Origin of the sequence: Actinokineospora spheciospongiae, from assembly GCF_000564855.1 — a bacterium.
Lineage (GTDB): Bacteria > Actinomycetota > Actinomycetes > Mycobacteriales > Pseudonocardiaceae > Actinokineospora > Actinokineospora spheciospongiae.
The window spans coordinates 56146-113816 of the sequence record NZ_AYXG01000074.1 but is presented as its reverse complement, the minus strand read 5'-3'; the positions used below and the strand labels follow the sequence as shown (position 1 = coordinate 113816).

Here is a 57671-nt window from a genome sequence, read left to right as displayed (position 1 = left end):
TCTTGCCCTGTGCCTGGACCTCGCCGAGCCGCACCGGCCAGGTGGCCGTGCCGACGAGGACGCGCTTGCGCTCGACGAGGAGTTCGCCGGGCTTGAGTTCGGCCTCCACCGCGTCGCGGGTGACCGGACCGAGTTTGATCCGCTCGCCGCGGAACTCCGCCCAGGCCCCCGGTTCCGGGGTGACCGAGCGGACCAGCCGGTCGACGGCCATGCCGGGCAGCGCGAAGTCGACCTTCGCGTCCTCGACGGTGATCTTGGGAGCATGGCTGACGCCGTCCGCGGGCTGCTCCACCGCGGTCAGCGAGCCGTCCTCGATGCCGTCCAGGGTGGCCAGCAGCAGCCCGGCGCCGGACTCGGCGAGCCGGTCGAGCAGCACGCCCGCGGTGTCGTCGGGGCGGACCGGGTCGGTCAGCACGCCGAACACCGGACCCGCGTCGAGCGCCTTGACGATGCGGAAGGTGCTGGCCCCGGCGAACTCGTCGCCGGAGCGCACGGTCGCCTGCACCGGGGCCGCGCCGCGCCAGGCGGGCAGCACCGAGAAGTGCAGGTTGATCCAACCGTGCACCGGGATGTCCAGCGCCGACTGCGGCAGCAGCGCGCCGTAGGCCACCACCGGGCAGGCGTCGGGCGCGATCTCGCGCAGCCGCGCCTGGAACACCGGGTCGGACGCCTTCGCCGGGGTCAGCACCTCGATGCCGTGCTCGTCGGCCAGCGCGCCGACCGGGGAGCGGTGCAGGGTGCGGCCGCGGCCCGACGGCGCGTCCGGGCGGGTCACCACGGCGGCGACCTCGTGCCGGTCGGACCCGATGAGGGCGCGCAGCGACGGCAGCGCCACCTCGGGGGTGCCCGCGAACACCAGCCGCATCAGCGCGCCCCGAACAGCGGGTGCGGGCTCTGCTTGAGGGTGGGGACCGCGCCGTCGAACCAGTCGGCCCGGCGGATCTCCTTCATCGCCTGCTTGCGGGTGGTCTCGTCGAGGCGGTCGAGGAACAGCACGCCGTCGAGGTGGTCGGTCTCGTGCTGGATGCAGCGCGCCAGCAGGTCGCTGCCCCGCACCTCCACCGGCTCGCCGTGCATGTTCCAGCCGCGGGCGACCACGTTCTTCTTCCGGACGCAGTCCCAGTACAGGCCGGGGATGGACAGGCAGCCCTCTTGGCCGTCCTGCTCCTCGTCGTCCAGCGCCGTCCAGACCGGGTTCACCATGTGGCCCTCGGCCTCGCCGCAGTGGTAGGTGAACACCCGCAGCCCCACACCCAACTGCGGCGCGGCCAGTCCGGCGCCGCCCTGCCGCTCCATGGTGTCCCACAGGTCGCGGACGAGGTTGTGCAGCTCGCGGTCGAAGTCGACCACCTCGGCGGCCGGGGTGCGCAGCACCGGGTCACCGAAGTACCGGATCTGCTGGACGGTCACGGGACTCCCTCACTCACTGCTCGCGGGCGGTCGGTCCAGTCTATGCCGCCCCCGGGGCGGCTCCGGAGCCGCGCCCGCGCGGGCGCTAGATGAGGTCGAGCGGGTCGAGCTGGACGCGCAGCGGGTCGGGGTCCTTGCGGGTGGCGCGCAGGCTCTGCGCCGTGGTCAGCGCGTCGGCCAGGGCTTTGCCCTCGGCGCGGGAGACCCGGACCAGGGCCCGTTCGCGGGGGGTGGGTGAGTCCGGGTCGCCGAGGGGGACCGGGCCGAGGACTTCGCCGGTGGGGGGGAGGGCCAGTTCGCCCAGGAGGCGGGCGACGGCGTCGGGGGCTCCGTCGACCGAGGCCATGCGGACGGCGGGGGGGAAGCCGAGTTCGGTGCGGGCGGCCAGTTCCACGCCCGCGTGCCAGGCCGGGTCCCAGCGGACCAAGGCCTGCACCGGGGCGATGGACGAGTCGGCCAGCACCACCACCCGACCGCCGTCGGTGGCCGGGCGGACCAGGGCGGCGGCGGTCATCCACCGCCGCAGCGCCTCCTCGGCCGCCCGCAGGTCGGCGCGGTTGAGCATCGCCCAGCCGTCGAGCAGCAGGGCGGCGCCGTAGCCCTTGGGGGACAGGGGTTCCGCGCCGGGGGTGGCCACCACCAGCGCCGGGCGGTCATCCACAGTGGACAGGACGTCGCGGGCGCCGGAGGTGCGGACCGGGAAGCCGGAGAACGCGCGGCCCAGCTCCTCCGCCGTGCGCTTCGCGCCGACCACGACCGCGCGCAGCCGCCGGGAGGCGCACGCGGTGCAGCGGTAGTTGGCTTCCGTGGCCGCGCACCAGCGGCAGGCCGGGGGGCCGGTGTCGGGGACGTGCAGGGGGCCCGCGCAGCGGCGGCAGCGGGCCGGGGCGCGGCAGTCCTGGCAGGTCAGCGCGGGCACGTAGCCCCGGCGCGGGACCTGGACCAGGACCGGGTACCCGGCCTGCAGCGAGGCGCGGACCGCGTCGAAGGCGACCGTGGGGATGCGCGCGGTGCGGGCGGCGGGGTCGCGGGCGAGCTGGCTGTCGTGCTCGCCCAGCGCGGTGACCCTGGGCGCGGCGGCGCGGACCCTGGCGCGGGTGGCGGCGACCTCGGCGGCCCAGCCGGAGTCGAGGAGCAACTGCGCCTCGGCGGTGCGGGCGAACCCGGCCACCAGCACCCCGGCCCCGCACAGCCGGGCCCGGGTGATCAGCACGTCGCGCCCGTGCGGGTAGGGGGCGCGCTGGTCGGCGTGCTGGTCGTCGCCGTCGTCCCACACCACCAGCACCCCGGGGTCGGCCACCGGCGCGTACGCCGCGGCCCGGGTGCCGACCACGATCCTGGCGCTGCCGCGGCGCACGGCCAGCCAGGCGCGGTACCGCTTGGCGGGCCCCAGGTCGGCCGACAGCGCGACCGCCGCGGCCTCCCCCACCAGCGCCACGCACGCCGCGTGCACCCGGGCCACGTCCCGGTGGTCGGGCACGACGACGACCGCGCCCCGGCCCGCCGCGGCGGCGGTGGCGGCGACCTCGGCGAGCCGGGCGGGCCAGTCCTCCCCCGGCAGCGCCTGCCAGACCGCGTGCGCCTGCTTGCCCGCGTGCACCGCGTCGAGGAACGCCGGGCCGCGGCGGTACTCGCCCCAGGCGGTGGCCGCCGGGCGGGCCGGGACCGGCGACGGCTCTGGCGGCTCCTCGGCCTCGACCCTGGCGTGCCGGGGCGGGACGGCGAAGCGCAGCACGTCGGTCAGGGTGCCGCTGTAGCGGTCGGCCACGGCCCGGCACAGCCGCGCCACCTCGGGGGCGAGCACCGGTTCCGGCGACACCACCCGCTCCAGGAACTGGAGCTTGCCCTGGTGCTCGGCCTCGGCCACCCGCTCCAGCAGGTACCCGTCGACCGGTTTGCCCGCGAAGCGGACCCGCACCCGGGCACCGGGCACCGCGTCGGCGGCGGACTTGGCGGGCACCAGGTACTCGTAGGGGCGGTCGAGGTGGGCCAGCGGCACGTCCACGCAGACCCGCGCCACGGGCAGCTCGGCGGCGGGCGACTGGACGCCCTTGACCGGTTTCGCCGCAGGCGCGGGGGGTTCCGCGGGCACCTCGAACAACGCGTTCGCGCTCGCGTCGGAGGTGGCCATGACCGGTTGGTCTACCAGACCCGACCGACGGTCAGTCGGCTCGGGGGTCGTGCCGGGGCCTGCGTTCCGGGTCGGCCGCCGGGTCTGCGTCGAGGTAGTAGGCGACGTACAGCTCGGCGATCTCCGCGCGGTCGCGGCGGGCGGATTCCTCGCGGATGCGGCGGTTGAGGCCGGGCGGGAAACCGTGCTTGACCAGCCGCCGCTCGCACGCGTCCTCCAGGAACGACAGCGAGAAGTACAGCCCGGTGACGTAGGCCAGCGCGACCATGGAGAAGCGCAGCGAGGACGGGCCGGGGACCAGCAGCAGCAGCCAGAACGGCAGGAACAGCACCAGGACCCTGGCGAAGTGGCGCAGCACCCAGGTGCGGCAGGTCAGGTCCCACAGCACCCACGGCCGGTTGCGCGCGGGCAGCGTGCCGCCCACGGCGTACCACAGCCAGCGAAGCGGGTCGGGGCGGCGGAACCGGACCGGTCCGGCCGCGGTGCTCGGCTCACCCATGGCGCAATCCTCCTCCTCGCCCGCGGATGGCACCGGACGGCACCCGCACCGGACGTGCCACGGGCCGCCACCGGAGTACCCGGTGGCGGCCCGTGGCGAACGCGCTGGATCAGCCCGCGGCGAGCTTCTTGAGCTGCTCGGCGCGATCGGTGTTCTCCCAGGGGAGGTCGAGGTCGGTGCGGCCGAAGTGGCCGTACGCGGCGGTCGGGGCGTAGATCGGGCGCAGCAGGTCCAGGTCGCGGATGATCGCGGCCGGGCGCAGGTCGAACACCTCGCCGATGGCCGAGCGGATCTTCGCCGGGTCCACCTTCTCGGTGCCGAAGGTCTCCACGAACAGGCCCACCGGGGCGGCCTTGCCGATCGCGTACGCGATCTGCACCTCGACGCGGTCGGCGAGACCGGCGGCGACGGTGTTCTTGGCGACCCAGCGCATCGCGTAGGCGGCCGAGCGGTCGACCTTCGACGGGTCCTTGCCGGAGAACGCGCCGCCGCCGTGGCGGGCCATGCCGCCGTAGGTGTCGACGATGATCTTGCGGCCGGTCAGGCCCGCGTCACCCATCGGACCGCCGATGACGAAGCGGCCGGTCGGGTTGACCAGCAGCCGCACGTTCGAGGTGTCCAGCTCCAGGTCGGCGATCTCGGGCAGCACGACCTGCTCGCGCACGTCGACGCCGAGCAGCTTCTCCAGGTCCACGCCCTCGGCGTGCTGGGAGGACACCACGACGGTGTCCAGGCGGATCGCCCGGTCGCCGTCGTACTCGATGGTGACCTGGGTCTTGCCGTCCGGGCGCAGGTACGGCAGCACGCCGTCCTTGCGGACCTTGGTCAGCCGCCGCGACAGCCGGTGCGCCAGCGCGATCGGCAGCGGCATCAGCTCCGGGGTGTCGGTGCAGGCGTAGCCGAACATCAGGCCCTGGTCGCCCGCGCCCTGCTTGTCGATCTCGTCCGAGGCGTTCTCGACGCGGGTCTCGTGCGCGGTGTCGACGCCCTGGGCGATGTCCGGGGACTGCGCGCCGATGGCGATGTTGACGCCGCAGGAGTTGCCGTCGAAGCCCTTGGCCGAGGAGTCGTAGCCGATCTCCAGGATCTTGCCCCGGACGATGGCGGGGATGTCGACGTACGCCGAGGTGGTGACCTCACCCGCGACGTGCACCTGGCCGGTGGTCACGAGGGTCTCCACGGCGACCCGGGAGCGGGGGTCCTCGGTCAGCAGGGCGTCGAGGATGGAGTCGCTGATCGCGTCGCAGATCTTGTCCGGGTGGCCTTCAGTGACCGATTCCGAGGTGAACAGCCGCAGGCCGTTGTTCTCACTCACGCGATATCCCCACTCAGTTCCGATTGTTCCGTCAGGTTTGTTGTGGCTCAGCCTGGCGCATCCCCGCAACGCAGGCGCAAATGACCGACCGCGTCCCACACTTCGGTCGCCAGCTTCGCCTTCGACCCCAGTTCTATCGGACTTTCCGTGCCGTCGGCACCCAAGAGCCAGCCCGCGTTGTCCTCGGTCTCGAACGCCTTGCCCTCGCCGACCGCGTTGACCACCAACAGGTCGCACCCCTTGCGGGCCAACTTGGCGCGGGCGAGGTCCAGCACGTCGGCGCCGTCCGGGCCGCCGCTGCCGGTCTCCGCGGCGAAACCGACGATCACCTGTCGTGAACCCGCCACCCCGCGCCGGGTCTCGACCAGTTCGGCGAGCACGTCGGGGTTGCGGGTCAGGGCGATCGGGTCGGGGTCGCGGTCGGATTTCTTGATTTTGAAGTCGGCCCGGTCGACCGGGCGGAAATCGGCCACCGCGGCGGCCATCACCACCACGTCGGCGCTCTCGGCGGCCAGGTGCACCGCCTCGCGCAACTGCGCGGCGGTGCCCACGTGCACGACCTCGACGCCCGCGGGTTCCGGCAGCGCCTGGGTGTGCGCGGAGACCAGGGTGACCCGGGCGCCGCGCTGGGCGGCGGTGCGGGCCAGCGCGTAGCCCTGCTTGCCCGAGGACCGGTTGCCCAGCCAGCGCACCGGGTCCAGCGGTTCGCGCGTGCCGCCCGCGGAGACGACCACGTGCAGGCCCTCGAGGTCGCGCGGCAGCGCGTCCGGGCGGGCCAGCAGCAGCCGGGCCAGGTCGACGATCTCGGCCGGGGCGGGCAGCCTGCCCTTGCCGGTGTCCTTGCCGGTGAGCCGACCGCTGGCGGGCTCGACGACGACCGTGCCGCGCGAGCGCAGCGTGGCCACGTTGGCCCGGGTGGCCGCGTGCTCCCACATCTCGGTGTGCATCGCGGGCACCAGCAGCACCGGGCAGCGCGCGGTGAGCAGGGTGTTGGTGAGCAGGTCGTCGGCGAGGCCGTGCGCCGCCTTGGCCAGCAGGTCGGCCGTGGTCGGCACGACCAGCACCAGGTCGGCCTCCTGGCCCAACCGCACGTGCGGCACCTCGGGCACGTCGGCGAACACGCCGGTGTGCACCCTGTTGCCGGACAGCGCCTCGAACGTCGCCGCGCCGACGAAGCGCAGGGCCGCCTCGGTGGGCACGACGCGCACGTCGTGCCCACTCTCGGTCAGCCCGCGCAGGACCTCGCACGCCTTGTACGCGGCGATACCGCCGCCGACGCCAAGGACGACACGGGGCCGGTGGGTCACTCGCCCTCGGTGTGCTCGAGCAGGCCCGCGTGGATCTCGCGCAGGGCGATGGACAGCGGCTTCTCCCGAGGACCCGGCTCCACCAGCGGGCCGACGTACTCCAGCAGGCCCTCGCCGAGCTGGGCGTAGTAGTCGTTGATCTGGCGGGCGCGCTTGGCGGCGTAGATCACCAGCGCGTACTTCGAGCTGACCTTCTCGAGCAGGTCGTCGATCGGGGGGTTGGTGATGCCCTCGAGAACGGTCGACGGCTCGCCCAGGGGGCCCAGCTCTGTAGGGGTGATCACTCGCAACGCTCCGCACCTAGTTGGGTTGAGTCTGTGAGTACCCAGGTTAGCAACTCGCGGGCCGCGACCTCCACGTCGCTGTTCACCACGACCGCGTCGAACTCGGATTCGGCGGCCAGCTCGTCCTTGGCGACGGCCAGCCGCTTGGCGATCAGCGCCTCGTCCTCGGTTCCGCGTCCGACCAGCCGGGTGACCAGGGTCTCCCAGGACGGGGGCACCAGCATGACGAGCTGGGCCTCCGGCATGGCCACCCGCACCTGGCGGGCGCCCTGCAGCTCGATCTCCAGCACCGCGGGCCGCCCCGCCGCCAAAGCGGCCTCGACCGCGGCGCGCGGGGTGCCGTAGTGGTTGCCCGCGTACTCGGCGTGCTCCAGCAGCTCACCGGCCGCGGCGAGCCGGTCGAACTCGGCCTTGTCGATGAAGTGGTAGTGCTTGCCGTCCACCTCGCCGGGCCGGGGCTCCCGCGTCGTCACCGAGACGCTGAAGTAGACCCCGGGGTGCAGCGCGCGCAGCACGGCGACCACGCTCGACTTGCCCACGCCCGAGGGCCCGGACACAACAGTGAGCCGAGGCCGGGTGTTGCCCGGCCTCGGCTCAGAGCCTGTTGAGCGGCTCACTCACTCGCCGCTGAACTCGGCCAGCAAGGCCTTGCGCTGGCGGTCACCGAGGCCGCGAAGACGACGGCTCGGCGCGATCTCGAGGCGCTCGATGATCTGCTGGGCCCGCACCTTGCCGACGCCCGGCAGGGCCTCCAGCAGTGCGGTGACCTTCATCTTGCCCAGGACCTCGTCGTTGTCGGACTGAGTCAGCACCTCCTTGAGGGTGGTGCCACCTCGCTTCAGACGCTCCTTGAGTTCGGCTCGCGCACGACGGGCGGCAGCCGCCTTCTCCAGCGCTGCGGCCCGCTGCTCCTCGGTCAGCTGGGGAAGGGCCACGATTTCCTCCGTGGGGGTGGGATTTCTTCCGGATCGGTGCCGCGACGTTACCGACCCCTGGCCTGCGAGGACAACGCGGGTCGCCCTGTGCGGACCGTGACCGGAGCCCAGAAGTTGATCAACGAACAGTGACGTCGAGGCTGTGACCTGCGACGATCATAGCGCGCCGGAGCCGGTTGCGGCGGTGACGGAGCGCGCTCGGGCGACTGCGGGGGGCGAAAGTGTCGCGGGCGCCACTTTCCGCAGGCCCCCGGGCACACCCGGTCAGCCCAACCCCTCCGACCTGCGACAACGCTGCGTGGGCGTGCGGAAGCCCCGGGAGGTCCGAGAAGGGACCTTCCGGGGCAACTCGGACACGGCACGTGGAACTTCCCGCGAACGTCGCGAAATCGCGCCTGGGATCAGCCCGCGGCGGCCACCAGGGAGTCGCGGACGCGCAGGGCGGCGTCGCGCAGGGCCGGGACGTCGGGCCCGTGCCGGAGGATGTCGCGCGAGCTGGCGGGCAGCACGTGCGGCAGCGCGGCGCCGAAGACGGCCCGCAGGTCGGCCGGGCCCGCACCCTGGGCCCCCAGGCCGGGGGCCAGGACCGGGCCGTTGAGCGCGGAGAGGTCCAGACCGCTGTTGCCCACGGTCGCGCCCACGACCAGGCCGACCGAGCCGAGCGGGGCGGCCCCGGCGTTGCGGGCGGCGGCGGCGTCGACGACGGCCTGCGCGACCGTGCGCCCGCCGCCGTCCACCGCGCGCTGCACCGACGCGCCCTCGCTGTTGGAGGTCCGCGCCAACACGAACACGCCCCGACCGGTCCGCGCGGCCAGGTCCAGCGCCGGGTCGAGCGAGCCGAAGCCCAGGAACGGCGACAGCGTGACCGCGTCGGCCGCCAGCGGCGAGCCGTCGGCGAGGTAGGCCTGGGCGTAGGCGGCCATGGTGGAGCCGATGTCGCCGCGCTTGACGTCGAGCAGCACCAGCGCGCCCGCCGCCCGCGACTCGGCGATCACCCGCTCCAGCACCGCCACGCCCCTGGAGCCGTACGCCTCGAAGAACGCCGACTGCGGCTTGAGCACCGCCACCACCCCGGCCAGCGCCTCCACGCAGGTCAGGGCGAACCGCTCCAGCCCGGCGGCGTCGCGCGGCAGGCCCCAGGCGTCGAGCAGCCCGGGGTGCGGGTCGATGCCCGCGCACAGCGGACCCCGCGCGGCCGTGGCCCCGGTCAGCCGGGCGCCGAAGTGCTGCCCGCTCACCGCTGCGCCATCTCCGCGCGCAGGGCGGCCTGCAACTCCTGCAACGGCCGCACGCCGATGTCGTCGCGGATCAGCGCCTCGATGCCGTGCACCGCCGCCGCCGCGCCCTGGATGGTGGTGACGCACGGGATGTCGCGCGACACCGCCGCCGTGCGGATCTCGTAGCCGTCCACCCTCGGCCCGTGGTTGCCGTACGGGGTGTTGATGACCATGGCCACCTCGCCCGCGCGGATCAGGTCGACGATGTTGTCCGCGCCCTCGAAGTGCTTGCGCACCTCCGTGCACGGGATTCCGTTGCGGCGCAGCACCTGCGCGGTGCCCGAGGTCGCCAGGATCTCGAAGCCCAGGTCCGCCAACCGCTTCACCGGGAACACGATCGCCCGCTTGTCCCGGTTGGCCACCGACACGAACGCCCTGCCCGAGGTGGGCAGCGAACCGTAGGAGGCGGTCTGGGACTTGGCGAACGCCTTGCCGAAGGAGGCGTCGATGCCCATGACCTCGCCGGTGGACTTCATCTCCGGGCTCAGCAGCGAGTCGATGCCGTGGCCCTCCTTGGTGCGGAACCGGTGGAACGGCAGCACGGCCTCCTTGACCGCCACCGGCGCCCCCTCCGGCAGCTCCGCGCCGTCGCCCTCGGCGTTGAGCAGGCCCTCGGCGCGCAGGTCGGCGATGGTGGCGCCGAGCATGATCCGGGCGGCGGCCTTGGCCAGCGGCGCGGCCGTCGCCTTGGACACGAACGGCACCGTGCGGCTGGCCCGCGGGTTCGCCTCCAGCACGTAGAGCACGTCGTCCTTGAGCGCGTACTGCACGTTGAGCAGGCCGCGGACGCCGACGCCGTGCGCGATGGCCTCGGTGGAGCGGCGGACCGCCTCCAGGTCGGCGCGGCCCAGGGTGATCGGCGGCAGCGCGCAGGCCGAGTCGCCGGAGTGGATACCGGCCTCCTCGATGTGCTCCATGACCCCGCCGAGGTAGACCTCGGTGCCGTCGCAGAGCGCGTCCACGTCGATCTCGATCGCGTCGTCGAGGAACCGGTCGACCAGCACCGGGTGCTCCGGGGAGACCTCGGTGGCGCGCTCGATGTACCCGGCCAGCGACTGCTCGTCGTAGACGATCTCCATGCCGCGCCCGCCGAGCACGTAGGACGGCCGGACCAGCACCGGGTAGCCGATCTCGTCGGCGATCCGCTTGGCGCCGGGGAAGGAGGTGGCGGTGCCGTACTTGGGGGCGGGCAGGCCCGCGTCGGTCAGCACCTGGCCGAACGCGCCCCGGTCCTCGGCCAGGTGGATGGCCTCCGGCGGGGTGCCCACGATCGGCACGCCCGCGTCGGCCAGCCGCTGCGCCAGCCCCAGCGGGGTCTGCCCGCCGAGCTGCACGACCACGCCCGCGACGGTGCCGGACTGCCGCTCGGAGTGCACGACCTCCAGCACGTCCTCGAAGGTGAGCGGCTCGAAGTAGAGCCGGTCGGAGGTGTCGTAGTCGGTGGAGACGGTCTCCGGGTTGCAGTTGACCATCACCGTCTCGTACCCGGCCTCGCGCAGCGCCATGGCCGCGTGCACGCACGAGTAGTCGAACTCGATGCCCTGCCCGATGCGGTTGGGCCCGGAGCCCAGGATCAGCACCTTGGGCCGGTCGGGCTGCGGGGCGACCTCCGACTCCGCCTCGGGGTCCAGCTCGTAGGCGGAGTAGTGGTACGGGGTGGTGGCGGCGAACTCGGCCGCGCAGGTGTCGACGGTCTTGTAGACCGGGCGCACGCCCAGCCGGTGGCGCAGCGCGCGCACGCCGTCCTCGCCTGCCAGCTCCGGGCGCAGCGCGGCGACCTGGCGGTCGGAGAAGCCCGAGCGCTTGGCCCGGCGCAGCAGGGTCCCGTCGAGCACGGGGGCGCCCGCGATCTCGTCGCGCAGCTCGATCAGCGCGACGACCTGGTCGAGGAACCACGGGTCGATGCCGGAGGCCTCGTGCACCTGCTCGACGCTCGCGCCCAGGCGCAGCGCGCGCTCCGCGGTGTAGAGGCGGCCGTCGTGCGCGGTGCGCAGGGCGTCCAGTGTGGACTCGGCGGTGGCCTCGGCCGGGTCGGGGGTGGTCCAGAACCCGGCGGCCTTGGTCTCCATCGAGCGCAGCGCCTTGCCCAGCGCCTCGGGGAAGTTGCGGCCGATGGACATGGCCTCGCCGACCGACTTCATGGTCGTGGTCAGCGTGGTGTCGGCACCGGGGAACTTCTCGAAGGCGAACCGCGGCACCTTGACCACCACGTAGTCGAGCGTGGGCTCGAACGAGGCGGGGGTCTCGCGGGTGATGTCGTTGGTGATCTCGTCGAGGGTGTAGCCGATGGCCAGCTTGGCGGCGATCTTGGCGATCGGGAAGCCGGTGGCCTTCGACGCCAGCGCCGAGGACCGCGACACCCGCGGGTTCATCTCGATGACGACCATCCGGCCGTCGGCCGGGTTGATCGCGAACTGGATGTTGCAGCCGCCGGTGTCCACGCCCACCGCGCGCAGCACGTCGATGCCGACGTCGCGCATGTGCTGGTACTCGCGGTCGGTCAGGGTCATCGCCGGGGCCACGGTCACCGAGTCGCCGGTGTGCACGCCCATCGGGTCGATGTTCTCGATGGAGCAGATGACCACGACGTTGTCGTGCTTGTCGCGCATCAGCTCCAGCTCGTACTCCTTCCAGCCGAGCACGCTCTCCTCGATCAGCACCTCGGTCACCGGGGACTCGGTGAGCCCGGTCGAGGCCAGCCGCTCCAGGTCCTCCGGGGTGTGCGCCATGCCGGACCCGAGGCCGCCCATGGTGAACGACGGCCGGATGACCACCGGCAGGCCCAGCTCGGCGACGGTCTCGCGGACCTCCTCCATCGAGTGGCAGACCCGGCTGCGCGGGGTCTCGGCGCCGACGTCGGCGACGATGTCCTTGAACTTCTGCCGGTCCTCGCCGCGCTGGATCGCGTCGATGTCGGCGCCGATCAGCTCCACGCCGTACTTCTGCAACACCCCGCGCTCGTGCAGCGCGACGGCGGTGTTGAGCGCGGTCTGCCCGCCCAGGGTCGCCAGGATGGCGTCGGGGCGCTCGGCCGCGATCACCTTCTCCACGAACTCCACGGTGATGGGCTCGATGTAGGTGGCGTCGGCGAACTCCGGGTCGGTCATGATCGTCGCCGGGTTGGAGTTCACCAGGCTGACCCGCAGGCCCTCCTCGCGCAGCACCCGGCACGCCTGGGTGCCGGAGTAGTCGAACTCGCACGCCTGGCCGATGACGATCGGGCCGGAGCCGATCACCAGCACGTGCTTGATGTCCTCGCGCTTGGCCATCAGCGGTTGCCCTCCATCAGGTCTGCGAACCGGTCGAACAGGTCCGCCGCGTCGTGCGGGCCCGCGGCGGCCTCGGGGTGGTACTGCACGGAGAAGGCGGGCACGTCGAGCGCGCGCACGCCCTCCACGCAGCCGTCGTTGGGGCAGTAGTGGCTGACCTCGGCGGCGCCGAACGGGGTGTCGAACGGCTTGCCGACCTCGCCCCGGATGGCGAACCCGTGGTTCTGCGAGGTGATCGCCACCGAGCCGGTCGCCACGTCGATCACCGGGATGTTGACCCCGCGGTGGCCGTAGCGCAGCTTGTAGGTGTCCAGGCCCAGGGCGCGGCCGAGGATCTGGTTGCCGAAGCAGATGCCGAACAGCGGGATGCGCCGCTCGAGGACCGCCCTGGTCAGCGCCACCGGGTGCTCGGCGGTGGCCGGGTCGCCGGGGCCGTTGGACAGGAACACCCCGTCGGCCTCGACCGCGAGCAGGTCGTCCAGGCTCGTCGTCGACGGCAGCACGTGCGTCTCGATCCCGCGCGCGGCCAGCATCCTGGGGGTGTTGGACTTGATGCCCAGGTCCAGCGCGGCCACCCGGAAGCGGCGCTCGCCCTCGGCCGGGACCACGTAGCCGGTGGCGGTGCTCACCTCGTCGGCCAGCGCGGCGCCGACCATCCCCTGGGCCTCGCGCACCCTGGCGACCATCGCGTCGCGGTCGCGCAGCGCCTCGCCGGAGAACACCCCGGCGCGCATGGCGCCGCGCTCGCGCAGGTGCCGGGTCAGCGACCGGGTGTCGACGCCGCTGACGCCGACCACCCCGCCGTCGACCAGCGCGTCGTCCAGGGTCCGGGTGGACCGCCAGTTCGACGGGGTGCGGGCGGGGTCGCGCACGACGTAGCCGGACACCCAGATGCGGGAGGACTCGTCGTCCTCGTCGTTCCAGCCGGTGTTGCCGATCTGCGGGGCGGTCTGCACCACGATCTGCCGGTGGTAGGAGGGGTCGGTCAGGGTCTCCTGGTAGCCGGTCATGGCGGTGCAGAACACCACCTCGCCGAAGCTCTCCCCGGTGGCGCCGTAGGCCTCGCCGGGGAAGACGCGCCCGTCCTCCAGCACCAGCGCGGCGGGGGCGTGGTCGGAAATCTTGGTCAGCCGGGCTTCACTCACCGTTTGCCACCTCCGGGTTCAGCGCGCCGATGGCCGGCACCCACGTGTCGTAGTCGTCCTTGTCGTCGGCTCGGAAGCCGGTGTCGAACTCGTGCCCGCCGACCGCCCAGCGGACCACCAGCAGGCCGCCGCCGCCCATCACCTTCCCGGCGATCCCGGCCTCGGTGCGCGCGGCGCGCACCGACTCCGCCGGTATCCAGACCGGGGTGGCGCCGGTGCGGTCGAACAGCAGGCCGCCGGGCAGCAGGTGGGCGGTGGCGTCGGCGCGGAAGCCGACGTCGCCGACGGCCACCCGGTCCTGCCAGCTCCGGTCGGTCACCGTGCTGGCGTAGACGCCGGTGCTCGGCGGCAGCAGTGGTTCGGTCTTGCCCCCGCGAACCTGTTCCAGCAGCCCCTCGGGGACAGCCGGGAAGGCGGGCAGGTCGGCCTGGCGCTTGCGCCGGTTGCGGTAGCCCCACCACATCAGGGCGACCAGCAGCGCGAACACGGCCAGGAACAGCAGGGTCAGGCCGAGGCGGTTCACTTCGCGGCCTTCCCGTCCCGGGCGGTGAGGGCACCGCGCAGCACGGTGGCGACCACCGCGCCGGGCAGCTCCATGCCCTCGTAGGGGGTGTTGGCGGCGACGCTGGCCAGGTCCGCGCCGCGCACGGTCCAGCGGCCCGCCGGGTCGACCAGGGTCAGCGTCGCGGGCTCGCCCACGGCGATCGGCCTGCCCTGGTCGGGCAGCCCGGCGATCTCGGCGGGGCGCTCGCTCATCACCCGCGCGACCCCGCGCCAGTCCAGCAGCCCGGGGTTGACCATGGTCTGCACCACGATCGGCAGCGCGGTCTGCAACCCGAGCATCCCGGGCCGGGCGGCGGACCACTCGCAGTCCTTGTCCTGGCTCGCGTGCGGGGCGTGGTCGGTGGCCACGCAGTCCACCGTGCCGTCGGCGAGGGCGGCGCGCAGCGCGGCGGCGTCGGTCGCGGTGCGCAGCGGCGGGTTGACCTTGTTCACCGGGTCGTAGGTGCTCAGCCGCGAGTCGTCGAGCAGCAGGTGGTGCGGGGTGACCTCGGCGGAGACCCGGGTGCCCCGCCCCTTGGCCCAGCGCAGCACCTCGGCGGTGCCCTCGGTGGAGACGTGGCAGACGTGCAGCCGGGCGCCGACGTGCCGGGCCAGCAGGCAGTCGCGGGCCACGATCGACTCCTCGGCCACCGCGGGCCAGCCCGCCAGGCCCAGCCGCGCGGCCTGCTCGCCCTCGTGCGCCTGCGCGCCGACGGTCAGCCTCGGCTCCTCGGCGTGCTGGGCGATGACCGCGTCGAGGGCCTTCGTGTACTCCAGCGCCCGGCGCATGATCAGCGGGTCGGCCACGCACAGGCCGTCGTCGGAGAAGATCCGCACGCCCGCCGCGGACCGGGCCATCGTGCCCAGCTCGGCCAGCCGCTCCCCCTTGAGCCCGACGGTGACCGCGCCGACCGGGTGCACGTCGACCAGCCCGACCTCCCGGCCGCGGCGCCACACGTGCTCGACCACCACGGCGTTGTCGGCCACCGGGTCGGTGTTGGCCATGGCGAACACGGCGGTGTACCCGCCCAGCGCGGCGGCCCGGGAGCCGGTCTCGATGGTCTCGGTGTCCTCGCGGCCGGGTTCGCGCAGGTGCGTGTGCAGGTCGACGAACCCGGGCAGGGCGACCAGCCCGCCCGCGTCCAGCACCTCGGTCCCGGCGTCGGCGTCGACCCGGTCGGCGATCTCCCGGATCACGCCGTCGCGCACCAGGACGTCGACCGGGCCGCCCTCGCCGTACGGCGTGGCGCCGCGGATGAGCAGCGTGGTCATGACCCGTCCTCTTCTCCGGCGAGCAGGTGGTAGAGCACGGCCATCCGGACGTGCACGCCGTTGGTCACCTGCTGGGTGATGGCCGCGCGCGGGGAGTCCGCCACCGCGGCCGAGATCTCCATGCCGCGCAGCATCGGCCCCGGGTGCAGCACCGGCGCGTGCTCCGGCAGCAGCCGCAACCGGTTCTCGCTGAGCCCGTAGGCGATCGCGTACTCGCGCGCCGACGGGAAGAAGCCGCCGTGCATCCGCTCGGCCTGCACCCGCAGCACCATCACCGCGTCCAGCGTCGGCAGCTCCGGGTCCAGCTCGTGGCTGACCACCAGCGACCCGGCGTCGCCCACCGACCAGTCGGCGACGCCGGTCGGCAGCAGGGTCGGCGGCGCGACCAGCACGACCTCGGCGCCCAGCGTCGTGAGCAGGTGCACGTTGGAGCGGGCGACCCGGCTGTGCAGCACGTCGCCGACCACGCCGATCCGCCTGCCCTCGACGTCGCCGAGCCGGTCCCGCAGGGTCGCGGCGTCGAGCAGGGCCTGGGTGGGGTGCTCGTGGGTGCCGTCGCCCGCGTTCACCACGCTGGTCCCGGCCTCGGCCAGCCAGCCCGCCAGCCGGTGCGCGGCACCGGAGGCCGGGTGCCGCACGATCACGCAGTCGGCGCCCGCGGCGGCCAGGGTCAGCGCGGTGTCGCGCAGCGACTCGCCCTTGCCGACCGAGGACCCGCCCGCGGAGACGTTCACCACATCGGCGCTCATCCACTTCCCGGCGATCTCGAAGGAGACCCGGGTGCGGGTGGAGTTCTCGTAGAACATGGTGATCACCGTGCGGCCGCGCAGCGTCGGCAGCTTGCGCACCTCGCGACCCAGCAGGGTCCGCTTGAGGCCGTCGGAGGTGTCGAGCACGGCCAGCGCGGTGTCGCGGTCGAGGCCGTCGGTGCCCAGCAGGTGCTTCACCCGGACTCCCCCTCCCGGTACAGCAGCACGCCGTCGCGGTCGTCGGTCTCGGTCAGCAGGACGTGCACCTCCTCGGCGCGCGCGGTGGGCACGTTCTTGCCCACGTAGTCCGCGCGGATCGGCAGCTCGCGGTGCCCCCGGTCGACCAGCACGGCGAGCTGCACCGCCCGCGGGCGACCACCGGCGTCGCGCAGCGCGTCGAGCGCCGCGCGGATGGTCCGCCCGGAGAACAGCACGTCGTCGACCAGCACGACCAGGGCCTTGTCGATCCCGCCCTGCGGCAGCGCGGTCTCGCCCAGCGGGCGGGTCGGGCGCCTGCGCAGGTCGTCGCGGTAGAGGGTGATGTCGAGGGTGCCGGTGGGCACGGTCACACCGGAGAACTCGGCGATCCGGGCGGCGAGCCTGGCGGCCAGCGGGGCGCCCCTGGTGGGGATGCCCAGCAGCACGACCGGCGGTGCGCCGGAAGCACCGAGCGACGTCTTCTCGATGACCTGATGGGCCATTCGGGCGATGGTGCGCGCGACGTCGCCCGCCGTCAGCAGCTCGCGCTGCCCGGCCGGTTCCGGCGCGCCACGGTCTCGCGGCGGCACGGTGGACTCCTTCCCCGCCTCACCGGACGGGTCCTTAAAGGATGTCGGTCGATCCCCTGACCAGGGGTCGTGGCGACCGTATCAGGCTTCGGCAGGGGTTCGAAGGGGTGGTCCGTGTGGGCTGGACGACGCCCGGTCGCCGGATTGGCTTGACCTGCTGGCAACTCTGGGTAACCATTACTCTGCGTGTTGAGGTGAAGATCCCCGCGTCGGTCGATAGCGCCGACGGGGCGAAGGAAATGGAGAACCGCCGTATGGGCGACTACGCCAAGGCGCTGGGAGCCAAGCTCCGTGCCATCCGCCAGCAGCAGGGGCTGTCGTTGCACGGCGTCGAGCAGAAGTCGGGCGGCCGCTGGAAGGCAGTCGTGGTCGGCTCCTACGAGCGCGGCGACCGGGCGGTGACCGTGCAGAAGCTGGCCGAGCTGGCCGACTTCTACGGCGTGCCCGTGGTGGAACTGCTGCCAGAGGGCCGGGTGCCCTCCGGTGCCGAACCCGCCACCAAGATCGTGATCAACCTGGAGCGGCTGCAACAGCTCCCCGCGGAGAAGGTGGGCCCGCTGGCCCGCTACGCGGCGACCATCCAGAGCCAGCGCGGCGACTACAACGGCAAGGTGCTGTCCATCCGCACCGAGGACCTGCGGTCGCTGGCGATCATCTACGACATGACCCCCGGCGAGCTGACCGAGCAGCTCATCGACTGGGGGGTGCTTCCTCCCGAGGCACGTCCCTCGAAAGAGGACTAGGGTCGACGGCGGGACGCCGCACGCGCAGACGGGGATGCTGCGCGTGGGGCGTCTTCGCCGTTCGGCGGGGACCTACAGGGTGGCGCGGAGCCGGTCGGCGATGCCCGCGATCCGACCGAGCACCCCGTTGACGAACCGGGGCGAGTCGTCGGTCGACAGCGACTTCGCCAACTGCACGGCCTCGTCGATGGCCACCGCGTCGGGCACGTCGGTGGCCCAGAGCAGTTCGTAGAGGCCCAGCCGCAGCACCGCGAGGTCGACGGCGGGCATCCGGGCCAGCGACCAGCCCTCGGCGTGCTCGGTGAGCAGTTCGTCGATCCGCGCCTGGTGCGCGGTCACGCCCTCGACCAGGGTGACGGTGTAGTCGTTGACCGGCGGCACGTCCGGGGAGCCGACCCGGTCGGCCATGATCGTGACCGGGTCGGCCTTGCGCACCGCGGCCTCGAAGAGCAGGTCGACGGCGCGCTTGCGGGCCTTGCTGCGAGCACCCACGTCAGCTGCTGACGCGGCCGAGGTAGCGCCCGTCGCGGGTGTCGACCTTGACCTTCTCGCCGGTGGTGACGAACAGCGGCACCTGGATCTCCGCGCCGGTCTCCAGCTTGGCGGGCTTGGTGCCGCCGGTGGAGCGGTCGCCCTGCAAGCCGGGGTCGGTGTGTTCGATGACCAGCTCGACCGAGGTGGGCAGCTCGATGAACAGCGGCACGCCCTCGTGCGAGGACACCACCGCGGTCCCGTTCTCCAGCAGGAACCGCGCCTGCTCGGCGACGACCTCGGCGGCGATGGAGATCTGTTCGAAGGTGTCGCCGTCCATGAAGACGAACTCGGAACTGTCGTTGTAGAGGTAGGTCATCTCCCGGCGGTCCACGGTGGCCGTGTCGACCTTGACCCCGGCGTTGAAGGTCTTGTCGACGACCTTGCCGGTCATGACGTGCTTGAGCTTGGTCCGGACGAACGCGGGCCCCTTGCCGGGCTTGACGTGCTGGAACTCGGTGACGGTCCAGAGCTGGCCCTCGATGTTGAGCACCAGGCCGTTCTTCAGGTCGTTGGTCGAGGCCACTTGCTTCCGATCTCCTGTTATCCGCGCGCGTTGATGGTCGCTGTCTAGACGACCATGAGCTGCTTGGTGGTCAGCGTGAGGAGTTCGGGACCGGCGTCCCGCACGACGAGCGTGTCCTCGATGCGGACCCCGCCCTTGCCGGACACGTACACACCCGGTTCGACGGTGACCGCCATTCCGGCGGAAAGTGTACCCACCGAGGTCTTGGCCAGGCTCGGCGCCTCATGGACCTGCAACCCCACCCCGTGCCCGAGGCCGTGCGGGAACTCCTCCCCGCGCCCGGCGTCCTCGATCACACCCCGGGACGCCCGGTCGACGTCGCGGGTGGGCACCCCCGGAGCGAGCGCGGCGACCCCGGCCGCCTGCGACCGGGCGACGAGGTCGAACAGGTCGCGCTGCCAGTCGGCGGCCCGGGTGAGCACCAGGGTGCGGGTCATGTCGGAGTGGTAGCCGTCGACGAGCGCCCCGAAGTCGAGCTTGAGGAAGTCCCCGGCGGCGAGGACGGCGTCGGTCGGCCGGTGGTGTGGGATCGCGGAGTGCACCCCGGTGGCCACGATCGACTCGAAGGACGGCCCCTCCGCGCCGTGGTCGCGCATCCGGTTCTCCAGGTCTCGCGCCACCTCCTTCTCGGAGCGCCCGACGAGACCACCCGCCTCGACGAGGTCGGCGAGGGCGTTGTCGGCGGCGGCGCAGGCCCGGCGCAGCGCGTCCACCTCGGTCTCGTCCTTGACCAGCCGCAACCCCTCGACCAGGTTCGGCGCCCTGGTCAACGTGGCCCGCGTGGCGCCTGCGAGGGCGTCGTGGCCGTCGACGGTCACGTGCTGGCTCTCGAAACCGACGGCACCGGAAGCCTTGTCGGCCAGGGCGAGGGCGCTGGCGCGGTCGATCACCTTGGCGAGGTCGGGCACCTGGGACGCGGACTGCTCGGTGTAGCGGCCATCGGTGCAGAAGAGGGTCGTCTCCTCCGAATGGGTGACCAGGAGGGCGGCGTTGGAGCCGGTGAAACCGGTCAGGTACCGGATGTTGAGCAGGTCGGTGACCAGCAGCCCGTCCAGGCCACGGTCACTGAGTTCCTTCCGGAGGGCGTCCCGCCGCCGCGCGTGCACAGCCATGGGGAGAGCTTAGGACGAGCAGGCCGGTGCGGCGGCGCGCTCTGCCGCCGGGGCGGCGGCGCGGGGGCGGGCGGAGGCGAGGTGGGCGGGGCGGGCGCGCTGGCACCCGCCGCGGCGACGGGCTTACGCTGCGGGAATGCGTCTGTGGGTGGTGCGCGGGGCCGTGCTGGCCGTTGTCCATGCCGTCGTGGCTGTGGTCGTGGCCGCGGTGAAGGCGGGGAACCCGACCGGCCAGTCGGTGGTGGAGGCGGTCTCGCTCGGGGTCCTGGTGGGCGTTGCCGCCGTGTGGGCTGCCGTCGACGGGTGGCGGCAGGTGCCGGAGCGGGGGACGGCCTGGGTGGTCGCCGCGCTGGTCGCGGGTGTGGGGTCGGCGGTGCTGCAGGTGATCGGGCGGGGGATCTTCGTCGATCAGACCGGGGTCAGTGCGCTGGGCGGGGCGCTGACCGGGGGTGCGGCGTTCAGCGCGCTGCTGGTGCTGCTTCCGGCCGGGTTGGGTCTGGTGGTCGGCCCGCGCTTGGACCCGGACCGGCCGCGTGAGGACGAGGACGAGCCCGTGCGGGCGAAACCGTCGCCCCGGCCGCGCGGCTAGGGCGTCCGCGCGCCGCCGGGGCGGGGGTCAGCGGCGGGCGATCAGGTCGGGGCCGCGTTGGTGGGCGGCCCACTCCCGGGGGGTGACCTTGGCCAGCTTGGAGGAGTTGAGGGTGGCCAGCTTCGGGTCCGAGAGCGCCCACAGGCGCTTGTCGTCCAGGAGGAGGCCCGCCTGGGCGGGGCCGGTTTGGATTCCGGCGGCCGCGGTGCTGAGGCGGGCTGCCACCGGGACCGCGTCCAGGGCGGGGACGCGGTGGTCGAGGACCTTCACCGACAGGCGTTCGGCCACCGAGCGCCGTTCGACCCGGATGAGTTTGCCGTGCAGGACCACGTCGATGGTGCGTTCCGGGGAGGGCACGGCGAAACCCTCCAGTGCCCTGAGGGCGCGGGCGGCGTCGGCGCAGGCTGTGGTGCCGGTGAGGTCGGCGCCGAAGTACTTGAGGGCCGTGGGGGCCGCCGCGTCAACCGTGGCGCGGACCAGGTCGACCGGGACGCGGTCGCAGGGGTCGTCCAGGGACGGCAGGGCGTGGCCCTCCGGGGTGCGGATGAGGCCGGGGCCCTCCTTCCACGGGCCGGGGATGACGACCGAGGTGTAGGGCTTGCGGCGGAACTCGCGGTCCCAGAACGTCAGGCTGGTGCCGTCGGCGGTTTCGTGCGCGATGGCGAACGCGCCCAGGGCGGGCACCCACATCAGGTCGGCGCTGAACGCGTCGACGACGGAACGGCTGCGGTCGGCGGTGCCCATGGTGCGGTGGAAGCCGTCCTCGCCGAGGAGTTCCACGTCGGTGCCGAAGGCGGGGTCGCGGGCGCGGAGGACGAACTGGCCCGCCCCGTTCCAGCCCGCGCCGCGGCCGGTGGTGTCGGTGAACATCAGGTAGAACCAGCCGTTGACGTGGGTGGCGGCGGGTTGGCCGGTGCCGTAGACGTTGTCCCGGAGGACGTCGTGGGAGGCGGTGACGATGGGGGCGCCCCCGTTGGCCCTGGTCCACACCCGGCCGTCGGGGCTGGTGGCCAGGCCGATGGCGTTGCCGTTGGCGTGGTGGCCCGCCGCACCGGTGTAGTACAGGTAGTAGGTTCCCCCGACCTTGATCACCGACGGGTCGCAGGTGTGCATGCCGTCGAAGCCGGTGGAGCTGCCGGAGAACACCGCGGTGCCCGGGCTGCCGTCCGGACCGCTGTACGGGCCCCACGGCCTCTCCGACTCGGCCAGCAGGACGTCGTCACCGGGTGGGGCGGCGGTGCCGAGCTGGCTGCACCACCACATCCGGTACCGACCGCCCTCGGCCATCAGCGTCGGCGCGTAGTTGTAGACCGCGTCCCCACCGCCCGCCGCCACCACCTGCGGGCCGGCCCGCTCCCGGTCGGTCCCCAACCGCACCGGCTCGACCTCCGCCCGCGCGGCCGGGACGGGGGCGGCGGTGGTCCGCTGCGGCCCCCGCTCGGTCACGCCCTCCGCGTCCGCCGAGCAGCCCGCCGCGACGACCACCACGACCAGGGACACGAGGGCATGGCGAACGCGCCGAAACCTGCTGGGCATGTGCGGTGGGGACCTCCGTGCCGGGACGCCGTCGGGGTCGGCGTCCGGCCCAGTCTAGGCACCGGCGAACGCCCCACCGCCCCTCCACCGCCCTGCGGCACGGGGCGCGGGAGCCTCGAACAGCGCCTCCACCCGGGCCCACCAGGACCATTTTCGCAGTTCAGGTGCTGTCCGACTCAGGTCAGCGGGTGTTGTCGGCCAGCCAGCGGAGGGCGAGGGGGTAGCCGTCGACGCCGAGGCCGACTATGACGCCGACCGCGATGTCGGAGAGGAGGCTGGTGTGGCGGAAGGTCTCGCGCTTGTGCACGTTGGAGATGTGCACCTCCACCAGCGGGGCGGTGAGCTGCGCGGCGGCGTCGCGGACGGCGATGGAGTAGTGGGTCCAGGCCGCGGCGTTGAGGACGACCGGGACCGACTGCTCGGCGGCCTCGTGCAGCCAGCCGAGCATTTCGCCCTCGTGGTCGGTCTGGCGCACGGTGACGTCGAGGCCCAGTTCCCGGCCGGTCTCCTCGCACCGGGCGACCAGGTCGGCGTGGGTGGTGCTGCCGTAGACCTCCGGCTCCCGGGTGCCGAGCCTGCCCAGGTTGGGGCCGTTGAGGACGAAGACCCTCACAGCAGCACCGTCCCGGACGTGGGCTGCTCGGTCGCCACCACCGAGTAGGCCGCGGCCAGCAGCGCCGGGTCGGGGCCCTCCAGCCGGGCGGGCTTGGCGAGGCCGTCGAGCACGACGAAGCGCAGGACGCCGGACTTGGTCTTCTTGTCGGTCAGCATCCCCTCGACGAGCTGGGGCAGCGCGTCGGCGTCGTAGGTGACGGGCAGGCCGACGGCGGTGAGGATGGCGCGGTGGCGGTCGGCGGTGGCGTCGTCGAGCCTGCCCGCGAGGCGGGCGAGTTCGGCGGCGAAGACCAGGCCGACGCTGACCGCGGCGCCGTGGCGCCACTTGTAGCGCTCGCGGCGCTCGATGGCGTGGGCCAGGGTGTGGCCGTAGTTGAGGAATTCGCGCAGGCTGGCCTCGCGCAGGTCGGAGGCGACCACGTCGGCCTTGACCTGGATCTTGCGGCGGACCAGGTCGGCGAGCACGTCGCCCTCGGGGTCGAGGGCGGCGGCCGGGTCGGCCTCGATCAGGTCGAGGATCTTCGGGTCGCCGATGAAGCCACCCTTGATCACCTCGGCCATGCCCGCGACCAGTTCGTTGCGCGGCAGCGTGGTCAGGGTGGCCAGGTCGACCAGCACGGCGGAGGGTTCGTGGATGACGCCGACGAGGTTCTTGCCCGCGTCGGTGTTGATGCCGGTCTTGCCGCCGACCGCCGCGTCGACCATGCCCAGCAGGGTGGTCGGCACGTTGACCAGCTTCACCCCGCGCATCCAGGTGCCCGCGACGAAGCCGCCCAGGTCGGTGACCGCGCCGCCGCCCAGCGCCAGCACCGCGCCCTGGCGGTCCAGGCCCATCCGGCCGAAGACCTCCCAGCAGAACGCGGCGACCGACAGCGCCTTGCCGTCCTCGGCGTCGGGGATCTCCACCCGGTGGGCGTCCAGCCCCGCCCTGGCCAGTTCCTCGCGGGTCGCCTCGGCGGTCGCGGCCAGGGTCGGCTGGTGGATGATCGCCACCTTCGACGCCCCGGCCACCGCCTGCACCAGCTCGTCGAGCAGGCCCTTGCCGATCACCACGTCGTAGGGGCGGTCGGTGGCCACCCTGATGCGCACCGGCTGCACGGTCAACGCCTCTCCTCGGTCTGGTCTGGGGTCTGGTCCGCGGTCTGGTCTGGAGTCTGATCCGCGGTCGTGCCCGCGGTCGGTCCGGCGGGGTCCGCGGTCGGTCCGGTGCCGTCCGCGGCCTGCCCACCGGGGCGGGCCGGGAGCGACGCCACCAGTTCGGCGACGACCTCGTCGGGGGTCAGCGCGTCGGTGAGCACCTCGACGGTGGCCACCTCGCGGTAGAGCGGCAGGCGCTCGTCGAGCAGTTCCCGGAACCGCGCCCTCGGGTTGATCCCGACCAGCAGCGGTCGGGCCGCCGACAGCCCGGTGCGGCGGACCCCCTCGGCGAAGCCGACGTTGAGGAAGACCACGGTGTGCTCGGCCAGCAGCGCCCGGGTCGCCGGGGACAGCACCGCTCCCCCGCCCAGCGCCAGCACCCCCGGGTGCTCGCTCAGCGCCGCGGCGACGGCCCGCTCCTCGAGTTCGCGGAACGCGGGTTCGCCGTCGTCGGTGAAGATTTCGGTGATCGGTTTGCCGGCACCCGCCACGATGTCCGCGTCGGTGTCGCGGAACGGCAGGCCCAGCGCCGCGGCCAAGCCCTCACCGGTCGTCGTCTTGCCCGCCCCCGGCGGTCCGACCACGACCGCGACCGGGCTCACCAGCGCTTCCGCAGCGCCTCGAGGTACCCCTCGGCGTTGCGGCGGGTCTCCGGCAGCGAGTCGCCGCCGAACTTCTCCAGCGCCGCCTCGGCCAGCACCAGGGCCACCACCGATTCCAGCACGACGCCCGCGCGCGGCACCGCGCACACGTCGGAGCGCTGGTGGATGGCCACCGCGGGCTCCCCGGTGACAACATCGACGGTGGACAGCGCACGCGGCACGGTGGAGATCGGCTTCATCGCCACCCGCACCCGCAGCGGCTCGCCGTTGGTGATGCCGCCCTCCAACCCACCCGCCCGGTTGGAGCGCCTGCTGACCCCGGACACCGCGTCCGCGTCCCGGTCGATCTCGTCGTGGGCCCCGCTCCCCCACCGCTGGGCGGTGGTGAAGCCGTCGCCGATCTCCACGCCCTTCATCGCCTGCACGCCCATCAGGGCACCGGCCAGCCGCGAGTCCAGCCGCCGGTCCCAGTGCACGTGCGAGCCCAGGCCCGGCGGCAGCCCGTAGGCGATCACCTCGATGACCCCGCCGACGGTGTCGCCCGCCTTCTTGACCGCCTCGACCTCGGCGACCATGGCGTCGGTCCCGGCCTGGCTGAACGAGCGCACCGGGCTCTCGTCGATGGCCGCCAGGTCACCCGGTCCGGGCAGCGGCCCCTCCGGCGCGGCGGCCGCGCCGATCGAGACGACGTGGCTGATCACCTCGATGCCGAGCAGTTGGCGCAGGAACGCCTTGGCCACCGTGCCCAGCGCGGTGCGGCTCGCGGTCTCCCGCGCGCTCGCCCGCTCCAGGACCGGCCGGGCCTCCGGGAAGTCGTACTTCTGCATCCCGGGCAGGTCCGCGTGCCCCGGTCGGGGCCGGGTGAGCGGCTCGTTGCGGCTCAGGTCGGCCAGTTCCTCCGGGTCCACCGGGTCGGCGGCCATGACCTTGGACCACTTGGGCCACTCGGCGTTGTCGATCTGCACCGCGATCGGCCCGCCCTGGGTGCGGCCGTGCCGCACGCCGCCGAGGAAGTCGACCTTGTCGGTCTCGAAGCCCATCCGGGGACTCCGGCCGAACCCGAGCCGCCTGCGGGCCAACTGCTCCCCCAGGTCAGAGGTGGTGACCTCGACCCCGGACACCATGCCTTCCAGCACGGCGACCAGCGCGGGCCCGTGTGACTCTCCAGCGGTCATCCAACGCAGCACGCGGCAATCCTGTCATGTCAACCCCGCGCCGCCCGCACAGCCTCGGGCAGGCTGGACGCTCCGCCGGTCACCTCCTCACCTGATAAAATGGACAAAAGGTACAAACAAACCAGGAGTGCCGAATGCGGAAGCTCATCCCGGCTCTGGCCGCCGTTCTGACCCTGACCGGCGTGGCCGCGTTCACCACTCCCGCCTCGGCTTCCCCGACCGCATCCGCGGCGGTGCGGGGCGTGGTGACGACCACCCCGCAGGACCTGATCGCGATGGGACAGATCACGATCGACAGGACGGCCCGGACGTTCACCTTCCCGACCGCCCGCCGGTTCGACGTGCCCAAGGAGGTCGTCACCGCGCACTGGGTCGGGACCAGCAGCCTCTACGAGACCGCGGTGACCTGGATCGAGCGGCACCCGTCGCTGTTCCACGTGTTCCGGCTGTCGTTGGACGGCACCGGGCGGGTCGTGGCGGACAACTACTACTACACGGCGGGCTGATCCCGGCGCCCGTGTCGGCGGGCGCGGATCACACACCGGCGAGGGTCACCAGGGCGACCGTCGTCGTGCCCAACAGCATCCCGGGCGCGTGCGGGACACCGGTGCGGTAGCGGGGAGCGCGGCGGGTCACCACGTGGAGGGCGAGCGTGGTGACCGCGGCCAGGAAGGTCGCCGCGATCAGCGCGGGCAAGCCGAGGGCACCCTGCACGGCACCCAGTGGGGCGGAGAGGAAGACGTCTCCTCTGCCCAACGCCGCGGGGTTCGCGTGGTGGATGAGGCTGTGGAGCGCACCGAGGACGGCCGCGCCCAAGACCGCGTGGAGCAGAAGCGCCCAACCCGTGGCGAGCGCGGGCCCGGCCAGCAGCGGTAACGCCAAGGCCGCGGTGGGAACGGTGAGGGCCCTGGGCAGGCGGCGGTGGTGGAGGTCGACCACCGCCAGGGGCACGGCCACCCAGGTGAGCGGGAGGACCACGGTCAACCACGCCGTCGGCAGGTGGGCGTGCTGCCAGAGGAGGGCGACGACTGTCCACAGGAGAGCCGTGGGGAGCTCGCACTGCCCCGGTCCGGCTCTGGTGCCGTGCGGGACCTTGGCCAGGAGGTTGCGGGAGAGCGCCCCGGCCAGGGAACCCGTCGCCAGGGCGAGGACCAGGAACGGGGAGAGCCAGGCCGCGCAGAGCAAGACCAGGCAGGCGACGGCGAGGACCTGGGCGGAAACCCTTGCGGCGGCGGGAAATGCCGCGGGGAACGACATGGGGAACGATGTCTTGGTCATGACTCCACCGTACGAACCCGGCGGAGCCTTGTCATTGCCACGATGGCGTGGGGATGGACGTTTGACAGCCCGCGGATTCCGTGCAGTGCAAGGAATCCGCGGGTCTACAGGGGCAGCGGCACCGGGTCGGCGACGGCGTCCCGGAGGGCGTCGCGCATGGCGACCCGGGGGGCCGCCTGGGCGGTGAAGAGCTCGACCTGGCCGAAAGCCTGGTGCAGCAGCATGTCCAGGCCGGTGGCGAGGTGGGCGCCGGACTCGGCCGCGGCGGCGGCCAGCGGGGTGGGCCAGGGGTGGTAGATGACGTCCAGCAGGTGGCGGGCCCCCGCGAGGTCCGCGGCGATGGGCTCGACGGCCTGGGCGGGGGCGGTGGTGACCAGCACCGCGCAGTTCGCGGCCAAGGCGCGGAAGTCGGCGGTGTCCCACTCCAGGACGGTCACCGGGAGGCTGAGGCGGTCGGCGCAGTCCTCGGCGTCGGCGGCGCGGGTGCGGTCCCGCACGACCAGGGTGGCCGACGACAGGCCCAGCGCGGCGAAGGCCGCCAGGGCCGCGCAGGCGGTGCCGCCCGCGCCCAGGACCAGGGCCGGGTCACCCGCCCTCGGCTGGTAGGCGGCGGCCACCAGCAGGGCACCCGCGACGCCGTCGACGTCGGTGCAGTCGGCGTGCCACGAGCCGTCGGGGCGGTGCACGAGGGTGTTGGCCGCGCCGACCGCGACGGCCCGGTCGGAGGCGGTGTCGGCCACCCGCAGGGCGGCGCGCTTGCCGGGCATGGTGACCGACAGACCCGCCCACTCCGGGCCGAGCGAGGCGACCAGGCCCGGCAGCCCGGCTTCGTCGCACTCGATCCGCTCGTAGGTCCAGTCCAGGCCCAGCGCGGCGTAGGCGGCACCGTGCAGCACCGGCGACAGCGAGTGGGCGACCGGGGAGCCGAGGACCGCCGCGCGCCGCTCAGTAGGCGTCGTTCTCATCGGCCAGCTTGATGTTCGCATTGTGCTCGGGCAGCGTGTCGGCGAAGCAGGAGGTGCCGTCCTTCTGGCAGCGCACGAAGTACAGCCAACTGCCCTCGGCGGGCTTGGCCGCGGCCTCCAGCGCCTCGCGGCTGACCGCGGCGATGGGCGTCGGGGGCAGACCGGGGCTCGCGTAGGTGTTGTACGGCCCGGCCTTGGCGCGGTCCTCGGACCGGGTGCGGATGTCCGGGCGGTCCAGGACGTAGTTCACCGTCGAGTCGTACTGCAGGTTCATCGGCAGGGCGAGGCGGTTGTAGGTGACCCGCGAGACCTTGGCGAAGTCGGGCTTGATGGCCTCGCGCTGCACCAGCGACGCCATGACCAGGACCTGGTACGGGGTGAAGCCGGTGCTGTCGGCCAGGCCGGGCATCCCGATGCTCTGCAGCCTGGCGACGGAGTCGGCCAGCAGCTTCTTCCACACCTCCTCGGCGGAGGTGCCCGGCTTGACCTCGTAGACGTCCGGCATGACCAGGCCTTCGAGCCGGTGCTTGGGCTCGGCCCTGGCGGCGTCCACGGCCGCCCAGTCGGGCACGCCCAGCGCGGCCAGGTCCGCCGTCTGCGCGACCTGGCGCAGGTCCTCGACCGACACGCAGACGTCCTGGCCGTTGAGCTTGGCGCACGAGGCCTTGGCGATGAGCGACAGCACGCCGGGGGTGGTGGTCTCGCCGTTGACGATGTCGTCGAGCTGCGTGCCCGCGCGGATCTGCAGGTTGCCCACCCTGGAGGCCGGGTCGACGATGCGGGCGACCGCGTCCGCGCCGGAGATCTTGGTGCGCATCACGTAGTAGCCCGGCTGCACCGAGCGGACCCGGGCGTCGGTCGCGGCGGCGGAGAGGAACGCCTTGGAGCTGGCCACCACCCCGGTGTCCTTGAGCCTGGTGGCGATGTTGGCGGTGGAGTCACCGCCCTCGACCTCGACCACGACGTCGGTCTCCCCGGCGCCCGCGAAGTCGTCGTAGCCGCCGATGTCGCTGATGAACCGGTAGCCGTACCAGGCCCCGCCGCCCAGGATGAGCAGGACGACCAGCCCGACGACGATCAGCTTGAGCCGCCTGCGGTCGGGCTTGGCCGGGCGCGCCGTGGCGCCGGTCCTGGGCTTGCGCGGGCGCTCGCGGCGCTCCGGCTCCTCCTCGAACAGGCCGAGGTCGTCGGTCATGAGTCCGCCTCCGCAGATCGTGCGAGCGCAGCGGCCCTGGCGTCGAGCCAGGCCTGGAGGATCTCCACCGCCGCGGCCTGGTCGACCACGGCGCGCTGCTTCTTCCCCCGGACACCGCGCCGGCTGAGCATCCGCGAAGCGGTGACCGTCGTCAACCGCTCGTCGGCCAGCCGGACCGGGACCGGGGTGATCCGGGCGGCCAGGTCGGTGGCGTAGGCGACCGCCGACTCGGCCGCGGCGCCGTGCCGCGCGGCCAGGGTCATGGGCAGGCCGACGACGACCTCGACCACCTCGTGCTCGGTGACGAGACCGGCCAGCGCGGCCAGGTCGGCCCTGGTCTTCTCGTCCCGCGCCAGCGTGATCAGCGGGCTGGCCAGGATCGGCGCGGGGTCGCTCAGCGCCACCCCGACCCGGACGGAGCCGACGTCCACGGCGAGCCTGCGGCCACGCCCCGGGTCGTCGGCCCCGGGCCGGTGCGGTGAGGGGTTCACGCGCCGTCCAGGGCCCGCCTCAGCGCGGTGACGGCCTCGCCGATGCCCCCGGCATTGGCACCGCCGCCCTGGGCCAGGTCCGGCTTGCCGCCGCCGCGGGCCTCGATGGCCGGGGCGAAGGCGGGCACCAGCTTGCCCGCGGCCAGCCCGGCGTCGCGGGCGGCGGCGGTGGTGGCGACCACGAAGGCGACCTTGCCGCCGTCACCGGCGGAGAACAGGGCGACCACGCCGGGGCGCGCCCCGAGCCGGTTGCGCACCTCGACGGCGAGGTTGCGCAGGTCGCCGCCGCCGATGCCGTCGGGCACCTTGAGCGCGACCAGGGCCGTGCCGCGCACGTCCTCGGCCTGCTCGGCCAGCGTCCCGGCCGAGGAGAGCAACTGGCCCGCGCGCAGCTTCTCCAGTTCCCTCTCGGCGTTGCGCAGCCGATCGACCAGGGCCTCGACCCTGGCCGGGACCTCCACGTCGGGCACCTTGAGCATGGCGGCCAGGTTCTGCACCAGGGCGCGCTCCTTGGCCAGGTAGCGCATGGCGTCCATGCCGACGTAGGCCTCGAGGCGGCGGCTGCCGGAGCCCACGGACGACTCGCCGAGCAGGCTGATCGGGCCGATCTGCGAGGAGTGCTCCACGTGCGTGCCACCGCAGAGCTCGCGCGACCACGGGCCGCCGATCTCCACGACGCGCACCGTCTCGTCGTAGGTCTCGCCGAACAGGGCGACCGCGCCGAGTTCCTGGGCGCCGCCCATGTCGGTGTAGACGACCTGGACCGGCAGGTCCTGGCGCACGGCGAGGTTGGAGACCTCCTCGATCTCGCTCTTGGTCTCCGGTGAGAGCGCGCCGGACCAGGCGAAGTCGAGCCGCAGGTAGCCGGGCTTGTTGTACGAGCCGCTCTGAAGTGCGGTCGGGCCGAGCACCTGGCGCAGGGCGGCGTGCACGACGTGCGTGCCGGAGTGCCCCTGCCGGGCGCCGACCCGCCACTCGGGGTCGACCCGGGCCTCGACCTCGGCGCCCTCGGTGATCTCGCCGGAGCGCACGCGCACCTGGTGCACCCAGAGCTTGCGGGCGATCTTCTGCACGTCGACGACCTCGAGCACGGCACCGGAGGCGGTGGTGATCGTCCCGGCGTCGCTCTCCTGGCCACCGGCCTCGGCGTAGAGCGGGGTGCGGTCGAGGATGACCTCGAGGATCTCGCCCTCACCGGCGCCGGAGAGCCGCTTGCCGTCGCGGACCAGGCCGATGACCTTGGCCTCGGTGGTCAGCTCCTCGTAGCCGGTGAACACGGTGTTGCCCTGGGCGAGCAGCTCGCGGTACACCGACTGGTCGCCGTGGCCGGTCTTGCGGGAGGCGGCGTCGGCCTTGGCGCGGGCGCGCTGCTCGGCCATCAGCTCGCGGAACCCGGTCTCGTCCACCGAGAGCCCGCGCTCGGCGGCCATTTCCAGGGTGAGGTCGATCGGGAAGCCGTAGGTGTCGTGCAGCTGGAAGGCCTTGTCGCCGGGCAGGGTGGCCTTGCCGTCGTCGACGAGCCGGTCCGCGGCCAGGTCGAAGATGCGCGAGCCGCTGGCCAGCGTGGCGAGGAAGGTCTCCTCCTCCTTGCGCATGATCGACTCGATGCGGGGGAAGTCGGTGGCCAGCTCGGGGTAGGACGGGGACATGGTGTCGCGGACGACGGCGGCGAACTCGCCGAGCACCGGCTCCTGCACGCCGAGCAGGCGCACCGACCGGACGATGCGGCGCAGCAGGCGGCGCAGCACGTAGCCGCGGGCCTCGTTGCCGGGGGTGACGCCGTCACCGATGATCATCATGCCGGAGCGGGCGTGGTCGGCGATGACGCGGAAGCGCACGTCGTCCACCGGGTTGCCCGCGCCGTAGCGGCGGCCGGACATCTCCTCGGCCTTGGCGATCACCGGGCGGACCAGGTCGGTCTCGTAGACGTTGTCCACACCTTGCAGCAGCGCGGCGACCCGCTCGATGCCCATGCCGGTGTCGATGTTGCGGCGCGGCAGCGAGCCGATCGGCTTGTGCCCCTCCTTCGGGGACAGCTCGCCGCGCACGTCCTGCATGAAGACGAGGTTCCACACCTCGAGGTAGCGGTCCTCGTCGGCGACCGGGCCGCCCTCGCGGCCGTGCTCGGGGCCGCGGTCGTAGTAGATCTCCGAGCAGGGGCCGCCGGGACCGGGGATGCCCATGTCCCAGTAGTTGTCCTTGCCGTCGCGGCGCTGGATGCGCTCCTCGGGCAGGCCCGCGATCTTCTTCCAGAGGTCGAGGGCCTCGTCGTCGTCGGTGTAGACGGTGGCCCACAGCCGGTCCGGGTCGAAGCCGTAGCCGCCCTCGGACTGGCTGTTGGTCAGCAGGGCCCAGGCGTGCTCGATGGCCTGGGCCTTGAAGTAGTCGCCGAAGGAGAAGTTCCCGGCCATCTGGAAGAAGGTGTTGTGCCGGGTCGTCTTGCCGACCTCGTCGATGTCACCGGTGCGCACGCACTTCTGGATGCTGGTGGCGCGCGGCCACGGGGCCGGGGCGTCGCCGAGGAAGTACGGCTTGAACTGCACCATGCCCGCGTTGACGAACAGCAGGTTGGGGTCTTCCAGGATCAGCGAGGCGCTGGGTACCGGGGTGTGGCCGTGGTCGGTGAAGTACTCCCGGAAGCGGCGGGAGATCTCGTGTGTCTGCACTGTCGGTCCTCAGGGGTCGAGCGGGTTCGGCGGGCGCGAACGGCGGAGGCCGAGCGTGTGCTCAGCCGTCCGCCCGGCGCGCTCGCGCGTCGGTGGCGCGCGGCTCCGCCCGGCGCGGCCTGCGCTGCGGGGCGGTGGCGCCGGTCAGGGCGTGCCGCGCCCCGGGGGTGACCCCGGAGCGGCGCTCGACCTCGTCGGTCAGCTGCCCCTCGCGCTCGGACATGCCCGCGCGGACGTCCGCGCCGAAGGCGCCGATGGCACCGGCGAGTTCGCGCACGGCGTCGCCGACGTTGCCCGCGATCCCGGCCGGGGTGACCGCGTGCGCGGTGTCGCGGGCCTTGCGGGACAGGGCCACGCCGGTGGCGACGCCGACGCCGAGCCAGAACAGGCGCTTCACTTCTTCGCCCCCCGCCCGCGGCGCAGGCCCGGGCCCGCGTGCTTGCCCTCCAGCGCGCCCTTGGCCTTGCGGCGGGCGCGGACGGCCTTGCTCACCCCGTAGGACAGCGCGGCGGCCTTGACCAGCGGGCCGCCCAGGGTGGCGGTGAAGACCGAGGTCAGCGCCGACACGTTGCCGGTGACGGCCTGCGCGTTGGAGGTGATGCCGTCGACCCGCTCGAGCTGGGTGTTGACGTGCGTCAGCGTGGTGTTGGCACCCGCGAACAGCGGGTCGCTGTTCTGGTGTGCCTTGCGGATCGCGATGGTCGTCTCATCGAGGGTGCGGCCGAGCTTGAACAGCACGACGCCCAGCAGCACCACGAGCAGGACGAACGCGCCCGCGGCGATCAGCGCGGCGATCTGCCCTGCTGTCACGAGACTCTCCTCCTAGGCCGTCGCTCCCCGGGTGCGGTCGGGGGGCGGGTGATCGGCGTCAGGCTACCGCGCCCGGTCCGGCCCGGCCTGCCCGGACCTGCGCCGCTGCGAGCACAGTCTCCACCGCACCGGCGATCTGCGCGAACAGTTGTCCACAGGGCCGAGAAGTCGATCAGTCGCCGCGCACGACCCTGCGCAGTTTCGGCACCCGGTCGGCCAGCGGGCGCTCGGCGCCGCGTTGCGTGGGGTTGTAGTAGTCGCGGCCGCGCAACGCGTCCGGCGGGTACTGCTGGCGCAGCACGCCCTCGGGGGCGTCGTGCGGGTAGCGGTAGCCGGTGGCGTTGCCCAGTTCCTTCGCGCCCGCGTAGTGCCCGTCGCGCAGGTGCGGCGGCACCGTGCCCGCGGCGCCCGCGCGGACGTCGGCGAGCGCGCTGTCGATGGCGGTGATCACCGCGTTGGACTTGGGCGCGGTGGCCAGGTGCACGGTGACCTGGGCCAGCGCCAGCCTGCCCTCGGGCATGCCGATGAGCTGCACGGCCTGGGCGGCGGCCACCGCGGCGGGCAGCGCGGTCGGGTCGGCCATGCCGACGTCCTCGGTGGCGTGCACGATCAGCCGCCGGGCGATGAACCTGGGGTCCTCCCCCGCCTCGACCATCCTGGCCAGGTAGTGCAGCGCGGCGTCGACGTCGGAACCGCGGATGGACTTGATGAACGCGCTCATCACGTCATAGTGCTGGTCGCCCGAGCGGTCGTAGCGCACGGCGGCCTTGTCCAGCGTGGCCTCGACGGTGGCGAGGTCGATCACGCCGCCGCGGGTGGCGGTGGCGGAGTCGGCGGCGGCCTCCAGCGCGGTGAGCGCGCGCCGGGCGTCGCCGCCCGCGAGCCGGACGACGTGGTCCTCGGCCTCGGCCTCCAGCGTCACCGCGCCCGCGAGGCCGCGCTCGTCGGCGACCGCCCGGCGCACCAGCGCGCGGACGTCCTCGTCGCCGAGCGGGTGCAGTTGCAGCACGATCGAGCGCGACAGCAGCGGGGAGACCACGGAGAAGAACGGGTTCTCGGTGGTGGCCGCGACCAGCAGCACGATCCGGTCCTCGACCGCGCCGAGCAGCGCGTCCTGCTGGGTGCGGGAGAAGCGGTGCACCTCGTCGATGAACAGCACGGTGGACTCGCCGGAGTGGGTCAGGCGCCTGCGGGCGTCGTCGATGACCCCGCGCACCTCCTTGACCCCGGCCGAGAGCGCCGACAGCGCCACGAACCGCCTGCCGATCGCCGAGGACACCAGGGTGGCCAGGGTGGTCTTGCCGGTGCCGGGCGGCCCGTAGAGCAGGATCGAGGCGGGCGCGGCGCCCTCCACCAGCCGCCGCAGCGGGGCGCCGGGGCCGAGCAGGTGGTCCTGGCCCAGCACCTCGTCGAGGGTGGCCGGGCGCATCCGCACGGCCAGCGGCGCGGACGGGCTCACCCGGCGCGGCCCCGGCGGCTGCGCGGGCGGGCCGGAGGTCGTGCCGAAGAGGTCGAGGTCGAACTCCTGTTCCACCCGGGCGACGCTACCCGTTCACAGGGACAGGTCGAACCGGCCGTCTTTGGCGCCGGTCACGAAGGTTCCCCACGCGGCGCTGCGCAGGCTCAGCACGCCGCCGGTCCGGTTCTTGGTGTCCCGCACGCCGGTCGCGGACGCGGTGATCCGCACCTCGACGCAGTTTTCGTTGGCTCCCCCGCTGCGGGCGCTCTTGAACCAGCCGGTGTCCCGCACGAGGGTCATGATCACAACTCCTTGACGATACGCTGCACGAGCCGCCGGGAATCCTTGCGGCTCAACGCATGTTCCCACACGCGGTAGAACGCACGCAGCATACTCTCGACCTCGGCTTCGCCGTCGTAGTACATCGACGGCCCCAAGACCGGCGCGGAGTACCCGACCGGCGTTCCGCGCTCACCGAAACCGAAAACACACAAGCCGTACCCTCGCGCGGGGTTCCCGAACGCGTCGTTGGTCAGCACGCGAACGTTCAGGTCCGGGAGCTTGTCGAGCAGGTTGAGCAGGTGGTGCAACTGCTCCCGCATGACCTCGACGCTTCCCATGCTCGCCCGGAGCGCGTCCTCGGTGATGACGAACCGCATGATCCGTCGATCTTCGGCTCGCAGCAGTCGCGCCTGCCGGTCCATCCGGTAGGCGAGCCGCTCGGGGCCCTGCGAATCCGCGTGCTGCCACCAGATGCCGTCGCACTCAGCGATGACAGCTTGCACATAGCCGGGAGACTGCAAGAGGCCTGGGATGATGCCGGTCTCGAAGCAGTTGATCTCGGACGCACTGGCTTCGAGATCGGCGAAGCGCTGGTAGGCGTCGGGCAACTGGTCGATGTGCACCCGCCGCTGCCTGCGCTTGCGGGCCTGGGCGCCGAGGTCGAGCACGGTCTCGCGCTCGTCCCCGGCCACGCCGTAGCAGTCGAGCAGCGTGGTCAGGTCCTCCTCGCTGGCGGTCGCGGTGCCGTCTTCCAACTGCACGATCCGCGACCGGACCTTGCCCACCGCGTCCGCCGCCGCCTGCTGGGTGACACCCGCCGAGTCGCGCAGTCTGCGCAGGGTGAGGCCGAGCTGCCTGCGCTCGAAGGTCGGACGGGCCTGCCCCATGTCGAACTCCCTGTTCACCCGATCAGACGACTTGTTTCAAGCCCGACTGTCGCCCTAACTTATCCGGGAGACAGTCGGGCTTCCAAGCCCGCTGAGAACCCTAGCCGGTGGAGGCGAGAACCATGGCGCTCTATACCCAACCAGGCGTGTCGGTCGAAACGTGGGTCGAGATGACCCACACCGTGCCCATGCGCTTCGAGGCCTGCGCGCTCAACGACAACGCCACGCTCCACTTCGGGCAGAGCAGCGAGTACGTCCTGACCCTCGGCCGGGACAACCTGCGCCAACTCGTCGACCTCGCCACCCTGGCGATCGCCGAACTCGACAGCGCCGTCGCCAGGGGTGGGACGGATGACGATCCAGCGCGGGCCAGTGGCGCACAGCGTGCGACGCTACCCGGGTAACGGCCGCCACCGGGACCGCGACCCCACGGGGCGGAGCGCGCTGTCGGGGAGTTGAGAACGCGTGGGCTTGTTGGACAGGTTCTACCGGGTGCCGCACGACCTGCGGCACTTCGAGCGGGAGATCGGCAAGCTGGCCGTGCTGATGGACGCGGTCACCCCGCCGGGGATGGTCCGCGCCGCCCGCGACGAGGTGACCAGGCAGTCGATCCAGGTGCGGGCGCGGCTGGCCGCGCAGGGGCGGCTGGGTGAGCTGCGCCGGTTCCGCACCCGGGTGCTCGCCTCGGCCGACTTCATGGACGGAACGATGTACCACAGGGTGTTCGTGCCCTACATCGAGACGATCCTGCCGAAGACGCGGGGTGAATAGCGGGTGTCGTGTGGGAGGATGACGTCCCGTGACCTCGACCGTCATCCTCCTCGCGGGCCCCTCCGGTTCCGGCAAGTCCACCCTCGGCGACCGCCTCGGGCTGCCGGTGCTGCGGCTGGACGACTTCTACCGCGAGGGCCACGACCCGGCCCTGCCGCGCGACGCAGCGGGCCGCGCCGACTGGGACCTGCCCGGTTCCTGGCACGCCCCGGACGCCCTGGCCGCGGTGGTCGCGCTGGCCACGACCGGTTCCGCCGACGTCCCGGTGTACGAGCTCGGCGCCGACCGCAGGGTCGGCGTGCGCCGGGTGGGGTTGGCGGGGGCGCCGGTGTTCGTCGCCGAGGGGTTGTTCGCCGATCAGATCGTCGGGGGCTGCGCGGCGGCGGGGGTGCTGGCCGGGGCGATCGTGCTGGACCCGAGCGCGGGGCGGACGGCGCTGCGGCGGTTCACCAGGGACGTGGCCGAGTCGCGCAAGCCGGTGCCGGTGCTGCTGCGCCGGGGGCTGCGGCTGTGGCGCGAGCACGCGGCGGTGGTGCGCCGGTGCGAGCGGGCCGGGATGCGCCGCTGCGCGCCGGAGGAGGCCGTTCGGGTGATCGCCGGGGCCGGGGTCCTCGCGAACGCCTGACCGGCCCACGCCCAGGGCGTCGGCGAGCGCAACCCGCGCAACAGAACCGACCACGAACCGCCACAATTCTCCCAGCGGCTGGACGGAAACCCGCGGTCGTTGCCTGGTCACGGGGGGCGGTGCTCCGATTGGCCCATGGCCGCATCCCCTCCCCCAGACCCGCTCAAGTTCGCCTACTGGGTGCCGAACGTCAGCGGTGGTCTCGTCGTCAGCGACATCGAGCAGCGCACCGACTGGTCCTACGACTACAACCGCGAACTCGCCGTCCTGGCCGAGGACAACGGTTTCGAGTACGCGCTGAGCCAGGTCCGCTACATGGCCAGCTACGGCGCGGCCTTCCAGCAGGAGTCGACGAGCTTCAGCCTCGCGCTGCTGCTGGCGACGCAGCGGTTGAAGGTGATCGCCGCCGTGCACCCCGGGTTGTGGCACCCGGGGGTGCTGGCGAAGCTGGTCGCCACCGCCGACCACCTCTCCGGCGGGCGGGCCGCGGTGAACGTGGTCTCCGGGTGGTTCAAGGGGGAGTTCACCGCGCTCGGCGAGCCGTGGCTGGAGCACGACGAGCGCTACCGGCGCTCGGAGGAGTTCATCCGGGTGCTGCGGGCCAGTTGGACCGAGGACGAGGCCCAATTCGCGGGTGACTTCTACCGGTTGCGCGGTTACGACCTCAAGCCCAAGCCGCTCGCGGCCGAGGGGAGGCCGCACCCCGAGATCTTCCAGGGCGGGAACTCCACCGCCGCCCGCGCGATGGCCGGGCGCGTCTCGGACTGGTACTTCAGCAACGGCAAGGACTTCGACGGGGTCACCGAGCAGATCACCGAGGTGAACCGCTCCGCCGAGCAGCACGGCCGCACGGTCCGTTTCGGGCTCAACGGTTTCCTCATCGCCCGCGACACCGAGGCCGAGGCCAGGGAGACGCTGCGGGAGGTCGTGGCGAAGGCCGATCCCGACGCGGTCAAGGGGTTCCGCGACGCGGTTCAGCAGGCGGGCAGCTCCACCGGCGACGGGAAGGGCATGTGGGCGGACTCCTCGTTCGAAGACCTCGTCCAGTACAACGACGGCTTCCGCTCGAAGCTCATCGGCACCCCGGAGCAGATCGCCGAGCGGCTGGTCGCCTACCGGTCCCTCGGGGTGAACCTCGCGCTCCTGGGTTTCCTGCACTACCACGAAGAAGTAGCGTACTTCGGCGAGCACGTCCTGCCGATCGTCCGCGCGCTTGAAGCCGACGCCGACCGTGGCGCGGCCACTCCCGAACCGCTGACCGTCTGAGGAGGAAACCGTGACCACCACCGAGACCGACTGGTCGAAGACCGAGACCCCGACCACCGCCGAGGGCTGGGTGTCCCGCGCGGCGGAGGTGTCCGCGCTGCTGGCCGTCGACGCCGTCACCCGCGACAAGGAGGGCAAGACCCCGTACGCGGAGGTCCGGCTGCTCAAGGACTCCGGCCTGGTGACCCTGCTCGGCCCGACCGAGCACGGCGGCGGCGGGCAGGAGTGGCCGACCGCGTACCGGGTCGTCCGCGAGATCGCCGCGGCCGACGGCTCGATCGGCCAACTGCTGGGCTACCACTACCTGTGGTTCTGGGCGGCGCGCCTGGTGGGGACACCGGAGCAGATCACCGCCGTGGAGGAGCTGGCGACGACGAACCGCCTTTTCTTCGGCGGCGCGGTCAACCCCCGCGACTCCGACGTGACCATCACCGACGAGGGCGACACGATCGTCTACAACGGACGCAAGTCGTTCTCCACCGGCAGCCGGGTCTCCGACCTGACCGTGCTCGAAGGCGTGCTGGAGGGCACGGACAAGCACGTCTTCGCCATCGTCCCCTCCGACATCCCCGGCCTCACCTTCCACGACGACTGGGACAACATCGGCCAGCGCCTGACCGAGTCGGGCGGCGTCACCATCGACGGCGTCCGGGTCGACTGGGCGTCGGCGGCGGGGTACGTCGACAAGACCTTCACCCCGCGCGTCTACAACACCCTCAACGTGCCGACGATCCAGCTTGTGTTCGTCAACTTCTACCTCGGCATCGCCCGGGGCGCGCTGGAGACGGCCCGCACCTACACCCGCGAGAAGTCCCGCTCGTGGCTGCACGGCGGCTACGAGCGCGCGGTGGACGAGCCGTACGTGCTCGACGTCTACGGCGACCTCACCTCGAAGCTGTGGGCGGTCGAGGCACTGGCCGACCGGGTGGCGGAGGAGGCGCTGGTCATCCACCGAGCCCCGGACCGGGTGACCGAGCGCGAGCGCGGCGAGCACGAGGTGCGGGTGGCCGCGGTGAAGGCCCGCGCGACGGACGTGGCGCTGGAGATCACCGCCGGGGTCTTCGAGGTGACCGGTGCCCGCGCCACCGCGTCGTCGGAGGGCCTGGACCGGTTCTGGCGCAACGTCCGCACGCACACCCTGCACGACCCGGTGGCCTACAAGCGCCGCGAGGTCGGCGTGTTCGTCCTGCGCGACGAGATCCCCGAGCCCACCTGGTACTCCTGACCGCTCCCGCCCGCCGCGGACCCGGAACGGGCCTGCGGCGGGCGGGGTCGCTCAGGGCCGCAGCAGCGGCTTGACGACCTTGCGCGCGTCCATGTCCCGGTAGGCGTCGGCCACCTGCTCCAACGGGTACTCCGCGTCGAAGACCGGCCCGGGGTCGAGCTTCCCGTCGAGCACGTCCGCGAGGAGTTCGTCCAGGTAGTGCCGGACGGGCGCCACCCCGCCCGCCACCGAGATGTTGTCGGAGAACATCTGCCCCACGGGCAGTTCCGGGCCGCCCGCGGGCACCCCGACGTAACCGACGCGACCGCCCGGCCGGGTGGAGTCGAGGGCCTGCCGCATGGACTCCTTGGTGCCGACGCACTCCAGGACCGCGTCGGCGCCGATCCCGCCGAGCAGTTCCTTGACCTCGGTCACGCCCTCCGCACCCCGGGTCGCCACGATGTCGGTGGCGCCGAAGCGGGTGGCGAGACGCTGGCGGTCGGCGTGGCGGGACATCGCGATGATGCGGCCCGCGCCCAGGCGGGCGGCGGCCAGGACCGCCGAGAGGCCGACCGCGCCGTCGCCGACCACCACGACCGCGTCACCGGGGGCGACCCGGGCGGAGACGGCGGCGTGGTGACCGGTGGCCATGACGTCGGAGAGGGTCAGCAGGCTCGGGACCAGGGCGGGGTCCGGGGTGCCGGGGGTGGCCACGAGGGTGCCGTCGGCGAAGGGGGCGCGGACGTACTGGGCCTGGGTGCCGTCGAGGGCTTCCCCGGCGCGGCTGGTGGAACCCCAGGCCCCGCCGTTGACGCAGGAGGTGTGCACGCCGTTGCGGCAGTGCGCGCAGGTGCCGTCGCTGACGACGAACGGGGCGATGACGAAGTCGCCCGCGCGGACGGTGCGCACGTCGGCACCGACCTCCTCGACGACGCCGACGAACTCGTGCCCGATCCGGCGGGGTTCGTCGGCGCCCCGGACACCCCGGTAGCCCCACAGGTCGGAGCCGCAGACGCAGGCGGCGACGACGCGGACCACCGCGTCGGTGGGCTGCCGGACGGACGGTTCGGCGGTGTCGGCCAGGCGGATGTCGCCCTCGCCGTGCAGGTAGGTGGCTCGCACGGTCCGAACGCTACGCCCGGGTCAGGCCCCCAGCACGCGGCGCAGCGCGCCGAGGACCAGCTCCACCCGCTCTGGCCTGGCGTTGTGCCCCATGAGTCCGATGCGCCACACCGAGCTGGCGAAGGCGCCGACGCCCGCGCCGATCTCGATGCCGTACTCGGTCAGCAGGACCTGCCGAACCTTGGCCGAGTCGACGCCGTCGGGGACGCGCACGGTGGTCAGCTCGGGCAGCCGGTGACCCTCCGCGGCGAACAGCTCCAAGCCCAGCTCGCCGAGCCCTTCGTGCAGCCGCTGCCCGGCCGCGCGGTGGCGCTCGTGGACGGCCTCCAAGCCTTCCTCCAGCACCCGGCCCAGCGCCGCGTGCAGGGAGGCGATCATGGCGACCGGGGCGGTGTGGTGGTAGGTGCGCCCGCCGCTGGAACCGTCGACGTAGGCGCCGATGAGGTTCAGGTCCAGGTACCACGTCGGCGGCCGCTGCACGCGCCGGTCCCAGGCGCGGTCGGAGACGGTGAACGGGGCCAGGCCGGGGGCGACGCCGAGGCACTTCTGGGTGCCGGAGTAGGCCACGTCCACGCCCCAGGCGTCGATGTCGACCTCGATGCCCGCCAGTGAGGTGACGCAGTCGGCGAGCACGAGGGCGCGCTGGTCACGGGCGTGCACGGCGTGCGCGAGGGCCTTGATGTCGCTGCGGACCCCGGTGGAGGTCTCCGCGTGCACGGCCGCCACCATCGACGGCTCCGGGTGCGCGTCCAGGACGCGCCGCACGTCCACCGGCTGCCCCCAGTCGTGGTCGACCCGGACGACGTCGGCGCCGTAGCGGCCCGCGACGTCGACCATCCGCTCGCCGAACAGGCCGTTCACCCCGACGACCACGACGTCACCCGGCCGGGCGAAGTTCGCGAACGCGGCCTCCATGCCGATGGAACCGGTGCCCGACAGCGGCAGCGTCCGCGCGTTCTCGGTGCCCCACACCCGGCGCAGCCGCGCGCAGGTCTCGTCCAGGACCCGCAGGAACTCCGGGTCGAGGTGCCCCAGCAGCGGCGCGGCCAGCGCGGCCGTCGCCTCCGGGTACGGGTTCGAGGGGCCGGGTCCGAGCAGGGCGCGGTCGACGAGAGCCATGCCCGGCACTCTACGACCCGGTCGCGGGCCGAGGGGTCAGTGGTCGAACGCCGGGTACACCGGGAGCGCGCGCTGGCCGTAGCGCCTGGTCAGCGCCGCCACCACGGTCACCGCGTGCTCGGCGGTGGCCTGCTTGCCCATGCGGTCGGCGGCGCGGGCCAGGTCGGCCCAGCGGGCCACCAGCACGTCGGTCTGGTGCGGGCGCGGCACCGAGCCGCCGGAGCCGAGCTGCTGCACGTCCGGCACGGTGAGGAACTGCCAGGTGCTCAGCCAGACCCAGAAGAGCTGCGCGTCGAACAGCCTCGGCAGCAGGACCTCGTCGTCGTCGAGGTCGGGCCACATGACCCGGACCTCGGCCCGCCAGGCGGCGAGCATCGCCGCGGCCATGCCCCTGGGCAGGGCGTAGGCGCACCAGCAGGACGGGAACGGCACGGTCAGGTAGGCGGCGTCGAACATCATGTTCCGCACGCAGCCGCCCTCGAAGTCCAGGAAGCGGACGCCGCGGTTGGTGATCAGGTTGTTGTCGGGGCAGGAGTCCGACGGGCTGAACGCCCGGTGGCGGCCGGTCTCCAGCAGGCCGAGCGTGGCGCGGGCGTCGTCCAGCGCCTCCGCCGGGGTCGCCACGCCGAAGCCGTCGAGCAGCAGCGCGGGCAGTTCGGCGACGGCGACCGGGCCGTCGACGGCCAGCGGGTCCTTGTCCTTGGGCGGCTTGAGCCGCCGCAGCAGGGCGTCGAAGTCGGCCTCGCGGCCCGCGGTGCTGGCGTGCAGCTTGCCCAGCGAGCGCGCCCAGGACAGCAGCGCGCCCTCGGCGACCCTGGCGTCGTCGCCGTGCAGCTTCTCCGCGAGCGTGGGCGCGCGGCCCAGGTCCTCGATGACCAGCAGGTTCGTGTCGCTGTCGTGGGCGAACAGCTCCGGGCACATCCGCTCCTCGGCCGCCAGCGCGGTGAAGAGCTGGTAGCTGACCGCCTCGCGCACCCAGCTGTCGCGCGGGGCGGTGCGCTGGACGTAGCGCTTGACCACCAGCGTGCGGGGCAGGGAGAACGGGCTGGACGCGACCTTGACCCGGAGCACGATCGAGCGGCTGCTGCCGCCGAGGTCCTCGGGGTCGGCGAGCCGGATGCGCACCCCGAACCGCTTGCCGAGCACGGACTCCGCAGCGAGCACGGTGGCGGCCACCTCGGCCTCGCCCAGCTCGACGGGGGCGTGCGCCTCAACCCCGTCCACGGTGCCCGTGTCCGGTGGATCGGCGGCGATCTCCACACTCATCTCCTCCGACCCTACCCGTGGACACCGGCCACGACGCCCTGCGGATGGTCACGAATGCCTTCCTGCGACCGTAGCGAGGTCAACCGATACAGAACGAGACGACCGCCGACAGGTGACGGCAGGAGGCCCGGTTCAGCCGCGAGCCAGTCGGGTGAGGCCGAACGGCTCCCCCGCGCCGCTCACCCGTCCGACAGCGGTCGGCCCGAGTCCCCGGGGGCGCGCACGCCGTGCCGCAGGACCAGCACGAGCGCCGCGGCCAGCACGATGCCGAGCAGGTTGACGGCGAGCTGCGCGGCCGAGCCGAACACCTTGCCCCACTCGCCGAGGATCGCCGCCACCCCGATGTACCCGGCGGCGGGCACGGTGGTGACCGAGATGAACACCCCGACCAGCGCCGCGGACTTGGCCGAGGTCATCGACAGCATGCCCGCCGCGCCCGCCAGCACGGCCACCACCAGCGACCACGGGCCGACCTGGTAGACGAAGTCGGCCTCGTGCCCGTCACCGGTGATGGCCGAGGCGTCGAACATCCCGGCCAGGGTGCCCAGCCAGGCGCCCGCGGCGGTGACCGCGATGGCCAGCGGGAACCCCACGCCCAGCGCCAGGCCCGCCCGCCGGACCAGGTCCCGGCGGCGGCGGACCAGGCCGACGGCGAGCGCGGCCAGCGGCCCGAACTCCGGGCCGACGACCATGGCGCCGACGATGGTGACCGGCGAGTCGGTGATCACGCCGACCGCGGCGAGCAGGCAGGCGATGGTGAGGAACGCCAGGAACGTGGTGTTGAGCCGGGACTCCTCACCGGTGCGGGCGACCAGTTCCTCCCACACCACCGCGTCGGCGGCCTCGCCGGGCGCGCGCCGCTCGGCCCGGTCGCCCGCGTCGGAGAGCACGGTGTCGATCTGCTCCAGCGTGACGCCGCCGTCGTGGTCGACGCCGAGGTCGCACAGGCCCGAGAGCACGTCGTCGGCGGCCTCCCTGGCGAGGTCGGCCTCGATGACGTCGCCCTCCGGGTCGAGCGCGGCCCCGGGGAACATCACCAGGTGCGTCACCCCGGGGTGTGCGCGCAGCAGGCCGACCGCGGCGTCCGCGCGGTCGGCCGGGCACACCACCCGCAGGTGCAGCACGCCCTACTCCGGTTTGGCTTCCGGCTTGGCGGGCTTGAAGTCCACCCCCGCCTCCTTGCGCTGCTCCGGGGTGATCGGCGCCGGGGCGCTGGTCAGCGGGTCGAAGCCGCCGCCGGTCTTGGGGAAGGCGATGACCTCGCGGATCGAGGTCTCCCCGGCCAGCAGCATGACGATCCGGTCCCAGCCGAAGGCGATGCCGCCGTGCGGGGGCGGGCCGTAGGAGAACGCGTCGAGCAGGAAGCCGAACTTCTCCTGGGCCTGCTCGGAGTTGATGCCCATGAGCGCGAAGACCCGCTCCTGGACGTCCTTGCGGTGGATTCGGATGGACCCGCCGCCGATCTCGTTGCCGTTGCAGACCAGGTCGTAGGCGTAGGCCAGGGCGTTGGCCGGGTCCTCCTCGAAGCGGTCGACCCAGTCCGGGGTGGGCGAGGTGAACGCGTGGTGCACCGCGGTCCACTGCCCCGAGCCGACGGCGACGTCACCGGCGGAGCGCGCGGCGGCGGCCTCCTCGAACAGCGGGGCGTCGACGACCCAGACGAACGACCAGGCGGACTCGTCGATCAGCCCGCAGCGCTTGCCGATCTCCAGCCGGGCCGCGGCCAGCAGCGACCGGGCGTCGGCGGGGTTGCCCGCGGCGAAGAACACGCAGTCACCGGGCGCCGCGCCGGTGGCCTTGACCAGCCCCTCGCGCTCGGCCTCGGACAGGTTCTTGGCGACCGGGCCGCCGAGGGTGCCGTCCTCGCCGACGAGCACGTAGGCCAGGCCCTTGTGCCCGCGCTGCTTGGCAAACTCCTGCCAGGCGTCGAGCTGGCGGCGCGGCTGCGCGGCGCCGCCGGGCATCACCACCGAACCCACGTAGGGCGCCTTGAACACCCGGAACGGGGTGTCGGCGAAGTACTCGGTCAGCTCGGTGAGCTCCAGGTCGAACCGCAGGTCCGGCTTGTCCGAGCCGTAGCGGGCCATCGCGTCGCGGTAGGTGATGCGCGGGATGTCCCCGGCGATCTCGTGCCCGGCCAGCTCCCGCCACAGCGCCTTGGCGATCTTCTCGCCGAGGGCGATGACGTCGTCCTGGTCGACGAAGCTCATCTCGATGTCGAGCTGGGTGAACTCCGGCTGCCGGTCGGCGCGGAAGTCCTCGTCGCGGTAGCAGCGGGCGATCTGGTAGTACCGCTCCATCCCGCCGACCATGAGGAGCTGCTTGAACAACTGCGGCGACTGCGGCAGCGCGTACCAGGAGCCGGGGCGCAGCCGGGCGGGCACCAGGAAGTCGCGGGCGCCCTCGGGCGTCGACCGGGTCAGGGTCGGCGTCTCGATCTCGACGAACCGCTCCTCGTGCAGGATCGTGCGGGCGATCCGGTTCGCCTCGCTGCGCATCCGGATGGCGTTGGCCGGGGCGCTGCGGCGCAGGTCCAGGTAGCGGTGGCGCAGCCGGATCTCGTCGCCGACGGAGAGGTGGTCGTCGAGCGGGAAGGGCAGCGGAGCGGACTCGCTGAGCACCTCCAGCTCGGTGACCAGCACCTCGATGGCGCCGGTCGGCAGCTCCGGGTTCTCGTTGCCCTCGGGGCGGACCGACACCTCGCCGACGACCCGGACGCAGAACTCGGCGCGCAGCCGGTGCGCGCGCTCGGCCATCTCGCCCTCGCGGAAGACCACCTGCGCCACCCCGGAGGCGTCGCGCAGGTCGATGAAGATGACGCCGCCGTGATCGCGCCTGCGGGCCACCCAACCGCTGAGGGTGACACTCTGCCCGGCGTGCTCGGCGCGGAGGGTTCCGGCCTCGTGCGTGCGGATCACGGGTCGCGTTCTCCTAGTCCAGATGGTGGGACGCGGCGCGGGGTCGTGGAGACCTCCGTGCACCGCCTGTGCTGGTCAGGCTAGCCAACGGCCCCCGGCACGCGTCGAGCAGGTTTAACCCCGCACCCGGGGCCCACCCGCCCGGAATGGCGATACCTTCGTATTGAGCCATTCGGACGCGTTTGTTGAAACGTTCGGCGGTATAGCCCATAGGTCTTTGGGGTCATCTTGTCACTGGAGGCAGTGACGTCGTCACCCTGGAATTAACACTGGCGCTACCCATGCGGCCTACCAGGACGTACTGTGCTTATCAGGGCGTAAGCGGTAACCCCGGGAGTGAACATGGGTAGCGGTGTCACCCGCGAGCCGGTTCGTGAACTTCACCAGAACGAAAGGCTCCGCCATGCGATGACGGTCGAACCGTCCGAATCGCCCGTCGCCGATGCGTTCCCCGTGGCGCTGCGCTCGGCGATCCAGGCGAGCGGGTTGAGCCTCGACCGCATCCAGTACCGGCTGCGCGCACGCGGGGTGTCCATCAGCGTCACCGCGCTGAGCTACTGGCAGTCCGGCAGGCGCCGACCGGAGCGCGCGGAGTCGCTGGCCGCGCTCGGGCACCTCGAGGACGTCCTCGGCGTGCCCACCGGGTCGCTCATCGCCCTGCTCGGCCCGCCCCGACCGCGCGGCCGGGTCAACCGCGAGTCGTCCCGGCTGACCGTGGAAGCGCTGTGGGGCAACAGCGAACCGGTCTCGCACCTGTTGCGGCGCATCGACTTCACCACCGACTCCGCGCTGACGAAGCTCTCGCAGCACGACCGCATGGAGGTCGCGGTCGACCGCGGCGAGAAGTCGGTGTCGGTCCGCCAGGTCTTCCGCGCCGAGCGCGACGGCGCCGACCGCACGCTGATGGTCTACGACCTGGAACTGCCCGGCCGCCCGTTCCCCGAGGTCACCTCGGGCGACAACTGCCGCATCGGCCGGGTCGCCCACGACCCGACCGCGGGCTTGATGGCCGCGGAGATCATGCTCGACCAGCCCCTGAGCCGCGGCGAGACGACGATCGTCGACTACGCCCTGCACCACCCCGGCCCCCCGTACTCCCGCGGCGACGACGCGTACTGCCGCAAGTTCACCTCACCGGTCCGCGAGTTCGTGCTGGAGCTGCGGTTCGACCCCCGTGCCCTGCCCGTCTACCTGGAGCAGCACACCCTCGACGCCGACGACCAGGTGACCAACCGCAAGAAGCTGGAGGTCACCGCCGACGGCAAGGCCCACGCGGTCGCCCTCGACTTCGGCCCGGGCATCCTCTGCGCCCGCTGGGAGTGGCCGGATTAACTCGCAGGCGCAGCCAGCCGACCACCCAACAAACCGGCGGCCCGCCCACCACCCACCCGAACAACACCGGCGCAGCAACAACCTGCCGACCACCCCGAAAACCGCCGGCCCGGCAAGCGAACTGCCCGGGTGGGTGGATGTGTTTGGCCGGGGGTGGCGATCATGTGACAGCCTGCCTGGGCGGTGGGGCATCTTTTCAGCCCCACCCGGTCACACTGGAGCACATGATCGCCATAGGGGCCCCGGCCAAACACACCCACCCAGCCGGGCACACCCGCAAAAACCCCGGAACAGCAACCGATCCCGGGCTCTAGTCCCGCCCCACCAGTTCCCGCGCCAGCCCCGCCACCGGCCCGACGACCGTCACCGCGGGCGGGCGAATCCCCCGCTCGACCACGTCCGCCGCCACCCGGTCCAAAGTAGACCGGAGCACCCGCTGGTTGCGCGTCGTGCCCTCCTGGACCACCGCCACGGGGGTGTCCCCCGCCCGCCCACCCGCGATCAGCACGGCGGCGAACCGGTCCAGCTTGTCCACGCCCATCATGATCACAACGGTGCCGCCGAGCCGGGCCAGCGCGTCCCAGTCGGTCAGCGAGGCGGGGTCGTCCGGGCCGATGTGCCCGGAGACCACCACGACCTCGTGCGCGACGCCGCGGTGGGTGACCGGCACGTCGACGGCGGCGGGCACCGAGAACGCCGAGGTGATGCCGGGGACGACGGTGACCGGCACGCCCGCCTCGGCGCAGGCGATCAGCTCCTCGAAGCCGCGGCCGAACAGGTACGGGTCGCCGCCCTTGAGCCGGACGACGAACTTGCCCGCCTTGGCGTGGGTGATCAGGGCGTCGTTGATGGCGTCCTGGGTGGCGGCGCGGCCGTAGGGGATCTTGGCGGCGTCGATCACCTCGACCGTGGGGGCCAGCTCGTCGAGCAGTTCGCGCGGGCCGAGGCGGTCGGCGACGACGACGTCGGCGCGGGCGAGCAGCCGCCTGCCGCGCACGGTGATCAGCTCCGGGTCGCCGGGCCCGCCGCCGACGAGCGCCACCCCGGGCAGCTCCGGTGCCCGCGCCCCGTCGGGCACCCGGCCCTCGCGCAGGGCGTCGAGGAGGCCGTCGCGCACGGCCGCCGAGCGCTGGTGCGCCCCACCGGCGAGCACACCCACCAGCAGGCCCTCGTACTCGCCGGTGGCGGGGGTCACGGCGCTGCCCTCGCTGCCCGCGTCCGCGCGCACGCAGAACACCCGGACCCGTTCGGCCTCTTCGGCGACGGCGACGTTGACCGCGGTGTCGGAGGTGCAGCACAGCACGTACCAGGCGCCGGAGAGGTCGCCGGGGCGGTACTCGCGCCGGTGCCAGACCAGTTCGCCCGCGTCGGCCATGGCCTCCACCGACGGGGTGGCCTCGGGCGAGACGACCTCGACCAGGGCGCCGGAGCCGACGAGGCGGGGCAGGCGGCGCTGGGCGACGATGCCGCCGCCGACCACGACGACGCGGCGGCCCGCGAGGTCGAGCCCGACAAGGTAGTGCTGCTCGCTCATTGCGACAGCATGACGGTTCCGGCCCCGATCACCACCCGCGGTGCCCGATCAGTGTGACCCACCTGGCACCGCGACGCGGTACCCGACGCCGCGCACGGACTCCACGCCGAGGTCGGCCGGGGCCGCGCGCAACTGGCGGCGCAAGCGCTTGACGGCGGACACGACGGCCTGCGTGTCGCCCACGTACGGCCTGCCCCAGACGTGCGTGGTGAGTTCGGCGAACGTCCACACCCGACCCGGTTCCCCGGCCAGGGCGGACAGCAGGTCGAACTCGCGGGCCGACAGCGCCAGCGGGGCGCCGTGCCAGGTGGCCGAGCGCGACCCCGGGTCGAGCCGCAGGCCGCCGCACTCCACGACCGGGTGCGCGGTCAGCAGCGGCGGCGCCTCGGCGATCGTGGTGTCCAGGGCGGTGCGCAGCGCCCGCTGGTCCGGCAGGTACAGCACGGCCGCGCGCCCCTGGGTGGCCTCGGCGATCGCGGCCAACTGCTCGGTGCTGGTCCCCACGCAGAGGACTAACGGAACGTCCAAGCGCTCCAGCACGTTCCCGGTTTCCACCGGTCACCACCCCCCACTGCCGAGTTCGGCATCCACTGACAAGAACGTCACCGATAGGGGTCGCGTCGTTACAGGAATAAGGGTGTGATCCAGGCAATGGGAGGGCAAAAACCGGTCACGGCCCGCCAAAAGACCCGATACCGCCCGGATTCGCGCCTTCATTTGACGCCCGTGATCAGGCAGCGTCAGGAGGAACCGGAAAGTCAGCACTCGACTACCGGTGGTCACGCGCGAACCCTGCCGCGCGAGTTGGGAGTCCCATCTTGTCAGCAAGTCACCACCGGCGCAGACCACGAGGCCGGACCACCCTGACCCTGACCTCCGCCGTGCTCGGCCTGCTCGGCGCGCTCACCGTGCCCGCGGTGGCCGCGCCCGCCGCGCCCTCCCCGAACGACAAGATCGACACGACGGTCGCCGCGGCGTTCGACGCCAAGGACAGCACCGACTTCTGGGTTTCCTTCACCGACAAGGCCGACCTGAGCGGCCCGTCCCGCGTCGCCGACTGGAACGCCCGCGGCCAGGCGGTGGTGGACGCGCTGCGCGCCACCGCCGACCGCAGCCAGGCTTCCGTCCGCAAGGAGCTGGACGCCGCCGAGGTCGACTACAGGTCGTTCCACATCGCCAACGCCCTGCGCGTGCACAACGGCTCGGAGGCGCTGGCCACCTCGCTGGCAGCGCACGGCGAGGTCAGGTCGATCCTGCCCGCGCGCACCTACGAGCTGCCCAAGCCGCTGCCGAGCCAGGCGGTGGCCGAGGTGAACTCGGTGGAGTGGGGCCTCGCGGCCATCAACGCCGACGACGTCTGGTCGCAGTTCGGCGTACGCGGCGAGGGCGTCGTGGTCGGCAACATCGACTCCGGGGTCGAGTTCGACCACCCGGCGCTGGTCGGCAAGTACCGCGGCAACTCCGGCGGCGGCACCTTCGACCACAACCACAACTGGTTCGACCCGGCCGAGGTCTGCCCGAGCGCGGCACCGTGCGACAACAACGGCCACGGCACGCACACCATGGGCACCATGGTCGGCGACGACGGCGCGGGCAACCAGGTCGGCGTCGCCCCCGGCGCCCGCTGGATCGCGGCGAAGGGCTGCGAGACCAACGGCTGCTCGGACGCCTCGCTGCTGGCCTCCGGCGAGTGGATGCTCGCCCCGACCGACCTGACCGGCGCCGACCCGCGCCCGGACCTGCGCCCGCAGGTGGTCAACAACTCCTGGGGCTCGTCCAACGGCGCCACGATCGACCCGTGGTACCGCGACACCGTCAACGCCTGGCGCGCGGCGGGCATCTTCCCGTCGTTCTCCAACGGCAACTCCGGGCCCTCGTGCAACACCGCGGGCTCACCCGGGGACAACACCGAGTCCTACGCCTCGGGGGCGTTCGACTCCGCGGGCGCCATCGCGTCGTTCTCCAGCCGCGGCCCGGGGGAGAACGGCGACGTGAAGCCGAACATCGCCGCCCCGGGCGACGACATCCGCTCGTCGGTGCCCGGTGGCGGCTACGAGCTGAACAGCGGCACCTCCATGGCGGCGCCGCACACCTCCGGCACGGTGGCGCTGATGTGGTCGGCGGCACCGTCGCTGGTCGGTGACATCACCCGGACGCAGGAACTGCTCGACGAGTCCGCGACCGACGTCAACGACACCGCCTGCGGCGGCACCGCGGCGAACAACAACGTCTGGGGCGAGGGCAAGCTCGACGCGTTCGCCGCGGTCGACCGCTCCCCGCGCGGCCCGGTGGGCACGCTCGCGGGCCACGTCACCGACGCGGCGGGCAGCGCGCCGGTCGCGGGCGCGACCGTGGTCGTCACCGGCCCGAGCAACCGCACGCTGACCACCGACGCGACCGGCGCCTACGGCTCGGTCCTGCCGGTGGGCGACTACACCGTCGCGGTGTCCGCGTTCGGCTACGGCAGCGGTTCGGGGACCGCCACGGTCACCGAGGACCAGACGGTCACCCGCGACGTCGTGCTGGCCCCGGTCGCCCGGCACACCGTGTCCGGCACCGTGCTCGACGCGCAGGGCGGCCCGGTCACAGGCGCGACCGTGCAGGTCCTGTCCACGCCGATCCCGGCGGTGACCACGGACGCGGCCGGGGCGTACTCCATCCCGAACGTGCCCGAGGGCGGCTACCGCGTCACGGCGTCGGCGGGCGGCTGCTCCGACCCGCAGACCAAGGACGTCGTGGTGGACGGGGACGAGGTGGTCGGGTTCACCCTGCCCAGCCGCGCCGACTCGTTCGGCAACCACTGCGTGCTCGACACCGCGCCGTACGTGGAGGGCGACACCCCGCTGGCGCTGACCGGGGACGACTCGGCGGTCGCCGTGCCGCTGCCGTTCAGCTTCTTCTTCTACGGCAACAACTACACGCAGGCGTTCGCCTCCACCAACGGCCACCTGAACTTCCTGGCGTCGAGCACGGCGTACTCCAACGTCGCGCTCCCGGCGGGCGGTGCGCCGAACGCGGCGATCTACCCGTTCTGGGACGACCTGCTGCTCGACTCCACCAGCCGGGTGGCCACCAAGACCACCGGCACCGCGCCCAACCGCGAGTTCGTCGTGGAGTGGCGCAACGCGACCTTCTACCAGGCCACCGCCACCCGGGTGGACTTCGAGGTCGTGCTGTCGGAGAGCGGTGAGATCTCCCTGCGCTACCGGGGGATCGACCCGAACAGCACCCGCGAGCGGGGCGCGTCGGCGACCGTCGGCATCGAGAACGCGACCGGCACCGTGGCGTTGCAGTACTCCCTCAACGCCCCGACCCTGGCCGACGGCCAGTCCATCCGGTTCAAGCTGCCGCCGACCGGCATCGCCACCGGCCGGGTGACCGACGCCAACGACAAGGCGCCGATCAGCGGCGCGACCGTCCGGGTCCTCAAGGCGGGCGCGGAGACGGCGAAGCTCACCACCGACGCCGACGGCCGCTACCGGGCCCGCCTGCTGGCGGGCACCTACAGCGTGGAGGTGACGAAGCCGAACTACGCGACCCAGACGAAGAACATCACCGTGTCCGGCGACCTCACCGTGAACTTCGCGCTGAAGACACCCCGGGCCGAACTGCCCACCGCGCCGCTGACGTTCCTGGGCCAGTCCGGCCAGCTCCGCACAGCCGTGGTGACCCTCAAGAGCACCAGCGACCTGGCGCTCGACTACACCCTGGCCTCCAACGCGCCGTGGGCGTGGGCGGTACCGGGGTCGGCGACGCTCAAGCCGGGCCAGCAGCAGGACATCACCGTCCGGGTCGACCCGACCGGCCTGCTGCCCGGCGTGCACCAGGCCGCGGTGACCCTGACGACCAACGCGGGCCGCACGCCCACGCTGGTGGTCCCGGTCACCCTGGTGGTCCCCGCCTACCGCACCGGCGTGGACGTCGGCGCCACCGCGGGCCACACCGACCGGGCGGCGGACTCCTGGGTGGCCGACCGCGCCTGGACCCCGGGCGGCTACGGCTACCTGAGCAACGGCCCGGTCGTCACCACCAAGAAGGCCATCGCGGGCACCGAGGACGACACCCTCTTCCAGACCCAGCGGGAAAGCGCGGGCGGCTACCGCTTCGACGCCCTCCCGGCGGGCACCTACCAGGTCGAGCTGTCGTTCGCGGAGCTGAAGCCCGCGATCGTGGCGGGCAAGCGCGTGTTCGACGTGTCGCTCAACGGCACGAAGGTCCTGGCGAACCACGACATCGCCGCGACCGTCGGAACGCTCACGGCGGACACCCGGGAGTTCTGGGTGACGGTGCCGGAAGGCGGGTCGATCTCGGTGGAACTGGCCGCGTTGCGCGGCAAGCAGCCGCCGGTGGTCAACTCGATCCGGCTGACCCACCGGCCGGACAGGGCACTGCCGTAATCGGCGCCTGACAGCGGAAGGCCCCTCCCGGCACCAGCCGGGAGGGGCCTTCCCGTCCCACAGCCCACCATCGGTCCACAGCGGGCACAGGGCGACGACCGACCGTTCCGAGAACCGGCGGCAGGCCCCGGGGAGTCACGGCAGTGGAGCGGGTCCTACCGCCTGCGGCCCGAGCCGGACCGCGCGGAGAACGCCGCCGCCCCACCACCGCTGCTGCTCTGACCGCCACCCTGGCCGGAGGACTCGGCCCTGGGCTCCGCCGCCCTCGGCGTGGAGCCGCCCGAGCGGCCGGAGCCCGTCCGACCGGACCCGGTGCCGGTGCGCGCCGAGCCCGCCGCGGTGCCCGCGCGGCCCGAGCCGCCCGCGCGCTGCCTGCCTCGGCCGCCTTGACCGCCGGAACGCTGGCCGCCGGAGCGCTGCGAGCCCGCCGCCGTGGTCCCGGAGTCGGTGCTCTTGTCGCCCACCGGCTTGTCGGCGCGGGGCTTGCCGGGGCGCTTGCGCGGGGTCGCCGCGCGTTCGGAGACCTCGACCAGCACCCGCTCGCCCGGTGCCAACTCGGCCAGGAGGGGGTGGCCGGGGCCCGCCTTGGTCGTGGTGGGCTTGATGCCCGCCTTGCGGGTCAGGGCGCGGACGTCCTCCACCTGCTCGTCGGTCATCAGCGTGACCACCGTGCCCGCGGCGCCCGCGCGGGCGGTGCGGCCGGAGCGGTGCAGGTAGGCCTTGTGCTCGACCGGCGGGTCGGCGTGGATGACCAGGGTGACGTCGTCGACGTGGATGCCCCGGGCGGCGATGTCGGTGGCGACCAGGGTGGGGGCGGTGCCCTCGGCGAACGCGGTCAGGTTGCGGGTGCGGGCCTGCTGGCCGAGGTCGCCGTGCAGCTCGACCGCGCGCACGCCCGCGGCGACGAGCTGGCGGGTCAGCCGGGTGGCGCCGCGGCGGGTGCGGGTGAACACCAGCGAGCGGCCGGGGGCCGAGGCCAGGTCGACCAGCACCGGCAGCCGGTGGGTGCCGTCCACGTGCAGCACGTGGTGGGTCATCGCGGCGTTGGGCGACTGGGCCGAGTCCACGCTGTGGGTGACCGGGTCGGTCAGGTAGCGGCGGACCAGGACGTCGATGCCGTTGTCCAGGGTCGCGGAGAACAGCAGCCGCTGGCCCGACGGCGGGGTGCGGTCGAGCAGCCTGCGGACCACCGGCAGGAAGCCCAGGTCGGCCATGTGGTCGGCCTCGTCGAGCACGGTGACGGCGACGTCGTCGAGCCGGGCGTGCCCCTCGGCCAGGTGGTCCTCCAGCCTGCCGGGGCAGGCGACGAGCAGGTCGACGCCCGCCTTGAGGGCGGTGACCTGCGGGCCGGGGCGGACCCCGCCGAAGACGGTGGTGGCGCGCAGCCCCAGGGCGGCGGCCAGCGGCGCGGCCGCGTCGTGGATCTGGGTGGCCAGCTCGCGGGTCGGGGCCAGGACGAGCGCCCGCGGCCTGCCCGGCCGGGGCCTGCCCGCCACGGCGGCGATCCGGGCCAGGACCGGGATGAGGAACGCGTAGGTCTTGCCGGAGCCGGTGCGGCCCCGGCCGAGCACGTCGCGGCCCGCCAGCGAGTCGGGCAGGGTGGCGGACTGGATGGGGAACGGCGCGTGCACGCCCACCTCGGCCAGTGCGGACACCAGCTCGGCGGGCACACCGAGCTCGGCGAAACCGGGCTCGGCGGAAGGGGTGGAACCGGGGCGGCTGGCCGCCATGGGGCGTCTCCGAACGTAGAGGACTCGGGATGTCATGCCTGGTCGGCGGTGATCATCGAGATTGTGGTGGGTCGCCGTCCTGCTCGGCGCGGAACCCGGCCGCGGCGCAGGGGACCGACGTGGGACGGGCGACCGGTGGGGCCGCCGTCACCACCATCCTACCGGGAACGCCGCGATGGGGGCCGGATCGCGGGTGGGGTAGTGTTTTTCCCGCCAGCACCCCGGCGTGCGGCGGCGACACCGCCCCGGCCGACGCCCGGTCCCGGCTCCCCCCTTGCGACGACACCCTCCCGGCACCCGCACGCGGTGCCGTAGACCCCCTTTGGAGTACCCATGACGGTCAGCGACACCGACGTCACGCGCGGCGCCGCCGACGAGTTCAACCAGGCCAGGACCGACGCCAGGGAGGGCATGACGGCCCAGCGGATTCGCGCGGCGCGCACCGTGGCCGGTTACGCGACCGACCCGGAGGACTGCCTGACCCTGCTGCGGATGCTCGGCCTGGACGAGGACAGCGAGGCCCCCGACAGCGCCCGCCCGGTCCACGTCGCACCGGTGCTGTAGGACGGTCGGGCGGGTTCAGCCCGCCTTGTGCCAGAGGCCGTCGATGCCCTCGACGCGCGCGCGGTGGTCGACGTAGAGCAGGCAGAGCACGGCACCGCCGAAACCGGCCTGCACCGTGCCCACCAGCGCGACCGCCAGCAGGTCGGCCACCGTGCTGCCGCCGCTGATCTGCGCGAAGAGCGCCTGCGCGAGCGCGGCGAGCAGCCCGCCCGCCAGCACCACCAGGGCGGTGACGCCGAGGACGCGCCACCAGCCCACCGCGTGCACCAGTTCGCGCGAGCGGCTCAGCGACGCCACCGGGGACACCTCCTCGACCACGGCCACCGACTGGGCGAAGGTGAACGCGATGGCCAGGTAGACCACGGCGGGCAGGGTGATCATCGTCAGCAGGACCGCGACCGGGCCGAGGACGGCCAGCAGCGCGATGTTGGCGAAGGCGATCAGCCCGATGAGCAGGGCCTCGACCAGCAGCACGCCCAGCAACCTGGGCAGCGCCCGACCGGTCTCGGCCAGCGCGGGGCCCAGACCGGTGCGGTGGCCGAAGACGGCGCGGGTGACCACGACGGTCACCACGCCGGTGATCAACAGGCCGAACACTGAACCGAGGCCGAGGTAGAGCAGGTAGTCGATCACCAGCGGGCGTAGCTGCTCCCAGCTCGCCGTCCCGTCGGTGGGCACGGCCGACGCCGACGGGACCGAGCCGAGGACGAGGGTGCTGAGCAGCCAATGCAGCAGCTCCACCGCGAGCAGCACGCCGAGGGTGAAGCCGAGCAGGGCGCCCGCGTTGCGGCGGACCGCCAGGTACGCGCCCTCGACGAGGTCGTGGAGAGCGAGCGGTCGCAACGGGACGACACCCAGCCGCAGCGGCTCCCCGTGCGGCGTGCCCACGCCGGGCTCAGTCATCGTGTCCGGTCCCCAGTGCCCATGTCCCCAGTGCCCATGTCCCTCTGCCCATTCCCGGTGCCCGTTTCCGCTGCTCGAACCCCGCAGCCCAGCGTCGCGCGGCCCACGTCCCCCGGTGGGTGCCCGCCGCACCCAACCTACAGGTAGCCCGCGACGAACTTGAGCGCCTCGGGCAGCGCGCGGGTGAAGTAGGCGTCGTCGTGCCCGCCCGCGGTGAAGGTGGCGGTGGCACCCACGGCCGTGGCGAAGGCCTTGCTGGTGGGCAGGTAGTCGCGGTCCTGGCTGCCGCACCACACGCCGACCGGGAGGTTGGCGTACTCGGGGGCGTGGCGCAGCGGCTCGACGTCCTCCCACTGCTCGCGCTGCCGGTAGACCTTGGAGCGCTCGGCGTCCGACCAGGTGTCGAAGAGGGTGGGGCTGATCGCGGCGACCGCGGACAGGCCGGGGGTGCGGGCCAGGTGCAGCGCGCCCGCGCCGCCCTCGTCGATGCCGACGGCGGCGAACGGGGTGCCCGCCAGGTCCTGGCGCTCCAGCCAGCCGGGCAGGTCCTCGGTGAGCATCCGCTGCGGGTCGTCGTCCTTGTGCCCCACCCAGTTGCCGCCGTCGACCGCCGCGACCGCGAACGGGGTCGCGCCCCCGGCGACCAGGTCGGTCAGCATCCGCTGCACGCCGTAGGACACGAAGCTCTTGGCACCGCGCAGGTCCGCGTGCAGCGCGACGCACACCGGCATCGGCGCGGCGGGCACGCCGCCGGGGCGGATGACCACGAAGTCGACCTCGCGGTAGCGGGCGGTGGACAGGTTCCGCGCGGTGACCACCGGCGCGGCGTCGGTCGTCGGCGGGCTGCTGCGCAGCAGGTCCGGGCCCGCCCCAGGGGTCGCCGGTTCCCGCTGGCACCCGGCGATCAGGCTCGCCCCCAGACCGGCACCACCCCACAGCAGGGCCCGTCGGGACAGTCGTGCAGTTCGCGCAGCGTTCACAAGTTCTCCGCTCGTCACGGTCCCCTGCGGTGATCTTATGGGGCGGCCAACGACCCTAGGGGCTGCGTGGGAAAAAGCCCACACCCGCCGCCCGACGCGCGACGGCGACTAACCGAGCCACAACCCCGCGGCATTGTTTTTGTCGATTCCTGAGGGTTGTCCGAGAACCGGGCGGGCACCGCCGCGGGGAACCGGTTCCCCGCGGCGGTGGCGGGCTCAACCCAACCGGGCCTGGATGTCGGCCGAGAAGGTGATGAGCTTGGTGTAGACGCCCGGCTTGCCCGGGCGGGCGCAGCCCTCGCCCCAGGAGACCGCGCCGATCAGCTTGCCGCCCGCGACCAGCGGGCCGCCGGAGTCGCCCTGGCAGGAGTCCACGCCGCCGCCCGGGACGCCCGCGCACACCATCGAGTCGGCGAT

55 protein-coding genes and 1 pseudogene (2 of these 56 only partly in view) are annotated in these 57671 nt (G+C 73.1%); 11 read left to right on the top strand and 45 right to left on the bottom strand.

Annotation, left to right across the window (positions count from 1 at the left end):
• The 16 genes from fmt to pyrR form a co-directional block, all read right to left on the bottom strand.
• Positions 1-865, bottom strand: partial view of a methionyl-tRNA formyltransferase gene (fmt, locus tag UO65_RS10065; protein WP_035280966.1) — the 5' portion only. 65 nt of this gene lie to the left of the window's left edge; the window shows 865 of its 930 coding nt (coding positions 1-865); it begins with the start codon at positions 863-865; its stop codon lies off the left edge, out of view.
• On the bottom strand, positions 865-1410 hold the full coding sequence (gene def, locus UO65_RS10060) for a peptide deformylase (RefSeq protein WP_035280965.1): 546 nt from the start codon (positions 1408-1410) through the stop codon (positions 865-867). The genes fmt and def overlap by 1 nt, the downstream gene beginning before the upstream one ends.
• A gap of 85 nt (positions 1411-1495) precedes the next feature.
• Positions 1496-3541: a primosomal protein N' gene (locus UO65_RS10055; RefSeq protein ID WP_035280963.1), complete on the bottom strand. Its 2046-nt coding sequence runs from the start codon at positions 3539-3541 to the stop codon at positions 1496-1498.
• 31 nt (positions 3542-3572) lie between these two features.
• The gene (locus tag UO65_RS10050; protein ID WP_052020965.1) at positions 3573-4040 is read right to left on the bottom strand and encodes a DUF5313 family protein; all 468 of its coding nucleotides are present in this window, start codon (positions 4038-4040) and stop codon (positions 3573-3575) included.
• Positions 4041-4149: 109 nt separating this feature from the next.
• Positions 4150-5331, bottom strand: a complete 1182-nt coding sequence (gene metK, locus UO65_RS10045) for a methionine adenosyltransferase (protein WP_084175435.1) — start codon at positions 5329-5331, stop codon at positions 4150-4152.
• Positions 5332-5402: 71 nt separating this feature from the next.
• Entirely contained in the window at positions 5403-6662 is a 1260-nt protein-coding gene (gene coaBC, locus UO65_RS10040; protein WP_035280960.1) for a bifunctional phosphopantothenoylcysteine decarboxylase/phosphopantothenate--cysteine ligase CoaBC, read from the bottom strand.
• Complete coding sequence (gene rpoZ, locus UO65_RS10035; protein ID WP_035281060.1) at positions 6659-6943, bottom strand: DNA-directed RNA polymerase subunit omega; 285 nt, start codon at positions 6941-6943, stop codon at positions 6659-6661. Before rpoZ ends, coaBC begins: the two co-directional genes overlap by 4 nt.
• Positions 6943-7503, bottom strand: coding sequence for a guanylate kinase (gene gmk, locus UO65_RS10030; protein ID WP_411431352.1), 561 nt, complete (start codon positions 7501-7503; stop codon positions 6943-6945). The genes rpoZ and gmk overlap by 1 nt, the downstream gene beginning before the upstream one ends.
• Positions 7504-7563: 60 nt before the next feature.
• Entirely contained in the window at positions 7564-7881 is a 318-nt protein-coding gene (gene mihF / locus UO65_RS10025; RefSeq protein WP_035280954.1) for an integration host factor, actinobacterial type, read from the bottom strand.
• 401 nt (positions 7882-8282) lie between these two features.
• Positions 8283-9119 carry an orotidine-5'-phosphate decarboxylase gene (gene pyrF, locus UO65_RS10020; protein WP_035280951.1) on the bottom strand — a complete coding sequence of 279 codons (837 nt, stop codon included), beginning with the start codon at positions 9117-9119 and terminating at the stop codon, positions 8283-8285.
• Positions 9116-12427, bottom strand: a complete 3312-nt coding sequence (gene carB, locus UO65_RS10015; protein ID WP_035280948.1) for a carbamoyl-phosphate synthase large subunit — start codon at positions 12425-12427, stop codon at positions 9116-9118. Before carB ends, pyrF begins: the two co-directional genes overlap by 4 nt.
• Positions 12427-13572: a glutamine-hydrolyzing carbamoyl-phosphate synthase small subunit gene (gene carA, locus UO65_RS10010; protein WP_233427511.1), complete on the bottom strand. Its 1146-nt coding sequence runs from the start codon at positions 13570-13572 to the stop codon at positions 12427-12429. The genes carB and carA overlap by 1 nt, the downstream gene beginning before the upstream one ends.
• On the bottom strand, positions 13565-14095 hold the full coding sequence (locus UO65_RS10005; RefSeq protein WP_035280946.1) for a PH-like domain-containing protein: 531 nt from the start codon (positions 14093-14095) through the stop codon (positions 13565-13567). The genes carA and UO65_RS10005 overlap by 8 nt, the downstream gene beginning before the upstream one ends.
• Entirely contained in the window at positions 14092-15387 is a 1296-nt protein-coding gene (locus tag UO65_RS10000) for a dihydroorotase (RefSeq protein ID WP_035280943.1), read from the bottom strand. Before UO65_RS10000 ends, UO65_RS10005 begins: the two co-directional genes overlap by 4 nt.
• Positions 15384-16334, bottom strand: coding sequence for an aspartate carbamoyltransferase catalytic subunit (locus UO65_RS09995; RefSeq protein WP_035280941.1), 951 nt, complete (start codon positions 16332-16334; stop codon positions 15384-15386). The genes UO65_RS10000 and UO65_RS09995 overlap by 4 nt, the downstream gene beginning before the upstream one ends.
• Positions 16331-16924 (bottom strand): bifunctional pyr operon transcriptional regulator/uracil phosphoribosyltransferase PyrR, encoded by a 594-nt coding sequence (gene pyrR / locus UO65_RS09990; protein WP_035280939.1) that lies wholly within the window; start codon positions 16922-16924, stop codon positions 16331-16333. Before pyrR ends, UO65_RS09995 begins: the two co-directional genes overlap by 4 nt.
• A 254-nt stretch (positions 16925-17178) precedes the next feature.
• On the opposite strand from pyrR, the gene bldD reads away from it, so the two are divergent.
• A complete protein-coding gene (bldD, locus tag UO65_RS09985) occupies positions 17179-17667 on the top strand; it encodes a transcriptional regulator BldD (protein WP_018686187.1) in 489 nt (162 codons plus the stop codon).
• A gap of 72 nt (positions 17668-17739) precedes the next feature.
• On the opposite strand, the gene nusB is transcribed toward bldD, so the two are convergent.
• From nusB to UO65_RS09970, 3 genes are read right to left on the bottom strand one after another with little or no spacing between them, the layout of a single operon-like run.
• Positions 17740-18159 carry a transcription antitermination factor NusB gene (gene nusB / locus UO65_RS09980; RefSeq protein WP_035280937.1) on the bottom strand — a complete coding sequence of 140 codons (420 nt, stop codon included), beginning with the start codon at positions 18157-18159 and terminating at the stop codon, positions 17740-17742.
• Position 18160: 1 nt separating this feature from the next.
• Entirely contained in the window at positions 18161-18724 is a 564-nt protein-coding gene (efp, locus tag UO65_RS09975) for an elongation factor P (protein ID WP_035280935.1), read from the bottom strand.
• Positions 18725-18768: 44 nt separating this feature from the next.
• Positions 18769-19836 (bottom strand): M24 family metallopeptidase, encoded by a 1068-nt coding sequence (locus UO65_RS09970; RefSeq protein WP_035280933.1) that lies wholly within the window; start codon positions 19834-19836, stop codon positions 18769-18771.
• Between the two features lie 136 nt (positions 19837-19972).
• On the opposite strand from UO65_RS09970, the gene UO65_RS09965 reads away from it, so the two are divergent.
• Positions 19973-20425, top strand: coding sequence for a B-4DMT family transporter (locus UO65_RS09965; protein WP_084175431.1), 453 nt, complete (start codon positions 19973-19975; stop codon positions 20423-20425).
• Between the two features lie 27 nt (positions 20426-20452).
• Here the strand turns inward: UO65_RS09965 and UO65_RS09960 are convergent, their stop codons facing one another.
• The 5 genes and pseudogenes from UO65_RS09960 to aroC all read right to left on the bottom strand — a co-directional run bounded on the left by UO65_RS09960 (position 20453) and on the right by aroC (position 25502).
• Positions 20453-21925: a glycoside hydrolase family protein gene (locus UO65_RS09960; RefSeq protein WP_411431351.1), complete on the bottom strand. Its 1473-nt coding sequence runs from the start codon at positions 21923-21925 to the stop codon at positions 20453-20455.
• Positions 21926-22142: 217 nt separating this feature from the next.
• Entirely contained in the window at positions 22143-22574 is a 432-nt protein-coding gene (aroQ, locus tag UO65_RS09955; protein WP_035280929.1) for a type II 3-dehydroquinate dehydratase, read from the bottom strand.
• Positions 22571-23680 (bottom strand): 3-dehydroquinate synthase, encoded by a 1110-nt coding sequence (gene aroB, locus UO65_RS09950; protein WP_084175430.1) that lies wholly within the window; start codon positions 23678-23680, stop codon positions 22571-22573. Before aroB ends, aroQ begins: the two co-directional genes overlap by 4 nt.
• A gap of 131 nt (positions 23681-23811) precedes the next feature.
• Positions 23812-24315 (bottom strand): annotated as a pseudogene (locus UO65_RS09945) (shikimate kinase); the annotation flags it as partial.
• Positions 24312-25502, bottom strand: coding sequence for a chorismate synthase (gene aroC, locus UO65_RS09940; protein ID WP_035280924.1), 1191 nt, complete (start codon positions 25500-25502; stop codon positions 24312-24314). The gene aroC and the pseudogene UO65_RS09945, both read right to left, overlap by 4 nt.
• 122 nt (positions 25503-25624) lie before the next feature.
• Between aroC and UO65_RS09935 the strand changes: the two genes are divergently transcribed.
• Positions 25625-25996, top strand: a complete 372-nt coding sequence (locus UO65_RS09935) for a hypothetical protein (RefSeq protein ID WP_035280923.1) — start codon at positions 25625-25627, stop codon at positions 25994-25996.
• A 28-nt stretch (positions 25997-26024) separates the two neighbouring features.
• Here the strand turns inward: UO65_RS09935 and UO65_RS09930 are convergent, their stop codons facing one another.
• The 10 genes from UO65_RS09930 to UO65_RS09885 form a co-directional block, all read right to left on the bottom strand.
• Positions 26025-26768 carry a prepilin peptidase gene (locus UO65_RS09930; protein WP_052020964.1) on the bottom strand — a complete coding sequence of 248 codons (744 nt, stop codon included), beginning with the start codon at positions 26766-26768 and terminating at the stop codon, positions 26025-26027.
• Between the two features lie 104 nt (positions 26769-26872).
• The gene (locus UO65_RS09925; RefSeq protein ID WP_035280921.1) at positions 26873-27733 is read right to left on the bottom strand and encodes a shikimate dehydrogenase; all 861 of its coding nucleotides are present in this window, start codon (positions 27731-27733) and stop codon (positions 26873-26875) included.
• Entirely contained in the window at positions 27714-28928 is a 1215-nt protein-coding gene (gene mltG, locus UO65_RS09920; protein ID WP_035280920.1) for an endolytic transglycosylase MltG, read from the bottom strand. Before mltG ends, UO65_RS09925 begins: the two co-directional genes overlap by 20 nt.
• On the bottom strand, positions 28925-29419 hold the full coding sequence (ruvX, locus tag UO65_RS09915; RefSeq protein ID WP_035280919.1) for a Holliday junction resolvase RuvX: 495 nt from the start codon (positions 29417-29419) through the stop codon (positions 28925-28927). Before ruvX ends, mltG begins: the two co-directional genes overlap by 4 nt.
• Complete coding sequence (gene alaS, locus UO65_RS09910; RefSeq protein WP_035280918.1) at positions 29416-32085, bottom strand: alanine--tRNA ligase; 2670 nt, start codon at positions 32083-32085, stop codon at positions 29416-29418. The genes ruvX and alaS overlap by 4 nt, the downstream gene beginning before the upstream one ends.
• Positions 32086-32146: 61 nt before the next feature.
• Positions 32147-32482: a hypothetical protein gene (locus UO65_RS09905; protein WP_035280909.1), complete on the bottom strand. Its 336-nt coding sequence runs from the start codon at positions 32480-32482 to the stop codon at positions 32147-32149.
• Positions 32479-32895 carry a DUF948 domain-containing protein gene (locus UO65_RS09900; RefSeq protein ID WP_035280906.1) on the bottom strand — a complete coding sequence of 139 codons (417 nt, stop codon included), beginning with the start codon at positions 32893-32895 and terminating at the stop codon, positions 32479-32481. The genes UO65_RS09905 and UO65_RS09900 overlap by 4 nt, the downstream gene beginning before the upstream one ends.
• A gap of 172 nt (positions 32896-33067) precedes the next feature.
• The gene (locus tag UO65_RS09895; RefSeq protein ID WP_035280904.1) at positions 33068-34429 is read right to left on the bottom strand and encodes a replication-associated recombination protein A; all 1362 of its coding nucleotides are present in this window, start codon (positions 34427-34429) and stop codon (positions 33068-33070) included.
• Between the two features lie 18 nt (positions 34430-34447).
• Positions 34448-34654: a DUF397 domain-containing protein gene (locus UO65_RS09890; RefSeq protein WP_035280901.1), complete on the bottom strand. Its 207-nt coding sequence runs from the start codon at positions 34652-34654 to the stop codon at positions 34448-34450.
• A 2-nt stretch (positions 34655-34656) separates the two neighbouring features.
• The gene (locus UO65_RS09885; RefSeq protein ID WP_052020963.1) at positions 34657-35541 is read right to left on the bottom strand and encodes a helix-turn-helix domain-containing protein; all 885 of its coding nucleotides are present in this window, start codon (positions 35539-35541) and stop codon (positions 34657-34659) included.
• A gap of 128 nt (positions 35542-35669) precedes the next feature.
• Between UO65_RS09885 and UO65_RS09880 the strand changes: the two genes are divergently transcribed.
• From UO65_RS09880 to UO65_RS09860, 5 genes are all read left to right on the top strand, one after another.
• Positions 35670-35927: a hypothetical protein gene (locus UO65_RS09880; protein WP_152552042.1), complete on the top strand. Its 258-nt coding sequence runs from the start codon at positions 35670-35672 to the stop codon at positions 35925-35927.
• Between the two features lie 61 nt (positions 35928-35988).
• Positions 35989-36294, top strand: coding sequence for a hypothetical protein (locus UO65_RS09875; RefSeq protein ID WP_035280898.1), 306 nt, complete (start codon positions 35989-35991; stop codon positions 36292-36294).
• 28 nt (positions 36295-36322) lie between these two features.
• Positions 36323-36919, top strand: coding sequence for a hypothetical protein (locus tag UO65_RS09870; protein ID WP_035280896.1), 597 nt, complete (start codon positions 36323-36325; stop codon positions 36917-36919).
• 135 nt (positions 36920-37054) lie between these two features.
• On the top strand, positions 37055-38185 hold the full coding sequence (gene sfnG, locus UO65_RS09865; RefSeq protein WP_035280894.1) for a dimethylsulfone monooxygenase SfnG: 1131 nt from the start codon (positions 37055-37057) through the stop codon (positions 38183-38185).
• 10 nt (positions 38186-38195) lie between these two features.
• Positions 38196-39410, top strand: coding sequence for an acyl-CoA dehydrogenase family protein (locus UO65_RS09860; RefSeq protein ID WP_052020962.1), 1215 nt, complete (start codon positions 38196-38198; stop codon positions 39408-39410).
• Positions 39411-39461: 51 nt separating this feature from the next.
• On the opposite strand, the gene UO65_RS09855 is transcribed toward UO65_RS09860, so the two are convergent.
• The 5 genes from UO65_RS09855 to aspS all read right to left on the bottom strand — a co-directional run bounded on the left by UO65_RS09855 (position 39462) and on the right by aspS (position 45814).
• A complete protein-coding gene (locus tag UO65_RS09855) occupies positions 39462-40511 on the bottom strand; it encodes a zinc-binding dehydrogenase (protein ID WP_035280893.1) in 1050 nt (349 codons plus the stop codon).
• A 21-nt stretch (positions 40512-40532) separates the two neighbouring features.
• Positions 40533-41630, bottom strand: a complete 1098-nt coding sequence (locus UO65_RS09850) for a pyridoxal-phosphate-dependent aminotransferase family protein (RefSeq protein ID WP_035280891.1) — start codon at positions 41628-41630, stop codon at positions 40533-40535.
• 36 nt (positions 41631-41666) lie between these two features.
• Positions 41667-42896, bottom strand: coding sequence for a hypothetical protein (locus UO65_RS09845; RefSeq protein WP_324608962.1), 1230 nt, complete (start codon positions 42894-42896; stop codon positions 41667-41669).
• A 179-nt stretch (positions 42897-43075) separates the two neighbouring features.
• Positions 43076-44020: a DUF389 domain-containing protein gene (locus UO65_RS09840; protein ID WP_035280888.1), complete on the bottom strand. Its 945-nt coding sequence runs from the start codon at positions 44018-44020 to the stop codon at positions 43076-43078.
• Between the two features lie 3 nt (positions 44021-44023).
• Positions 44024-45814 carry an aspartate--tRNA ligase gene (aspS, locus tag UO65_RS09835; protein WP_035280886.1) on the bottom strand — a complete coding sequence of 597 codons (1791 nt, stop codon included), beginning with the start codon at positions 45812-45814 and terminating at the stop codon, positions 44024-44026.
• A gap of 408 nt (positions 45815-46222) precedes the next feature.
• Here aspS and UO65_RS09830 point away from each other — a divergent pair, with 408 nt between their 5' ends.
• Complete coding sequence (locus UO65_RS09830) at positions 46223-47146, top strand: helix-turn-helix domain-containing protein (RefSeq protein WP_035280884.1); 924 nt, start codon at positions 46223-46225, stop codon at positions 47144-47146.
• Positions 47147-47456: 310 nt separating this feature from the next.
• Here UO65_RS09830 and cobA read toward each other — a convergent pair whose 3' ends face one another.
• Entirely contained in the window at positions 47457-48680 is a 1224-nt protein-coding gene (cobA, locus tag UO65_RS09825; RefSeq protein WP_035280881.1) for a uroporphyrinogen-III C-methyltransferase, read from the bottom strand.
• 48 nt (positions 48681-48728) lie between these two features.
• Positions 48729-49235 carry a winged helix-turn-helix domain-containing protein gene (locus UO65_RS09820; protein ID WP_152552041.1) on the bottom strand — a complete coding sequence of 169 codons (507 nt, stop codon included), beginning with the start codon at positions 49233-49235 and terminating at the stop codon, positions 48729-48731.
• A 263-nt stretch (positions 49236-49498) separates the two neighbouring features.
• Here UO65_RS09820 and UO65_RS09815 point away from each other — a divergent pair, with 263 nt between their 5' ends.
• Positions 49499-53077 carry a carboxypeptidase regulatory-like domain-containing protein gene (locus UO65_RS09815; protein WP_200873350.1) on the top strand — a complete coding sequence of 1193 codons (3579 nt, stop codon included), beginning with the start codon at positions 49499-49501 and terminating at the stop codon, positions 53075-53077.
• A 155-nt stretch (positions 53078-53232) separates the two neighbouring features.
• Here UO65_RS09815 and UO65_RS09810 read toward each other — a convergent pair whose 3' ends face one another.
• Positions 53233-54807, bottom strand: coding sequence for a DEAD/DEAH box helicase (locus tag UO65_RS09810; RefSeq protein WP_052020960.1), 1575 nt, complete (start codon positions 54805-54807; stop codon positions 53233-53235).
• A gap of 333 nt (positions 54808-55140) precedes the next feature.
• On the opposite strand from UO65_RS09810, the gene UO65_RS37310 reads away from it, so the two are divergent.
• Positions 55141-55371 (top strand): hypothetical protein, encoded by a 231-nt coding sequence (locus UO65_RS37310; RefSeq protein WP_035280879.1) that lies wholly within the window; start codon positions 55141-55143, stop codon positions 55369-55371.
• A 15-nt stretch (positions 55372-55386) separates the two neighbouring features.
• Here UO65_RS37310 and UO65_RS09800 read toward each other — a convergent pair whose 3' ends face one another.
• The 3 genes from UO65_RS09800 to UO65_RS09790 all read right to left on the bottom strand — a co-directional run.
• Positions 55387-56274: a hypothetical protein gene (locus tag UO65_RS09800; protein ID WP_152552040.1), complete on the bottom strand. Its 888-nt coding sequence runs from the start codon at positions 56272-56274 to the stop codon at positions 55387-55389.
• Positions 56275-56411: 137 nt separating this feature from the next.
• The gene (locus tag UO65_RS09795; protein WP_052020959.1) at positions 56412-57254 is read right to left on the bottom strand and encodes an alpha/beta hydrolase; all 843 of its coding nucleotides are present in this window, start codon (positions 57252-57254) and stop codon (positions 56412-56414) included.
• Positions 57255-57470: 216 nt separating this feature from the next.
• Positions 57471-57671: the 3' portion of a S1 family peptidase gene (locus UO65_RS09790; RefSeq protein ID WP_035280875.1), read on the bottom strand. The gene runs 588 nt beyond the window's last position; only the last 201 of its 789 coding nucleotides appear in the window; its start codon lies beyond the right edge, outside the window; its stop codon occupies positions 57471-57473.

Excerpts from the sequence above, each read along its gene's own strand:
- UO65_RS10055 (WP_035280963.1), bottom strand. The coding sequence starts at position 3,541 with ATGGCCACCTCCGACGCGAGCGCGAACGCGTTGTTCGAGGTGCCCGCG.
- UO65_RS10050 (WP_052020965.1), bottom strand. The coding sequence starts at position 4,040 with ATGGGTGAGCCGAGCACCGCGGCCGGACCGGTCCGGTTCCGCCGCCCC.
- carB (WP_035280948.1), bottom strand. The coding sequence starts at position 12,427 with ATGGCCAAGCGCGAGGACATCAAGCACGTGCTGGTGATCGGCTCCGGC.
- UO65_RS10000 (WP_035280943.1), bottom strand. The coding sequence starts at position 15,387 with ATGACCACGCTGCTCATCCGCGGCGCCACGCCGTACGGCGAGGGCGGC.
- bldD (WP_018686187.1), top strand. The coding sequence starts at position 17,179 with ATGGGCGACTACGCCAAGGCGCTGGGAGCCAAGCTCCGTGCCATCCGC.
- UO65_RS09970 (WP_035280933.1), bottom strand. The coding sequence starts at position 19,836 with ATGGCTGTGCACGCGCGGCGGCGGGACGCCCTCCGGAAGGAACTCAGT.
- UO65_RS09965 (WP_084175431.1), top strand. The coding sequence starts at position 19,973 with ATGCGTCTGTGGGTGGTGCGCGGGGCCGTGCTGGCCGTTGTCCATGCC.
- UO65_RS09935 (WP_035280923.1), top strand. The coding sequence starts at position 25,625 with ATGCGGAAGCTCATCCCGGCTCTGGCCGCCGTTCTGACCCTGACCGGC.
- UO65_RS09930 (WP_052020964.1), bottom strand. The coding sequence starts at position 26,768 with ATGACCAAGACATCGTTCCCCATGTCGTTCCCCGCGGCATTTCCCGCC.
- UO65_RS09925 (WP_035280921.1), bottom strand. The coding sequence starts at position 27,733 with ATGAGAACGACGCCTACTGAGCGGCGCGCGGCGGTCCTCGGCTCCCCG.
- mltG (WP_035280920.1), bottom strand. The coding sequence starts at position 28,928 with ATGACCGACGACCTCGGCCTGTTCGAGGAGGAGCCGGAGCGCCGCGAG.
- UO65_RS09890 (WP_035280901.1), bottom strand. The coding sequence starts at position 34,654 with ATGACCCTCGTGCGGGACACCGGCTGGTTCAAGAGCGCCCGCAGCGGG.
- sfnG (WP_035280894.1), top strand. The coding sequence starts at position 37,055 with ATGGCCGCATCCCCTCCCCCAGACCCGCTCAAGTTCGCCTACTGGGTG.
- UO65_RS09850 (WP_035280891.1), bottom strand. The coding sequence starts at position 41,630 with ATGGCTCTCGTCGACCGCGCCCTGCTCGGACCCGGCCCCTCGAACCCG.
- UO65_RS09845 (WP_324608962.1), bottom strand. The coding sequence starts at position 42,896 with ATGAGTGTGGAGATCGCCGCCGATCCACCGGACACGGGCACCGTGGAC.
- UO65_RS09830 (WP_035280884.1), top strand. The coding sequence starts at position 46,223 with ATGACGGTCGAACCGTCCGAATCGCCCGTCGCCGATGCGTTCCCCGTG.
- cobA (WP_035280881.1), bottom strand. The coding sequence starts at position 48,680 with ATGAGCGAGCAGCACTACCTTGTCGGGCTCGACCTCGCGGGCCGCCGC.
- UO65_RS09810 (WP_052020960.1), bottom strand. The coding sequence starts at position 54,807 with ATGGCGGCCAGCCGCCCCGGTTCCACCCCTTCCGCCGAGCCCGGTTTC.
- UO65_RS37310 (WP_035280879.1), top strand. The coding sequence starts at position 55,141 with ATGACGGTCAGCGACACCGACGTCACGCGCGGCGCCGCCGACGAGTTC.
- UO65_RS09800 (WP_152552040.1), bottom strand. The coding sequence starts at position 56,274 with ATGACTGAGCCCGGCGTGGGCACGCCGCACGGGGAGCCGCTGCGGCTG.